The organism is Sulfitobacter sp. 1A12779, from assembly GCF_043557315.1.
GTDB lineage: Bacteria > Pseudomonadota > Alphaproteobacteria > Rhodobacterales > Rhodobacteraceae > Sulfitobacter > Sulfitobacter faviae.
Window position 1 is genome coordinate 113,616 of the sequence record NZ_JBIFFU010000010.1, and the last position, 55,336, is coordinate 168,951.

General features: G+C 60.0%; 54 protein-coding genes and 2 pseudogenes (1 of these 56 running past the window's edge). 17 read left to right on the top strand and 39 right to left on the bottom strand.

Annotation, left to right across the window (positions count from 1 at the left end; genetic code table 11):
* The 7 genes from ACGYLQ_RS13220 to ACGYLQ_RS13250 form a co-directional block, all read left to right on the top strand.
* Window positions 1-402 carry the 3' end of an acyl-CoA dehydrogenase family protein gene (locus ACGYLQ_RS13220; RefSeq protein WP_027264340.1) on the top strand. It extends 825 nt beyond the left edge of the window, so 402 of the gene's 1,227 nt are visible here — the last part of the coding sequence; its start codon lies off the left edge, out of view; its stop codon occupies window positions 400-402.
* A gap of 49 nt (window positions 403-451) precedes the next feature.
* Complete coding sequence (locus ACGYLQ_RS13225) at window positions 452-1,597, top strand: TAXI family TRAP transporter solute-binding subunit (protein WP_027264339.1); 1,146 nt, start codon at window positions 452-454, stop codon at window positions 1,595-1,597.
* Window positions 1,598-1,665: 68 nt separating this feature from the next.
* Window positions 1,666-3,633, top strand: a complete 1,968-nt coding sequence (locus ACGYLQ_RS13230) for a TRAP transporter fused permease subunit (protein ID WP_027264338.1) — start codon at window positions 1,666-1,668, stop codon at window positions 3,631-3,633.
* 1 nt (window position 3,634) lies between these two features.
* Window positions 3,635-4,048: a PaaI family thioesterase gene (locus tag ACGYLQ_RS13235; protein WP_036051569.1), complete on the top strand. Its 414-nt coding sequence runs from the start codon at window positions 3,635-3,637 to the stop codon at window positions 4,046-4,048.
* A gap of 60 nt (window positions 4,049-4,108) precedes the next feature.
* Window positions 4,109-4,885, top strand: a complete 777-nt coding sequence (locus ACGYLQ_RS13240; protein WP_027264336.1) for an SDR family NAD(P)-dependent oxidoreductase — start codon at window positions 4,109-4,111, stop codon at window positions 4,883-4,885.
* A gap of 1 nt (window position 4,886) precedes the next feature.
* Window positions 4,887-5,282, top strand: coding sequence for a Zn-ribbon domain-containing OB-fold protein (locus ACGYLQ_RS13245; RefSeq protein WP_027264335.1), 396 nt, complete (start codon window positions 4,887-4,889; stop codon window positions 5,280-5,282).
* Complete coding sequence (locus ACGYLQ_RS13250) at window positions 5,279-6,424, top strand: thiolase (protein WP_027264334.1); 1,146 nt, start codon at window positions 5,279-5,281, stop codon at window positions 6,422-6,424. The genes ACGYLQ_RS13245 and ACGYLQ_RS13250 overlap by 4 nt, the downstream gene beginning before the upstream one ends.
* Before the next feature lie 68 nt (window positions 6,425-6,492).
* Here ACGYLQ_RS13250 and ACGYLQ_RS13255 read toward each other — a convergent pair whose 3' ends face one another.
* The 8 genes from ACGYLQ_RS13255 to ACGYLQ_RS13290 all read right to left on the bottom strand — a co-directional run bounded on the left by ACGYLQ_RS13255 (window position 6,493) and on the right by ACGYLQ_RS13290 (window position 14,673).
* A complete protein-coding gene (locus ACGYLQ_RS13255; protein WP_027264333.1) occupies window positions 6,493-7,626 on the bottom strand; it encodes a C4-dicarboxylate TRAP transporter substrate-binding protein in 1,134 nt (377 codons plus the stop codon).
* Window positions 7,627-7,692: 66 nt separating this feature from the next.
* A complete protein-coding gene (locus ACGYLQ_RS13260; RefSeq protein WP_027264332.1) occupies window positions 7,693-9,000 on the bottom strand; it encodes a TRAP transporter large permease in 1,308 nt (435 codons plus the stop codon).
* A 10-nt stretch (window positions 9,001-9,010) separates the two neighbouring features.
* Window positions 9,011-9,532 (bottom strand): TRAP transporter small permease subunit, encoded by a 522-nt coding sequence (locus ACGYLQ_RS13265; RefSeq protein ID WP_027264331.1) that lies wholly within the window; start codon window positions 9,530-9,532, stop codon window positions 9,011-9,013.
* A gap of 41 nt (window positions 9,533-9,573) precedes the next feature.
* Entirely contained in the window at window positions 9,574-10,350 is a 777-nt protein-coding gene (locus tag ACGYLQ_RS13270) for an enoyl-CoA hydratase/isomerase family protein (protein ID WP_027264330.1), read from the bottom strand.
* A 28-nt stretch (window positions 10,351-10,378) separates the two neighbouring features.
* Complete coding sequence (locus ACGYLQ_RS13275; RefSeq protein ID WP_027264329.1) at window positions 10,379-11,521, bottom strand: acyl-CoA dehydrogenase family protein; 1,143 nt, start codon at window positions 11,519-11,521, stop codon at window positions 10,379-10,381.
* A gap of 17 nt (window positions 11,522-11,538) precedes the next feature.
* Complete coding sequence (locus tag ACGYLQ_RS13280; protein ID WP_027264328.1) at window positions 11,539-12,714, bottom strand: acyl-CoA dehydrogenase family protein; 1,176 nt, start codon at window positions 12,712-12,714, stop codon at window positions 11,539-11,541.
* A 1-nt stretch (window position 12,715) separates the two neighbouring features.
* Window positions 12,716-13,906: a CaiB/BaiF CoA-transferase family protein gene (locus tag ACGYLQ_RS13285; protein ID WP_027264327.1), complete on the bottom strand. Its 1,191-nt coding sequence runs from the start codon at window positions 13,904-13,906 to the stop codon at window positions 12,716-12,718.
* Complete coding sequence (locus tag ACGYLQ_RS13290; protein WP_223228104.1) at window positions 13,903-14,673, bottom strand: enoyl-CoA hydratase/isomerase family protein; 771 nt, start codon at window positions 14,671-14,673, stop codon at window positions 13,903-13,905. The genes ACGYLQ_RS13285 and ACGYLQ_RS13290 overlap by 4 nt, the downstream gene beginning before the upstream one ends.
* Before the next feature lie 223 nt (window positions 14,674-14,896).
* On the opposite strand from ACGYLQ_RS13290, the gene ACGYLQ_RS13295 reads away from it, so the two are divergent.
* Window positions 14,897-15,862 carry a nitronate monooxygenase family protein gene (locus ACGYLQ_RS13295; protein WP_027264325.1) on the top strand — a complete coding sequence of 322 codons (966 nt, stop codon included), beginning with the start codon at window positions 14,897-14,899 and terminating at the stop codon, window positions 15,860-15,862.
* Between the two features lie 71 nt (window positions 15,863-15,933).
* Here ACGYLQ_RS13295 and ACGYLQ_RS13300 read toward each other — a convergent pair whose 3' ends face one another.
* From ACGYLQ_RS13300 to ACGYLQ_RS13345, 10 genes are all read right to left on the bottom strand, one after another.
* Complete coding sequence (locus ACGYLQ_RS13300; protein WP_223228105.1) at window positions 15,934-17,130, bottom strand: phenylacetate--CoA ligase family protein; 1,197 nt, start codon at window positions 17,128-17,130, stop codon at window positions 15,934-15,936.
* 27 nt (window positions 17,131-17,157) lie between these two features.
* Window positions 17,158-17,967 (bottom strand): enoyl-CoA hydratase/isomerase family protein, encoded by an 810-nt coding sequence (locus ACGYLQ_RS13305; protein ID WP_027264323.1) that lies wholly within the window; start codon window positions 17,965-17,967, stop codon window positions 17,158-17,160.
* A 27-nt stretch (window positions 17,968-17,994) separates the two neighbouring features.
* Entirely contained in the window at window positions 17,995-19,146 is a 1,152-nt protein-coding gene (locus ACGYLQ_RS13310; RefSeq protein ID WP_027264322.1) for an acyl-CoA dehydrogenase family protein, read from the bottom strand.
* A complete protein-coding gene (locus tag ACGYLQ_RS13315; protein ID WP_027264321.1) occupies window positions 19,143-20,267 on the bottom strand; it encodes an acyl-CoA dehydrogenase family protein in 1,125 nt (374 codons plus the stop codon). Before ACGYLQ_RS13315 ends, ACGYLQ_RS13310 begins: the two co-directional genes overlap by 4 nt.
* Entirely contained in the window at window positions 20,254-20,703 is a 450-nt protein-coding gene (locus ACGYLQ_RS13320; protein WP_027264320.1) for a MaoC family dehydratase, read from the bottom strand. Before ACGYLQ_RS13320 ends, ACGYLQ_RS13315 begins: the two co-directional genes overlap by 14 nt.
* The gene (locus tag ACGYLQ_RS13325; RefSeq protein ID WP_027264319.1) at window positions 20,700-21,419 is read right to left on the bottom strand and encodes a transglutaminase family protein; all 720 of its coding nucleotides are present in this window, start codon (window positions 21,417-21,419) and stop codon (window positions 20,700-20,702) included. Before ACGYLQ_RS13325 ends, ACGYLQ_RS13320 begins: the two co-directional genes overlap by 4 nt.
* A 62-nt stretch (window positions 21,420-21,481) precedes the next feature.
* On the bottom strand, window positions 21,482-22,618 hold the full coding sequence (locus tag ACGYLQ_RS13330; RefSeq protein WP_027264318.1) for a CaiB/BaiF CoA-transferase family protein: 1,137 nt from the start codon (window positions 22,616-22,618) through the stop codon (window positions 21,482-21,484).
* A gap of 10 nt (window positions 22,619-22,628) precedes the next feature.
* Complete coding sequence (locus ACGYLQ_RS13335; protein WP_394443363.1) at window positions 22,629-23,486, bottom strand: MaoC/PaaZ C-terminal domain-containing protein; 858 nt, start codon at window positions 23,484-23,486, stop codon at window positions 22,629-22,631.
* 23 nt (window positions 23,487-23,509) lie between these two features.
* Entirely contained in the window at window positions 23,510-24,661 is a 1,152-nt protein-coding gene (locus ACGYLQ_RS13340; RefSeq protein ID WP_088652420.1) for a thiolase, read from the bottom strand.
* 3 nt (window positions 24,662-24,664) lie between these two features.
* On the bottom strand, window positions 24,665-25,042 hold the full coding sequence (locus ACGYLQ_RS13345; protein ID WP_088652421.1) for a Zn-ribbon domain-containing OB-fold protein: 378 nt from the start codon (window positions 25,040-25,042) through the stop codon (window positions 24,665-24,667).
* A gap of 104 nt (window positions 25,043-25,146) precedes the next feature.
* Here ACGYLQ_RS13345 and ACGYLQ_RS13350 point away from each other — a divergent pair, with 104 nt between their 5' ends.
* The gene (locus tag ACGYLQ_RS13350; protein ID WP_394443365.1) at window positions 25,147-26,292 is read left to right on the top strand and encodes a CaiB/BaiF CoA transferase family protein; all 1,146 of its coding nucleotides are present in this window, start codon (window positions 25,147-25,149) and stop codon (window positions 26,290-26,292) included.
* 33 nt (window positions 26,293-26,325) lie between these two features.
* Window positions 26,326-27,492: a CaiB/BaiF CoA-transferase family protein gene (locus tag ACGYLQ_RS13355; RefSeq protein ID WP_088652423.1), complete on the top strand. Its 1,167-nt coding sequence runs from the start codon at window positions 26,326-26,328 to the stop codon at window positions 27,490-27,492.
* 21 nt (window positions 27,493-27,513) lie between these two features.
* Here ACGYLQ_RS13355 and ACGYLQ_RS13360 read toward each other — a convergent pair whose 3' ends face one another.
* From ACGYLQ_RS13360 to ACGYLQ_RS13445, 18 genes and pseudogenes are all read right to left on the bottom strand, one after another.
* Window positions 27,514-28,671 (bottom strand): acyl-CoA dehydrogenase family protein, encoded by a 1,158-nt coding sequence (locus ACGYLQ_RS13360; protein WP_394443367.1) that lies wholly within the window; start codon window positions 28,669-28,671, stop codon window positions 27,514-27,516.
* 204 nt (window positions 28,672-28,875) lie between these two features.
* Window positions 28,876-29,802, bottom strand: coding sequence for an electron transfer flavoprotein subunit alpha/FixB family protein (locus ACGYLQ_RS13365; RefSeq protein ID WP_088652425.1), 927 nt, complete (start codon window positions 29,800-29,802; stop codon window positions 28,876-28,878).
* Complete coding sequence (locus tag ACGYLQ_RS13370; protein WP_258095911.1) at window positions 29,802-30,560, bottom strand: electron transfer flavoprotein subunit beta/FixA family protein; 759 nt, start codon at window positions 30,558-30,560, stop codon at window positions 29,802-29,804. Before ACGYLQ_RS13370 ends, ACGYLQ_RS13365 begins: the two co-directional genes overlap by 1 nt.
* Window positions 30,561-30,602: 42 nt before the next feature.
* Window positions 30,603-31,385, bottom strand: coding sequence for an enoyl-CoA hydratase/isomerase family protein (locus ACGYLQ_RS13375; protein WP_028095212.1), 783 nt, complete (start codon window positions 31,383-31,385; stop codon window positions 30,603-30,605).
* Between the two features lie 11 nt (window positions 31,386-31,396).
* Window positions 31,397-32,158: an enoyl-CoA hydratase/isomerase family protein gene (locus ACGYLQ_RS13380; protein ID WP_233152301.1), complete on the bottom strand. Its 762-nt coding sequence runs from the start codon at window positions 32,156-32,158 to the stop codon at window positions 31,397-31,399.
* Window positions 32,159-32,251: 93 nt separating this feature from the next.
* On the bottom strand, window positions 32,252-33,502 hold the full coding sequence (locus ACGYLQ_RS13385) for an ABC transporter substrate-binding protein (RefSeq protein ID WP_088652428.1): 1,251 nt from the start codon (window positions 33,500-33,502) through the stop codon (window positions 32,252-32,254).
* 97 nt (window positions 33,503-33,599) lie between these two features.
* The gene (locus ACGYLQ_RS13390) at window positions 33,600-34,838 is read right to left on the bottom strand and encodes an ABC transporter substrate-binding protein (RefSeq protein WP_338054574.1); all 1,239 of its coding nucleotides are present in this window, start codon (window positions 34,836-34,838) and stop codon (window positions 33,600-33,602) included.
* Between the two features lie 33 nt (window positions 34,839-34,871).
* A complete protein-coding gene (locus ACGYLQ_RS13395; protein ID WP_100931425.1) occupies window positions 34,872-35,681 on the bottom strand; it encodes an ABC transporter ATP-binding protein in 810 nt (269 codons plus the stop codon).
* Window positions 35,682-35,691: 10 nt separating this feature from the next.
* The gene (locus ACGYLQ_RS13400; RefSeq protein WP_100931415.1) at window positions 35,692-36,765 is read right to left on the bottom strand and encodes a branched-chain amino acid ABC transporter permease; all 1,074 of its coding nucleotides are present in this window, start codon (window positions 36,763-36,765) and stop codon (window positions 35,692-35,694) included.
* Between the two features lie 3 nt (window positions 36,766-36,768).
* Entirely contained in the window at window positions 36,769-37,656 is an 888-nt protein-coding gene (locus ACGYLQ_RS13405) for a branched-chain amino acid ABC transporter permease (protein WP_100931416.1), read from the bottom strand.
* Window positions 37,657-39,576, bottom strand: a complete 1,920-nt coding sequence (locus tag ACGYLQ_RS13410) for a long-chain fatty acid--CoA ligase (RefSeq protein ID WP_088652431.1) — start codon at window positions 39,574-39,576, stop codon at window positions 37,657-37,659.
* Window positions 39,569-40,375, bottom strand: coding sequence for an ABC transporter ATP-binding protein (locus ACGYLQ_RS13415; protein ID WP_394443371.1), 807 nt, complete (start codon window positions 40,373-40,375; stop codon window positions 39,569-39,571). Before ACGYLQ_RS13415 ends, ACGYLQ_RS13410 begins: the two co-directional genes overlap by 8 nt.
* A gap of 37 nt (window positions 40,376-40,412) precedes the next feature.
* A complete protein-coding gene (locus ACGYLQ_RS13420; RefSeq protein ID WP_028095203.1) occupies window positions 40,413-41,267 on the bottom strand; it encodes an SDR family oxidoreductase in 855 nt (284 codons plus the stop codon).
* A 105-nt stretch (window positions 41,268-41,372) separates the two neighbouring features.
* Window positions 41,373-42,539 (bottom strand): acyl-CoA dehydrogenase family protein, encoded by a 1,167-nt coding sequence (locus ACGYLQ_RS13425; RefSeq protein ID WP_028095202.1) that lies wholly within the window; start codon window positions 42,537-42,539, stop codon window positions 41,373-41,375.
* Window positions 42,536-43,747, bottom strand: coding sequence for a CaiB/BaiF CoA-transferase family protein (locus ACGYLQ_RS13430; protein WP_035367056.1), 1,212 nt, complete (start codon window positions 43,745-43,747; stop codon window positions 42,536-42,538). The genes ACGYLQ_RS13425 and ACGYLQ_RS13430 overlap by 4 nt, the downstream gene beginning before the upstream one ends.
* A gap of 123 nt (window positions 43,748-43,870) precedes the next feature.
* Window positions 43,871-44,077: pseudogene (locus ACGYLQ_RS13435) on the bottom strand (transposase domain-containing protein); the annotation flags it as partial.
* 161 nt (window positions 44,078-44,238) lie between these two features.
* A protein-coding gene (locus ACGYLQ_RS13440) for an IS3 family transposase (protein ID WP_394443373.1) occupies window positions 44,239-45,338 on the bottom strand; the annotation gives its coding sequence in 2 pieces (ribosomal slippage) (window positions 44,239-45,086 and window positions 45,086-45,338; 1,101 coding nt in all).
* Window positions 45,339-45,417: 79 nt separating this feature from the next.
* A pseudogene (locus ACGYLQ_RS13445) lies at window positions 45,418-45,888 on the bottom strand (integrase core domain-containing protein); the annotation flags it as partial.
* Between ACGYLQ_RS13445 and ACGYLQ_RS13450 the strand changes: the two are divergent.
* From ACGYLQ_RS13450 to ACGYLQ_RS13460, 3 genes are all read left to right on the top strand, one after another.
* Window positions 45,886-46,281, top strand: a complete 396-nt coding sequence (locus tag ACGYLQ_RS13450; RefSeq protein ID WP_028095338.1) for a hypothetical protein — start codon at window positions 45,886-45,888, stop codon at window positions 46,279-46,281. The pseudogene ACGYLQ_RS13445 and the gene ACGYLQ_RS13450 sit on opposite strands and share 3 nt — an antisense overlap.
* Complete coding sequence (locus ACGYLQ_RS13455; protein WP_229861749.1) at window positions 46,278-47,159, top strand: toprim domain-containing protein; 882 nt, start codon at window positions 46,278-46,280, stop codon at window positions 47,157-47,159. Before ACGYLQ_RS13450 ends, ACGYLQ_RS13455 begins: the two co-directional genes overlap by 4 nt.
* A 463-nt stretch (window positions 47,160-47,622) precedes the next feature.
* A complete protein-coding gene (locus ACGYLQ_RS13460; RefSeq protein ID WP_394443376.1) occupies window positions 47,623-48,534 on the top strand; it encodes a DUF2493 domain-containing protein in 912 nt (303 codons plus the stop codon).
* Window positions 48,535-48,654: 120 nt separating this feature from the next.
* On the opposite strand, the gene ACGYLQ_RS13465 is transcribed toward ACGYLQ_RS13460, so the two are convergent.
* Both ACGYLQ_RS13465 and ACGYLQ_RS13470 read right to left on the bottom strand, forming a co-directional pair.
* Window positions 48,655-48,822: a hypothetical protein gene (locus ACGYLQ_RS13465; protein WP_229861748.1), complete on the bottom strand. Its 168-nt coding sequence runs from the start codon at window positions 48,820-48,822 to the stop codon at window positions 48,655-48,657.
* A gap of 18 nt (window positions 48,823-48,840) precedes the next feature.
* A complete protein-coding gene (locus tag ACGYLQ_RS13470) occupies window positions 48,841-48,990 on the bottom strand; it encodes a hypothetical protein (protein WP_229861747.1) in 150 nt (49 codons plus the stop codon).
* A 595-nt stretch (window positions 48,991-49,585) separates the two neighbouring features.
* On the opposite strand from ACGYLQ_RS13470, the gene ACGYLQ_RS13475 reads away from it, so the two are divergent.
* The 4 genes from ACGYLQ_RS13475 (at window position 49,586) to repC (ending at window position 54,167) form a co-directional block, all read left to right on the top strand.
* Window positions 49,586-49,924, top strand: a complete 339-nt coding sequence (locus ACGYLQ_RS13475; protein ID WP_028095336.1) for a DUF736 family protein — start codon at window positions 49,586-49,588, stop codon at window positions 49,922-49,924.
* A gap of 491 nt (window positions 49,925-50,415) precedes the next feature.
* Entirely contained in the window at window positions 50,416-51,627 is a 1,212-nt protein-coding gene (gene repA / locus ACGYLQ_RS13480) for a plasmid partitioning protein RepA (protein ID WP_009574268.1), read from the top strand.
* Window positions 51,628-51,730: 103 nt separating this feature from the next.
* On the top strand, window positions 51,731-52,726 hold the full coding sequence (gene repB / locus ACGYLQ_RS13485) for a plasmid partitioning protein RepB (RefSeq protein WP_028095335.1): 996 nt from the start codon (window positions 51,731-51,733) through the stop codon (window positions 52,724-52,726).
* 160 nt (window positions 52,727-52,886) lie between these two features.
* Window positions 52,887-54,167, top strand: coding sequence for a plasmid replication protein RepC (gene repC, locus ACGYLQ_RS13490; protein ID WP_028095334.1), 1,281 nt, complete (start codon window positions 52,887-52,889; stop codon window positions 54,165-54,167).
* A 12-nt stretch (window positions 54,168-54,179) separates the two neighbouring features.
* Here repC and ACGYLQ_RS13495 read toward each other — a convergent pair whose 3' ends face one another.
* Window positions 54,180-55,295 (bottom strand): tyrosine-type recombinase/integrase, encoded by a 1,116-nt coding sequence (locus ACGYLQ_RS13495; RefSeq protein ID WP_394443379.1) that lies wholly within the window; start codon window positions 55,293-55,295, stop codon window positions 54,180-54,182.
* Between the last annotated feature and the right edge of the window lie 41 nt (window positions 55,296-55,336).

A 55,336-nucleotide genomic window follows, 5' to 3' on the forward strand; every position in this document is an offset into this window, starting at 1 on the left:
GAACGGAACGGTCGCCCGGCCATCGAGGACGACGAGGTGCGCGCGCGCATTGCCGATTTCATCGCGCGTCAACGCGGACTGGAATTCACCTCTTACCGGGTCATGACGTCGCTTTCGCGCGGCCAGGCACCGGGTGAAGAGGGCTCGATCGGCAAGCTGTTGCTGGGCAAGCTGCGGCAGGAAATGGGCGCTTTCGGGATGGATCTGGCGGGAACTTCGGCGGGCATATCAGCCAAGGTCGGGGATGACGTGGCGCGCTGGCGAAACGAATACCTGACCGCGCCGGGCAACCGGATCGCGGGGGGATCGGACGAGATCCAGCGCACGATCATTGGCGAACGCATTCTCGGGCTGCCGCCTGAAATACGCGTCGACAAGGATGTCGCGTTTTCAGAGCTTTGATCTGAATGGGCGCCACCCGGGACCAACGACCAACAAGGAGGAGAATATCATGAAGTTCAAGATAACCGGGATCGCTGCCGCATGCCTGGCAATGGCCACCTCGGCTGGCGCGCAAGACATCGATCTGCCTGACGTGATCGCTTGGTCGGCCTATGACACGGGATCGGCCGGTCATGCGCATTCCATAGCCATCGGCAACATGATGCGCAGCAAATACGGATCGACGGTCCGCGTGCTTCCGGGGCGAAACGACGTCTCGCGGATGACGCCGCTCAAAAACGGGACGGTCGATTATTGCCTGTGCGGCATCGCCTCCTATTTCGCTGCCGAAGGGGTTTTCCTTTTTGCTGCGCCTGAATGGGGCCCGCAGCCGATCCGCGCGGTGCTTCAGGCTGTCGGCGACTACGGTCTGGGTGTCGCCGTCGCGGCCGATGCCGGCATCGAGACGATTACGGACCTCAAGGGCAAACGGGTCGGTCGCGCCGTCAGTTCGCCGGCGATCGATGTCAACATGGAGGGGCTGCTGGCCTTTGCGGACCTGACATGGGACGACGTGGAGGCAGTGGAATTCTCGGGCTATGTGAACACGCTCCAGGGCATTCTCGAAGACCGTGTGGATGCCGCCTTTGCACTGACGACGACCACCGTAAACTACCAGATCGAGTCAAGCCCGCGCGGCCTGAAATGGCTTGAAACACCCGCGGACCAGACAGAAGCATGGGAACGCTACACCAGCGTAACGCCCTTCGTGACACCGCATATGGTGTCTGTGGGGCCGGGCATCGACCCTGCCTCCCCACTGCCCATGGCGCAGTACCCCTATCCGATCCTGGTCACTAACTCCGATCAGGATTCCACCGAGGTGCGCAACATCGTAGCCGCGCTTGACGCAGGGTTCGACGATTACAAGGATGCCGCCCCCGGTGCCAATGCGTATGCGATTGATCGCCAGATCCTGTCTTGGGTGATGCCATGGAGCGATGGCAGCGTTGCCTACTTCAAGGAAAAGGGTCTGTGGACACCGGAAGCCCAGGCAAACCAGGACAAATTGGTGGAACGGCAAGAGGTGCTCTTGCGGGCCTGGGGCACATTTGTCGGGGACGCTCCAGAGGGTGAAGAAGAATTTGCCGCTGCATGGATGAAAGCCCGTGCCGACGCACTGGAAGCGGCCGGCCACGAAGTCTTTTTCCGCTGATGCGACACAGCGCGGCGCCCCACAGGCGCCTTGCACAAAGCAACGCAGCACAAAACTGGAATACGGGCATGGCACAGGAAACACAGGAAGCGCCGGCGCAACCGACCGGTATGGGCACCCTGCCCGCGTTTGTTCGCTGGTCGCTCGTCGTCTCGGCGCTGCTTTTGACCGCGGCGTCGGTCAACCATCTGTTCAATCTGGGCTTCTTCATGAACGTCCGGTTGCTTGAAATTCACTACCTCTACGTGATGCTTCTGCTGACGCTGCCACTGGTGTTCCTTGTCTTTCCCTGTTCAAAGTCAGATCCTTACGGATCGACGCGATGGTGGGATTACTTTCTGGCCCTGCTGGCCCTGATCACCTGCGCCTTCTTTGCCTACTACGGGCGCAGCGTGGTGAACAAAGGGTGGGATTTCGCCGCTCCTCTTAATGCCGTGATCGCCAGCTTCGCCTTCTGGTTCCTGCTGCTCGTGGCCGCGCGCCGCACCGGCGGCTGGACGCTGTTCGCGGTAATCCTGGTATTTTCCATCTACCCCATGATCGCCAACTATGCGCCCGGCCCGATCCAGGGCTTCCAGCGCTCGCCCGTCGAAACGGCGATCTTCCACGCGATGAGCGGCGAAAGTGTGCTGGGCATACCGATGCGCAGCTTTGTCAATCTTGTCGTGGGGTTCATGATCTTCGGCGTTGCGATGCAACATACCGGCGCAGGTCCGTTTTTTATCGACATCGCCTTTGCCGCGCTCGGAAATGTCCGGGGCGGGCCGGCCAAGGTAGGAGTTCTGACCAGCGGGCTGACCGGTTCGATGAGCGGCAGCGTGATCACCAATGTGCTGACGACCGGATCAATTACCATTCCAGCGATGAAAAAGGTGGGGTTCAGGCCCACTTATGCGGCGGGGATCGAAGCGGCGGCGTCGACGGGGGCGGTGCTGATGCCCCCTATCATGGGCGCCACGGCCTTTGTCATGGCGACATTCCTGGCGACCGACTACACCAACATCGTTGTGGCGGCGGTGCTTCCTTCGCTGTTCTACTTTTTCGGCCTGTTCGCACAAATCGACGCATACTCGGCGCGCAACGGACTGAAAGGCGTTCCGCGCGCCGACCTTCCCAGGATCGGCAAGGTGCTGCGCGAAGGCTGGTACTTTCTCGCCGTCTTCGGGCTGCTGATCTGGATGTTGCTCTACCTCAAGCGCGAGGCGATCGCTCCATTCTATGCGACCGCGCTGCTTCTTGTCCTGAACCAGCTGCTCTCAAAATCACGCTGGGGGCGAAAGGAGCTGATGAATTTTCTGATCGCCACGGGACAGTTGTTCGTCGAACTTGTTGCCATTCTTGCGGCGGTCGGGCTGATCGTCGGCGGACTGGCGGTGACCGGGATGTCCGGGACGATCTCGAACGATCTGCTGTTCATCGCGGGCGGCAACATCTTTCTGCTTCTGCTGCTGGGGGCTTTGACCAGTTTCATTCTTGGAATGGGCATGACCGTGACCGCCGCCTATGTGATTCTGGCGGTGTCGCTGGCACCCGCCCTGGTCGCCGGCGGGCTCGATCCGATCGGCGTCCATTTATTTATCCTTTACTGGAGCATGCTGAGCTATATCACCCCCCCCGTCGCGCTCGCGGCTTTCGCCGCGGCGGCCATCGCCCAGGCCAAACCCTTTGCGACGGCCTTCGAAGCGATGAAGCTTGGAAGCATCGTCTATATAATTCCCTTCTTCTTCGTCCTTGATCCGGCGTTCATCCTGCAAGCCGGTCCACTCGAAAGCCTGCTTACGGTTCTGCGCGCCGGTCTCGGCATTCTGCTGATCTGCGCCGGTATTCAGGGGTATCTGTTTGGCGTCGGGCGGATCGAAACCGGACTGCCAGGAACAATCGCCCGCGTCCTTCTTGGTATTGCCGGTCTGGCCTTCGCCTTTCCCTCGAACGCGGGTCTGGCGGTTCCGATCCTCGGCGCGGTGGGCGCAGGTGCCGCTATGGCGGCAGTGGCTGTCGCTTTGGTGATGGTCTCGGCCAAGCAGGAGACAGCGTAATATGAGCGCACAAGACGGCAGACCGGACATCCCCGCCCCGTTCAACGCATTGCTCGGCGTGCGCTTCGTCTCGTGGTCCGATGGCAAAGCCGAGCTGCGGTTGGCCATCGGACGCGATCACCTGAACGGCGCTTTTTCGGTGCATGGCGGTGTCTACGCGACCATGCTGGACAACGCGGTCACCTTTTGCGCGGCCTACGCGGGGGATGGCCGCCCAGGTCATCGCTGCCTTACGCTTTCGCTTACCACCAGTTTCGTCGCCCCGGCGACCGAAGGAGACACGCTGACGGCCCGCGCGCGCATTGTCGGGGGCGGACGCAAACTGGTTTTTGTACAGGGCGAGATCTTCAATCAGGACGGGCACCATCTGGCCCATGGCGATGCCGTGATCAAGCGGCTCGCACCACCGTCGTGACCACCTGAGTGAACCGATGGTGAGCGAGACCAAACAAACGAAGGACAAAAGGAGACAGAAATGATCAACCCGATGGCATTGGACAATCAAGTGGTTATCGTCACAGGCGCCGGACAGGGTATCGGCCGCGGTGTGGCGGCGCTGTCGGCAGAGCTGGGCGCCAAGGTCGTGGTGAACGATCTGAACGAGGACGGCGTCAAGGAAACCGCCGAACAGATCGGTGGCAATGCCCGCGCCATCGTGGGGAATGTGGCCGACCCGGACTTTCCCGGGAAGCTCGTGAAATTCGCCTTCGACGAATTCGGCGACATCAACGGGCTTGTGAACAACGCCGGGATCGTGCGCGCCGCGATGATCCACAAGATGGACCGGGCCACCTGGCAACAGGTCATCGACGTGAACCTCACCGGTGTCTTCGCCTGCCTTCAGGCCGTGGGGACCTATTACAAGGACCGGGTCGAAAAAGACCCCGAAAGCGCCGCGCGCCGTGCCATCGTGAATATCTCATCCGATGCCGGGCGTCGCGGCACCATCGGTCAGATCAATTATGGCGCGGCAAAATCCGGGGTTCTGGGCCTGACAATGAGCGCCGCGCGTGAATGGGGCCGTTACCGCATCAACGTCAATTCAGTCTGTTTCGGAATGGTCGAGACACCAATGACTGAGACCATCCGCTCTGAAAAATTCGCCGACAGGTATATGGCGCAGATTCCGATGGGACGGATGAGCACCCCTGAAGAAGTCGCGCAGCCCGTCTGTTTCCTGTTGTCCAACGCGGCATCCTATATCACCGGCCAGCACCTGAGCGTGAACGGTGGCTTCCACATCGGGTTCTGAGATGGCCGGCATTGGACAAGGCCCAGGGCCGGACGCCGTCTTCGCCGCGAAGCTGGCCGAGGGCGTCTTCGAGATTCAGAAATGTGGCGGCTGCGGCACCCATGTATTCCATCCGCGCGTGATCTGTCCGGCCTGCGGCAGCGCGGATCTGGGATGGTTCGCGCCAACCGGGAGGGGCACCGTCTATGCGCGAACGGTCGTGCGCCGAAAACCGGAACGAGGCGGCGATTACAACGTGGTTCTGGTGGACCTGGAGGAAGGGGTACGAATGATGTCGCGCATCGACGGTATCGCGCATGACCAGATTGTCGCCGGGCTGAAAGTAACCGCGTCGATCGGCGAAGGCGCCGAAGGTGACCCCGCCGTGGTTTTCCGGCCAGAAGGAGAAGCAAATTGAGTTTACGGGGAAAAGCCGCCATCGTCGGTGCAGCGCTGGCAGGCTGCGGCGAGGCCCATGGCAAAAGCTCGATGGAGATCACAATCGAGGGGGTGCACGGCGCGCTTGCCGATGCGGGGATCGCACTTGGCGAGGTCGATGCCGTTGCCACCTGCCAGCCGCTGGATATGCTGTCGGGTCTTACACTGGCGCAGGAATTGGGCTTGAACCCCAGGTTCACGATGAACAACCGCATGGGCGGCTCGTCGTTCCTGTCGCACACGCTCTGGGCCGCGATGCTGCTCGAATTGCGGCTCGCTGATACCGTGTTGATCTGCTACGGATCGAACCAGCGCACCGCCTCGGGCAAGCTGATGACTGCGCTTGGCCTGCCGACCTACGAGGCCCCCTACCGACCGTTGTTCCCGCTGTCGTCCTATGCGCTGGCCACAGACCGTCACATGACGCAATTCGGCACAACGCGCGAACAGCTGGCCGACGTGGCGGTGGCGGCCCGGGCCTGGGCCCAAAAGAACCCCGACGCTTTCATGCGCGATCCTCTGACGCGCGAGGATGTCATCGCCTCGCGGCCGGTTTCCGACCCTCTGCGGGTGCGCGACTGCTGCCTTGTGACCGATGGCGGTGGCGCGATTGTGATGCGCCGGGCCGAGACGGCCAAGGATCACCCCAGACCTCCGGTGTATTTGCTGGGCGGCGGCGAGGGCACGACGCACCGCGACATCTCCGAAATGGCGGACCTGACCGTGACCGGCGCTGCGCAATCAGGGCGAACGGCCATGGACATGGCGGGTGTCAAACCCGCGGACATCGACGTGGTCCAGCTCTACGACGCGTTCACCATCAATGTGATCCTTTTTCTAGAAGATCTGGGCTTTTGCAAGAAAGGCGAAGGCGGTGCGTTTGTGGCGAACGGCGGCATCGCGCCTGGCGGCCACCTGCCGGTCAATACCAATGGTGGCGGCCTGTCATGCGTGCATCCCGGGATGTACGGCATCTTCACGCTGGTCGAGGCGGTGCGGCAACTGCGCGGCGATGCTGGCGATCGCCAGATCGGCAGTGCCGAACTGGCCCTGGCCCACGGCAACGGCGGTGTCCTGTCCAGTCAGGTGACGAATATCCTGGGCACCGAAGCCACCCTCTGAACAGACGAAGGAAGCAATGAAGCGGCCCTTCTTGCGAAGGGCCGCTGTGTATTCAGGCCTGAAACGGCTCAGTTCGGGTAGGTTGCGAAGTCGATCTTGGAATAAATCTCCTGACGCAGAAGGTCTGCATAAGGCTGATGATTGTCCCGGATCGGTTGCAGCGGCTCAACCAGACCGTGCCATTTCTCGATCAGCTCGCGATAGGTTGCGATCAGCGGTTCCGGATCTTCGATGCCGCGTTCCTCGCGCGAGATGCGGGCGATCTCTTCAAGATCGGCGGTGCGGAAATCAATGAGATCCTGAAGAAACTCAGGCGACGGCTGGTGTACCTGCAGGCCAAGCCCACCCGCCTCTTTCAGCACGTCGAGATCGTCGGTTTCGTAGTACACCTCGGTCTGCGCCACGGCCTCGGGTATGTTCTTGACGAATTGCTCGCGTTGCTCCGGCGAAAGTGAGATCCAGAATTTCGGGCCGGCGGCAAAGATCGAACCGGAATGATAGGTGCCCAACGGCAACTCCGTCAGGTGCTTGGCAACCTCGATCAGACTGTGCCCCTTGAGCGCACCGACCGGCTGCACCGCAGCGGTGACGACACCGTGGCTCATCGTGTCGTACATCTCGCTCGACGGCACGTTTACCGGCTCTGCCCCAAGGCGTGTCGCCCAGCGGTCCCAGACCGACCCGCCCGTGCGCAGCTTGACCCCTTGCATATCGCTGATTTCGACGATCGGCTTGGTGGTCAGCAATACATAAGGCGCAGTGCTGATCCCGCTCAGCGCCACCATGCCGTTCTTTGCGAACTCGTCCTTGCACGGCTGGCAGTGCAGCATCACGAATTCGCTGGTCGCGCCGGCCATGGCATAGTGGTCCTCGCCCAAAAGAGCGAGATCGGCGACGAGCTGCGCATAGGGCATTTCCGACCTGAAATAGGTCAACGCCAGCAGACCTACATCGGCGACGCCGTCGCGCAGGCCGGACAGTGTTGGCTTGGGGCCAAGCAAGGCGCCGCCGGCAAACAGCTTGAAGTCGAAGGCATCCGGAAATTCAGATTCGGTCATTTCGGCAAAGGCGGCATGGCCACGCGATGTCGCGTGATTGGGTGACGTCCAGTTGGATATAGTCACCCGCTTTTCGGCCAGGGCCGGTGTCGCCGCTAGAACGGTCGTCGCCGCCAGCGCGGCAAACGCATTGGTCAGTTTCATGTGGTCTCCTCCTCTTTTTCAAGACCCCGCTATTGCGCGGGGTTCGTCACGGCCGGGATGGCCAAATCAGTTGCCGAGCTCTGGCAGGAACATGATCAGTTCGGGAAAGGCGACCATGATGATCAGGACCACCACATCCGCAGCCAAAAACCACAAAACACCCTTGAAAATCAGTGAAATCGGGACCGCATCACCGACGATGCCCTTGATCACGAACACGTTCAGCCCCACCGGTGGGGTGATCAGAGCCATCTCGACCAGCTTGGTTGCAAGCACGCCCAGCCAGATCAGGCTGATATGGTTCGCCTCGTAGATCGGCAGAAGGATCGGCAGCGTCAGCAGCAGGATGCCCAGCGGATCGAGGATCATGCCCAGCAGACAAAAGATCACGGCCGTGCCGAAAACCAGCATCACATAGCTGGCCCCCATATCAATCACCAGGTCGGTCATCGCTTCGGGGATACCGCTGATCGCCAGAAACCTCGAAAACAGGTTGGCACCGACCGCGATGATGAAGATCGCCGCAGTCATTTTTGCAGTGTCCATCAGCGCGATCCTGGAAACTTTCCAGTTCAGGGTGCCGCGCGCCGCCGCAATCACGAAGGACAACGCCGCCCCGACAGCCCCGGCCTGCGTGGGTGTGAATATCCCGGTGAACAGACCGCCGAAAACGCCCACCACCAGCAAGATCACGGGCCATGTCTCGCTCAGGGCCTCCAGCCGTTCGGACCATGTCGCGCTTTCGTCGAGCGACGGCGCGAGCGCGGGATTGATCCACACACGAACGATGATCACGGCCCAGTACCCCAGCATCGTCAGTACGCCCGGCACGATCGCGGCCAGAAACAGCTTGCTGATCGCGACCTCGGCAAAAATACCGTAGATGATCAGAAGGATGCTCGGCGGGATGAGCGACCCCATGGTGCCGGCTGCGGCAACCACGGCGGTACTCAGCCCGGGATCGTAGTCGCGCTTCAGCATTTCCGGCACCGCGATCCGGCCCATTGCCGCGGCGCAGGCCAGGCTGGAGCCGGCCGCCGCCGAAAACAGCGCCGCGCCGCCCACGCTGGCGACCGCCAGCCCGCCCGGCAGGAATGACAGCCAGACCCGGGCGGCCTTGAAGATCCCGCGCGTGATGTCGGTCTGGTAACAGACGTATCCCATCAACAGGAACATCGGGATCGAACTGAGGGTCCAGTGCGCGGCAAAATCATAGGGCACCGCCGTCAGCAGGCCGAAAGCCGCGCCGCTTCCCAGCATCGCCCAGAACCCGAAGAAGGACACGATACCCAGCGCGACCGCGATCGGAACGCGCAGCAAGACCAGCAGGATGACAGAAACGATGCCGCAAAGGCCGATCTGGAAAAAGCTCACCGTTCCACTCCTATTCGTACATGTCGTGATTGGGGCCGGCCATGCCAGCGTCGGTGAAAGGCCTCTGGATCAGCTTGGCCAGCAAGAGCAGAACCATCAGCCCCGCACCAAGAGGCAGACAGAAGCGACCGGGCCAGACGGTCACCGCCGCCATGCCCATGGATTGCTCGCCGATGAGGTATTTTTCGACGGCATCGATCCAGGTCTGCCAGGTGAGCAGCCCGTAGAACACCGCAGACAGCGCCAGAGCCAGCATGTCGAGAGCGGTCCTCGCCCCCGTCGGGAGCAGATCGTGGATCAGGTCGACCTTGATGTGCTCGTTGGTGTATTCGACGAAGGGAAGCGGCAGAAAGACCAGCCCGACCATGTAATAATACGACACGTAATCCACCGTGCCCGGCAGGGGCTCGGCGATGAACTGGCTCAGGATGACATCGAGCGTGACGTGGACCATCATCAGGGCCGCCAGGGCAGTCGCAATATAGGTGATAATCCGCGACACCCTGCCAAGTCGTGCAATGACTGTTTCCATCACTATCTCTTCCCTGTCGTAAAAAGGGCCAATCCGCTTGGTCATACGCCACGGAAAACCGGTTTTCTCTTGCTCAGAAAGGCGTCGATGCCTTCGGCGTGATCCGCGCTCTTGATGATTTGCCCCTGAATGATGGCTTCTGTTTCAAGAAAGCTCTCCAGAGACGGTTGCATCGCGGCGCGCATCAGCCGCTTGGTACCGGCCAGGGCAAAGGTTGGCCCCGCGGCCAGGTCTGTCGCATAGTCCAGGGCCGCCCGGTCGAGGGCATCATCGGGATGAACCTGGCTTGCCAATCCCAGGCTCAGGGCTTCATCCGCCGGCACCATCCGCGCTGAGAAGGCAAGGTCCGTCGCACGTTGCCGACCGATCAGATTCTGAAGGAAAAACGCCGCGCCGCCATCGGGGGCCAGCCCGATCTTGCGAAAAACCTGACCGAATCTTGCCGTCTCGGAGAGCAGGATAACGTCGCAGGCGAGCGCCATGCTCAGACCGATCCCGACCGCCGGACCGCGCACCGCGGCAACCACAGGCTTCTCGCAATTGAATATGGAAAGGATCATCTGGTGCGCCCTGTACAAGCGCGCCCGATCACCCCAGACATCGTCCTTGCCCATGGTCGAAATATCCGCACCCGCACAAAAAGCGCGGCCCTCGGCCCGCAGTAATACGGCGCGAATCCGCGGGTCAGTTTGGATATCGCGAAACGCGTCCAGGAGTTCGACGCGCATGTCGAGGGTCAGCGCATTCAGCTTGTCGGGCCGGTTCAACGACACGACGGCCAGACCTTCTGAGTGTTCCACAGTGATATCGCTTGTCATGACCACCCCTCCCTTTGGCGAAGATTCGTCAGTCAGTGAACAGCGCCCGAGCAATCCCGTTCTTATGTATCTGGGTCGTTCCCCCGGTGATCGTCAGCATCCGCACATCCCTCACCATCCGCTCCAACGGAAGCGAACCGAAATAGCCGTAGCCACCGAACATCTGCATGGCGTCATGGGTGACGCGCTGTGCCATTTCGGTGGCCTGAACCTTGGCGATCGAAGACAATGTTGGATCGGGCTGGCCGCGGTCGATCAGCGACAGCGCCGTATAACACAACGACCGCGCGGCCTCGATCTGCACCTTCATGTCCGACATCATCCATTGCAGCCCCTGCATCTCGGACAGCGCCTTGCCGAATTGCCGGCGGGTCTTCATGTAGTCGCGTGCAAGGTCGAACGCCCCCTCGGCGACACCAAGCGCCAGTATCCCCATGCCGACGCGCGTGGCGTTATAGACACCCAGCGGGCGGACAAAGCCGCTGGAGTTGCCGGCCAGCCCTTCGGTCACGACGTTTTCGGACGGCACCCGCACATCGTCGAAATGGATCTCGCATTCGTTGCAGCCGCGCGCGCCCATCTTCTGTTCAAGAATATGGACCGAAACGCCGGGGCTTTTGCGGTGCACCAAAACGGTTCCGATGCCTCGCGCGCCTTTGCTTTCGCAGAACCGAGCATAGACCAGAAGGTAATCGGCCCTGTCGCCGAAAGTGGTAAAGATCTTGCCGCCGTTCAGCACAAACCCGTCCCCGTCCGGGCGCAGCGATGTCGTCACCGCGGTGGCGTCCGACCCGGCCTCGGGCTCGGACCAGGAGATCGCGCATTCGATCTCGCCCGCGGCGAAGCGGGGCAGGAAAGCCTGCTTCAACGCCTCGCTGCCGCAGGTGGCGATGATCCGGGGCGAGACGTTCTGATCGTGAACGATCAGCGCGGTATTGAAATCCACCTTGGCCAGTTCTTCGATCACGAGATAGCAATCCACCAGCGGCGTACCGCCACCGCCGTATTCTTCGGGAATGGTCATGCCCAGATAGCCAAGCGCGCCCAGGCGATGGTGGTTTTCCTCGGGGTAGATGCCGTCGCGGTCCCAGCGTGCGGCGCGGTCCCGGAATTCCCCGAGCGCCAGTTTGCGCGCGGCATCCTTGAGAGCGACCTGTTCTGTCGTTAGCAACGAGGGATGCATCCGCCCTACCCCCGCCGCTGGTCGAAGCTGTGGCCGTAGACCATGGCGGCGATCGTATTGCGCAGGATTTCGACGGTGCCACCGCCAAGCGCGAAGCCGCGCGCGTCACGCACCATACGTTCCAGCGGGTATTCGCGCGTGTAACCATTGTGACCGTGGATCTGCAGCGCTTCGTTCGTGACCCTCTGCGCCATTTCGTTGGCGTAAAGCTTGGCCATGGTCGCATCCATCGGATCGGGAAAGCCGTTCGGCGCGGGGTTGGTCGCGGCCCGATAGACCATCAGACGCGCAGCATGGATCTGTGTGGCCATGTCGGCGATTTTCCATTGCAGGCCCTGGAATTCCTTGATCGGGCGCCCGAACTGATGGCGAATCTCGGAATACGACTTTGCAGCATCGAAAGCGCCCTGCGCCAGCCCCACGCACATCGCTGCGTTGCCCACCCGCTCGGGTCCGAAACTGCTCATCAACAGCGCGAAGGAGCGCGAGCTTTCCGGGTCCCCTTCGACCAGCACATCCTCGGGACCGGCCTTGTAGTTTTCAAGGATAATCTCGGCCTCGGTCAGCCCCCGGCCACCCATCTTCAGCGATATGTGGCCGATCCGCGCGCCCGGCTTCTTCAGATCGACGACAAAGGCACCAATCCCCTTCGCCCCGCTGGCCTTGCCGAAACGGCAGAAGACCAGCGCATAATCGGCCACATGGGCGCCCGTGGACCAGCATTTGTTGCCATTCAGCACCCATCCGTCGCCGTCCCTTGTGGCCGTGGTGCGCAGGTCTGTCACCGCCGACCCCGCCTCTGGCTCGCTGATGGCGATTGCGATGAATTTCTTGCCGGCCGCCATGTCTGGCAGGAACCGCTTTTTCTGCTCGTCGCTGCCCAGAACGCTGATTGCCCGGGATGGGCCGTTCAGGTAGAGTTGCGAGACCAGCGCCGTGTTGAAACAGACCCGCGCCATTTCTTCCAGAAACACCGTGCCCTGGATCACTGGCGCGCCGGAGCCGCCGTATTCTTCAGGGATGAACATTCCCAGATAGCCAAGTTCGGCCAGCTTGTCGCGGTTCGCGGCTGGAAACTCTTCGGCTTCGTCCCAATGGGCGGCCCTGGGAGCAAACTCGCGCTCAGCCAGCTTGCGTGCCTCGTTGCGAAAATCCTCCAATTCCGGATCGAGCTTGAACATGTCAGTAGGTGTCCTTTGATTGAGCAGAGGGCAGGTCCTGTTCCAGCGCGGCCAGGATGCGCGCCGTATCGGCGCCTACGGTTGGTGCGGGGATAGGGGCGACCTGTGGGTGAGCCGCGAAACGCATCGGCAGCCCTGGAACAGGGACCGTGCCCAGGTCTGGATGCGGAAGGTCATGGATCATGCCGCGGGCGCGCATGTCATCGTCCGACACCACCTCAGCGAGCGTGCGCACCGGGGCGCCCGGCACATGTGCGCTGCTCAGGGCCGCGAAAATCTCGGCGCGGGTCTGACTTGAGGTCCACGCCGTCACCCAGCCATCGACTTGGGCACGCCGCGCGCAGCGCGCGGGTCCCGCGGCCAGTTCGGGATCTTCGGCCAGATCAGGGCGACCCATGGCCCGGGTCAGCTGCTGCCAGTGGCGATCATTCAGGCACATGATGGCCACCTGCCCGTCGCGCGCCGGAAACAGGTCGTAGGGTGCGACCTTGAGCACGGCCTGACTGTTGCCGGCCCGGTCGGCGAACCCGTCAGGCGCCAGCAGATAGCTTGCGATATTCGACGCCAGCGCGTGGTGCGTGACGTCCTGCATCGCGATCTGGACAAAGTCCCCGCGCCCTGTCGCGCCGCGCGCATGCAACGCCGCCATAATGCCACCAAAAAGGTGGATACCGCCCAGAAAATCGGTGATCGCTGCGCCGCATTTCACCGGCGGACCATCGGGAAACCCGGTCACCGACATCAGCCCGGTCAGGGCCTGAATAGGAAAATCCATCGCCGGCGCATCGCGATAGACGGAATCGGCCGCGTAACCCTTTCCTGACCCCATGACCAGGCGCGGATTGCGGGCACAGAGTGTTTCCCACCCCAGCCCCAGTTTCTCCATCGTACCGGGACGGAAATTCTCGATTAGAACATCGGCCGAATCTGCCAGCGCCAGCAGGGCGCTGCGCCCGCCCTCGGACCCCAGATCAAGCGTCACGCTCTGTTTGCTGGAATTGAGCATCATCGCTGCGGGGTTCTCGCGCCCGCCCGCGATGCCGCGGATACTGTCGCCGCCGGGCGGCTCGACCTTGATGACCTCGGCCCCCATGAGCGCGAACATCAGACCGCAATAGGGCCCAAGGTAGACCTGCCCGAGGTCGATCACCCGAAGACCGGCCAGCGGGCCACAATCGGGCGCCGCGTTCATGATCCGACAAAGCCCGGCGGGCGCTTTTCCTTGAAAGAGGCGACCGCCTCGCGGTGATCTGCGGTCTGCATGATATGGGCTTCGGCGGTTGCCTCGATCTCGAGATAGGTCGCGAAATCGCAATCCATGCCACGGTTCAGCATCGACTTGCCCAGCCCAAAGGCTCGGGTCGGCCCTTCGGCCAGACGCACGGCCAGCGCATCGGCCTCTGCGTCGAGCGCGTCTTCTTCGTGGATTGCGTGGACGATCCCAAGGTCGTGCGCCTCTTGGGCATCGATCACCTGGGCCGTCAGGAACATCGCCTTCGCCCGCTGCGTCCCGACCGTCCGCGCCAGCAAGTAAAGCCCGCCACCGTCGGGCACGATCGCCACGCGCGCATAGGCCTGGCAAAAGCGGGCCGAGGGCGCGGCCAGGATCACGTCAGCCAGAAGCGCAATGTTGAACCCCACGCCAAAGGCCGGCCCGGCAACCGCCGCGACGACCGGCTTTTCAAGATCATATAGCATCCGGGTTACGCGGTGCTGTTGTTTCATGCGGTCCCGCATGGCCACAGGCGAAGAACCGGCGAAGGTGCTGATATCGCCTCCGGCGCAAAACGCGCCCCCGGCACCCGTGATCAACAGCGCGCGCACGCGGTCATCGTCGCGCACCTGGGTGACGATGCGTTCCATCTCTTTGCGTGCGTCTTGATCAAGGGCATTCTTCTTCTCGGGAAAATCGAAAGTCATCCGACCAACGCTTTCCGAGCGGCTGTAGAGCAATGGCACCGCTTCCTCCTCCCAGGAATGGGCTAGCATGGAACACGATAGGAGTGGCATTGAGCGACGGGCAATAGTCCGGTGCGGAAAATCAGACATGTGTAAAATTCACCCGTTCTGTGTATTTCCTTGCGGTCTGCTGGCACGTTTTTTCGGCTTCCCTTCCCATGCGCGCCCGTCACGGCTACGGGCCTCGGCACCCCCTGTTGAAACAGCAAAGAAGAAATAGACAATGTACTCCGACACCCCTCTCGGCCGCTTGCGCCTGCCTGTGATCTGCTCGCCCATGTTCCTGGTGTCCGGGCCGGATCTTGTCGTCGCCCAGTGCAAAGCCGGCGTCATCGGCAGCTTTCCGGCGCTGAACGCACGCGAGTCCGAAGGTGAACCGCCGCTGCTTGAAGCCTGGCTCAAGCGCATCACTGAAGAGCTTGACGCGCACAATCAGGCCAATCCCGATCGGCCCGCCGCGCCATTCGCGGTCAACCAGATCGTCCATCGATCGAATGATCGGATTGAGCGGGACGTCGAAATATGTGCGCGCTGGAAAGTGCCTGTCTGGATCACATCAATGGGCGCACGGGAAGACGTCAACCAGGCGGCACATGAGTGCGGCGGCACTGTACTGCACGATGTAATCAACAACAAATACGCCAGGAAAGCGATCGACAAGGGCGCCGACGGCCTGATCGCGGTCTGCGCCGGCGCTGGCGGCCACGCCGGGGCCTTGTCACCCTTTGCGCTGGTTCAGGAAATCCGGGAATGGTTCGATGGTCCGCTTGCCCTGTCCGGGTCCATCGCGACCGGGCGCTCAATTCTGGCGGCGCAGGCCATGGGTGCGGATTTTGGGTATATCGGATCCCCCTTCATTGCCATGACCGAGGCGGTCGCGTCGGAGGAGTACAAGCAAATGATCGTCGAAGGCGGGGCCGATGATATTGTCTATACCGACTATTTCAGCGGCGTGCATGCCAACTATCTGAAACCGTCGGTGCGGGCGGTCGGTCTCGATCCGGACAACCTGGCCGGGATCGGCAACAAACTCGATCTGGCCACCGGCGACATTCGCCCCAAGGCCTGGCGTGACATCTGGGGCAGCGGTCAGGGGATCGGAGCGGTGAAAGAGGTGATGACCACGGCGGACTACGTCGACCGTCTCGACCGGGAATACCAGGTCGCCAAAGATGCGCTCTGTTCCTGACGAAAGAGGGCGGCCGGTTGCCCGGCCGCCCATCTGTTTCTGCGGTTGTCGCGAATGATCGAGACCCGATCTTAGCGGTCCTTTTGGTTGACGATCAGTTCTGCATTTTCGGGTAGTTCCGAAACAATGTTCACTTCGTCGACACGAATTCGTGTATGCAGTTTGAAGTTTTTGGCGGCGGCTGCTTCCGCAGCAGAAGCGTCGGCACCGTCTTCCAGCACAAGCGAGAGGCGGATCATGTCGCGATCGTTCTCGCGCGTTACCACGGCCTGCGCGGCCTTTGCGCCCGGCGTGCCGATGACAACTTCTTCAACCACGCGCGGATAAACGAAAATCTCGCGCACTTTGACCGCTGCCCCGACCCGTCCCTGCAATGCTGAAATCCGGCTGACGGTGCCATCCGCGTTGCTTTCCAGGGCAAAGGCGCTGTCGCCGGTGCCGAACCGGATCATCGGCCAGGTGGCATCGCGCGCGGTCACGACAACCTCGCCCGGTTCGCCATGGGCGACCTGTTCGCCGCTGACCGGATCGCAGATCTGCACCACGCGGTCGGGATGAACCAGATAGCCTTCGCCGCCATCCTCATAGGCGACAAGGCCTAGATCGGCGGTGGCATAGGCGGCCCAGGTGGACACGCCGTATTCGGCCTCGATCCGGCGGCGCTTGGCCATCCAGTCGCCCATCTCACCGCCGAGGAAGGCTGTCTTCACCTTCCATGCGTCGCGGCCATAGGTTTCGATCACCTTGTCCGCCAGCGTCAGGAAAAACGCGGTCGAGGCGCAGATCGAAGTCACGCCGGTTTCGACGATGATCTGCGCCTGAAGCTCGGTATTGCCCACGCCGCCGGGAATCACCGTGGCACCTGCGGCCTGTGCCGCTTCGTCGAACAGCAAGCCTGCGGGCACAAGATGATACATCCAGGTGTTCAGGATGATATCCCCCGGCCCCACGCCTGCCGCCTTGAAAAGCAGGTCCAGGCCATGACCTCCCTCGCCCGAAAGGGCCGGCTCGAAAATTGGGCCAGGGGACACGTAGATCCGTCCAATATCCTTCAGATCCGAGGCAAGGAATCCGCCGAAAGGCGGGTTCTCGCGCTGGATCTTCAGAAGCTCTTCTTTTTTCATCACTGGAAGTCGCGAGAGGTCCGCCACCGATGTGACGGCTGCCGGATCGAATCCGGCAGCCGTAAATCGCGATTTCAGGCCAGGAGCTTTTTCGGCCGCAGCGGCATAGGCTTGCGCTATATCTTTGTAGATATCATCAGACATTTCCATGCCTCCTCGTCCAATCGGGCGTTAAAGCGGGCAGTCCTTGCGGAAGTTTGGCGCGCGCTTCTCGCGGTGCGACAACACACCTTCCTTGACGTCCTCGCTCATAAAACCAAGCATCTCCAGCGCGGTCGACGCATCAAAGATCGGCCCGGCCTGGCGCAGCCAGTTGTTCAGCGAATACTTGGTCCAGCGGATCGCGCTTTGCGAGCCGTTGGCCAGTTCGACAGCCGTGTCCAAAGCGATCTGCTGAAGCTCGTCATCCTCGACGCACATTGACACCAGACCGATGCGCTCGGCCTCTTCGCCCGACACCGGCTTGCAGGTCATCAGATAGTATTTCGCCTTGGCCATCGAGGTCAGCAGCGGCCAGATAATCGCCGCGACATCGCCAGCGGCAACGCCCAGACGCGGATGACCATCGACAATCTTTGCCCGTTTCCCGGCGATCGAGATGTCGGCCAGGATGGCAACCACAAGGCCCGCGCCTGCCGCAGGGCCATTGATCGCGGAAATGATCGGCTTGTTGCAGTTGATGATGTTGTAGACGAGATCCTTGGCTTCTTTCCACGTCTTCATGATCTCGTGCGAGTCGCCGATCATCTTCTCAATCAGGCTGAAATCGCCGCCCGCCGAAAACGCCTTGCCCGCGCCGGTCACGATGACCGCGTTGATGTCGGGGTCGCGGTCGATGTCGATCCACATGTCCGTCATCTGGGTGTGGGTTTCGGCATCGACCGAGTTGAATGTCTCGGGCCGGTCGAACGTGATGCGCAGGACGCGATCCGCCGGGTAGTCAAATTTCAGTTTGTCGTACTTTGCGTAACGCTCCGACATAGGTCTTTTCCTCCTCAGGGTATGGGTTCAGCCAGGCAGTCCCAGGACGGCCTTGGACAGGATGTTTCTTTGGATTTCGTTCGATCCACCGTAGATCGTGGTAGGTCTGGCCTTGTAGAAGCTCGACAAAACGTCGACGCTAACATTGCCAACCTGAAGCGGCCCGATGGAGCCGCCATCGGGACCGGCTGCTTCGATCATCAGCTCGGTGATGCGCTGGAAGCATTCAGTCACCCAGATCTTCAGCATGGACACATCCGCACCGAGCGTCTCGCCACGTTTGAGCTGATCTGCAAAACGGGCATAAAGCGCGGCATGATCTTCCACATCCAGTGCCGCTTGGGCAAAGCGGTCACGGAACACCGGATCGTCAAACGCGCCACGGCCACGGGCAAAGCTTTCAAGCTGTCCCAGAGCGTTCTGGGCCAGACTTGGCGAGCCGATGAAGATGCGCTCGAAGCTCAAAAGCGCCTTGGCCATCGTCCAGCCCTTGTTCAGTTCGCCGACCAGGTTTTCCCGGGGAGTGCGGGCATTGTCGAAGAACACCTCGCAAAATTCGGTCTCACCCGAAAGGGTGGTGATCGTGCGCACCTCGATCCCCGGCTGATCCATCGGAGCAAGAAGGAAACTGATGCCCTGCTGTTTCTTCGGCGCATCGGGATCGGTGCGCACCAGCATGAAGATGTGCGTGGCATCATGCGCCATCGTCGTCCAGATCTTCTGGCCGTTAATGACGAAATCGTCGCCGTCAATTTCCGCGCGTGTGCGCAGATTGGCAAGATCGGACCCGGCACCGGGCTCGGAATAGCCCTGGCACCAGATGTCCTCGCAGCTCAGAATACGTGGCAGCCAATAGTCTTTCTGGTCCTGGGTGCCGAATTTGATGATCAGGGGCCCGACCATCTGCACGCCCATGTCGCGACCGCGATTGACGCCCCAGCGCTGCTGCTCTTCATAAAAGATCAGCAGCTTAGCAGCGTTTAGGCCCATACCGCCGAATTCAGCGGGCCAGGCTGGCGCAACCCAGCCCTTGGCGTGAAGCTTGCGGTGCCAATGTTCGATCTCGGCGAACTTCGGTCGGTGCGGCAGGTGGCGCAGCTCTTCGGGATATTCCGCCTCGAAGAACGCGCGCACTTCCTTGCGGAAATCCGCATCGCTCATTGCGTTCCAGTCGGTCATTGTGCGGCTCCTTCCTGTTCTCGCGCCTCGAACCAAAGCCGTCTGTGGTAGGCGTCATCGCCCAGCCAAGCGGACAGAACCAGCGCTCGGTTCAGATAAAGCCCGATGTCGAACTCGTCGGTATAACCGACGGCCCCGTGCAGCTGGATGGCGTCGCGCGTGATCTTCTTGGCGGCGGTGACCGCGCGAGCCTTGGCCCGGCTGGCAAGCCGCGCCCGGACTTTTGGATCGGTTTCGCTGTCCATCTGCGCAAGCGCCTCCCGCACTCCGGCCTGCGCGACCTCGCACATCACGTTGAGGTCGACGGCACGGTGCTGGATGACCTGGAATGATCCGATCGGCTTGTCGAACTGCTCCCGCGTCTTGATGTAGTCGAGCGTGATCTCGAAGGCGCGCTCGCTCACGCCGACAAGCTCGGCCGCGGCAAGCGCCGTTGCATCGGCGACAGCCTCGGCCAGTGCAGTGAGAACCGCACCGCTGCTGGCCAATTCCGCGGCCGGAGTTCCCGAAAACGAAAGCTCGCCCAGAGAGCTGCCATCCGCCTGCGTCCGCTTGTCGATGACAAGCCCCTGCGCGTCTGCCTCAGCCAGAACCAGAACCGGACCATCATCCTGTTCGGCCACGACAAGGAACCCGTGCGAACCGATCGCACCGACGACCCAGGCCTTGCCACCGGTCAGCTTTCCGTCCGCGTATCGGCAGGTCGCATCGGCAGGCGCCCCGTCGGGGCCGCGTTCCTGCCAGGCAACCGCCAATGAAATTTCGCCGCCGATGAGCTGTGCCATCTTCGGATGATCCGGACAAAGGCGGCGCAGAAGGCCGAGGCTCAGACCTATCGTCGACACGACCGGTTCCGGGGCAAACACACGGCCGACTTCCTCGGCGATGACACCCCCGGCGGCTAGGCCCATGCCAAGCCCGCCCTGATCTTCGGGCACCGCCACGCCGAAAACACCGGCCTCGGCCAGTTCCCGGACCATCTCCGGATCGAAACCGCCCCCGGCATCACGGAGTTGTCGGGCTCTGTCACTTCCGCCCGCCCGTTCAAACAACGTGCGCACGCTCTCGCGCAACAGGCGAAGGTCTTCTTGTTCGCTGGAAAGGAACTCAGTTTGTGTCATTTTGTTTTCGCTGGATCATCACAGGGGTGTCGGTCGAAAAAACGACCTCGCCCTCGGGGTTTTTGGCGCTGAGCGTATAGTGCAAAACACCTCTGTCGGGCTTGCTTTTTGACGGTGTGACCGAGTTGACCGTCAGTTCGACATCAAGGGGTTCGTTCGGGTGCACAGGCCGCAGCCAGCGCAAATTGTCAAAGCCCATGCCGCCGATATTGGCAACATCGACCATCATCTCGGTCATGACCGGCTTGAACACCTCAAGCATGGTCTGAAAGCCCGAGGCGATCAGGCTGCCATGTATGGCGGTTGCATAGTCTTCATCGGTGTGCAGCCGCTGCGGATCCCATTCCTTGGCAAAGGCCTTTATCGAATCCGCGCTCATCGGAGCGCTGCGAAAGCGATAGACTTGGCCCGGCGAGAAGTCTTCCAGATACCTCAAGAGGCACCCTCCTTTGCGAAACCGTCATCGTATCCGCTCGCATCCTTGGATATCCGGATGCGGTTGAATTCTTCCAGCTTCGGATAGGTTTCCTTGAACGCCATCAGGAACTCACCCATCGGCGCGTCGAAATAGAGACCACGGTCGTTCACATATTCCATGTGCCGGTGATTCTGTTCGTCGAACTCATGAAAGAGCGCGTCGTGATAGCCGTCGAAGACCAGGGGTTTGACCCCGAATCTTTCACACAGTTCCATGTTGAATGCAGGTGTCACCTTGTAGGCCTCATTCCCCAACCACAGCTGAACATAGCCGTGGTAGATAAAGAGATCGGTCCCCATCAACTCCTGCAACTTGGGTGTATTCAGGTGGTTGCGCACATCCGCGAACCCCAGAGCGGCGGGGATACCCACAGCACGCAAACAAGCCGCCAGAAGAATTGCCTTGGGAACGCAAAACGCCGCTTCCGCGCCAGCGATACGGCTGGCACGGTAAGAGTCCTCATCCAGCGCAAAACAATAGGGATCATAGCGAATATCGTCGCGCACCGCTTCGAACAGGCGGATCGCCTTGTCTCGATTGGTTGCGTCCACAGGAAGATCACGCAAAGCCGATGTCACGAAACCCTGCACTTCCACGCTATCGCTTTCCACAAAGCGCGATGGCATGACATAACGCTCAGCTTCAGTCGGCAGGTCATCGTCAGACTTGTCCATTGGCCCCCCCTTTTTCTAACAAATGTTAGATTACCGATTCAAATCCTGCCCGTCAACGGGATTTACTCTGTTTTCGGTTGGTCCACGCCATAACGCGGATTGTCTTCGCCCAGAGTGGCTGCAACTCCGACCGAATTTCCGGAAGAACGGAACTCCGGGGCAATTGGCAGCGGCAAAGCGGGCGCGTCCCGGCCGGAGATTTTTACGGTCCGCCCGAACACGTCACGCGCTTTGAAATGCGGGTCACGCGCCGCCTCGGCGGGCGTCTTCACGACCGAACAGCAGCAATCTGCCGCAGCCAGCAAAGGCTCCCAATGGGTCGAGGGGTGTTCCCTCAGACGACGTGCAACCTCTGCGGCACAGGCATTTGGATCGGACCAGTCATCGCGAAGGGCCACAGGCAAACCAATGACATCGCAGAACGACTGCCAGAACTTTTCTTCCAACGCGCCGACGGCGATCTGACGCCCGTCCGCAGCCGTATAAAGCCGATACCGGGCCAGGCCACCCGTCAGACGGCTGCCACCGCTTTCGATGTTCTGCCCGGCAATCACACCTTCGGCATGGGCCCAATAGGCAAAGGCGAACGCCCCCTCGGCCATTGCGATATCCAGATGCGTCCCCTGCCCGCTTGCCTGCCGCGCAATCAGGGCCAGCAGGATATTCATCACCGCAGGATAGGTTCCGCCTCCGATATCGGCGACCAGCCCGAACGGGGCTGTTGGCTGGTCATCCGGTCCGCGACTGAGCGACAGGATACCCGCATCACCGACGTAGTTGAGATCGTGGCCGGCGGCGCTGGCCTTTGGTCCGGTCTGGCCATAGCCGGTGATCGAACAATAGATGAGACCGGGATTGATCTTTCGCACCGCTTCATAACCAAGCCCCAGCCGGTCCATCACGCCGGGACGAAACTGCTCTACCAGAACATCGGCCTTCTCGATCAAGGGGCGCAGACGTTCCACTGCGCCCCTTGACTTGAGGTCGATGGCCACCGATCGCTTGCCGTGGTTCAACACAGCAAATCCGATGCTCTCTCCGTCGATCTTTGGCTCCGTGTGGCGCGCGTCCTCGCCGGCTCCGGGCCGTTCGAACTTGATCACTTCGGCGCCAGCCTCGGACAGCATGAGCGTCGCCATCGGACCGGGAAGAAGTGTGCTGAAATCCAGCACCAGGATATCCTTGAGCGGTTGAGCCATCTTCACTGCCTCAGGCAAAGCGCGCCGCGCCGTTGTTCAGAACAACCACGTCGCGTGCAGGAATAGACGCTCGAAACCGGGCCTCGCCGTCCTCTTCCCAGATTTCGAACCGCACGGTTTCGCCGGGATAGACCGGAGCCGAGAACCGAACATCCAGACCGACAAGCCGGGCAGAATCATAGTCCAGCAACGTCTTGAGAATCGCCCGGGCGGCCAGACCATAGGTCGCCAAACCGTGCAGGATCGGGCGGTCGAACCCGACCGACCGCGCGACATCCGGGTCAGCATGAAGCGGATTGAAATCACCGCTGAGACGATAAATAAGGGCTTGGCGCGGCAGGGTATCGATATCACATACATGATCAGGCGCCCGATCAGGCAGCACTGCGGGTGCCGGACCCGCCTGGTTTTCACCGCCAAACCCCCCATCACCGCGACAGAAAGCCGACATCGCCACGCGTGCCAGTTTTTCACTGCTGTCCGCGTCGATAATATCACGGCTTTGGTAAATGACGGCTCCCTTGCCCTCGCCCTTGTCGGCGATGAAGTCGATCTTGCTGCGGCCGACAATCCGGCCATGTGTCGGCAGCGGCTTGTAGATGTCGAGCCACTGTTCTCCGTGCAGCACTTTTTGCCAGTTTACGCCGGTCTTGGGATCGCGCAGCCAGAAGCCGGGATACCCCAAAATGACCGCCATCGAGGGAACTGCCTTGAGCCCGTCCTCATAGACATAGGCCAGCTCCTTTTTGTCGGTCGGATCCTCGCCGAACCCAAGGCCGAGTGCATACAGGATGGTATCCCGCTCGGTCAGCGTCTGTTCGATTTCCTCAAAGTCCCAGTTCAACAGTGCATCGAAATCCAATGGCATTTACTTTCCTCCCTTAGTTGCCGTCAGAGCGTGTTTTGCGATCCAAGTATGGCCGTGACCTGACTGGACAGCACACCACCATTGCCATGCGCCAGCGCCAGGTCGACATCTTTCAATTGAATGCCCGGCGCGTCGCCACGGATCTGACGCGCAGCCTCAATCACTGTGAAGATTCCGTACATCCCGGGGTGCACGCAGGACAGGCCGCCGCCATTCGTGTTCACCGGCAAGACGCCGCCAGGCGCGATGCGTCCGCCCTCGACAAAGGCCCCTCCCTCGCCCTTCGCGCAGAACCCAAGATCTTCGAGAAACAAAATCGTGTTGATGGTGAAGGCATCATAGAGCTCGACCGCCTGTATGTCCGCAGGGGTCACTCCGGCCGCCGCAAAGGCGCGCGCGCCCGAGTCGCGGGCCGCGGTCACGGTGAAATCCTTCATCTGGGAAATCTGCCGGTGCGAGCTCTCCGCCGCACTGCCCAGCACATAGACAGGCGCCTTCGGGAAATCCCGGGCGCGGTCCGCGCGGACCATTACGATCGCGCCGCCACCGTCGGTGACAAGACAACAGTCGCGCACGGTCAATGGATCGCCCACCATGCGCGCACCCAGCACGTCCTCGCGGGTCAGCGGGCCGCGCTCGAACGCTTCGGGGTTGCGCTGCGCCCAGGCCCGCGCGGCGACGGCCACGTCGGCCAGCTGTTCGCGGGTGGTGCCATATTCATGCATGTGCCGCGCCGCCGCCATCGCATAGGCCGAGATCGGATAGCGCGGATTATACGGCGCCTCGTAGGCCGGCGGACGTGAAGCGGTCACCAGTCTGCCCGACGCGGTGCGCTGGTTGGAGCCATAAACAATCAGCGCGACATCACACAGACCGGCGTCCAGCGCCATGGTCGCGGACGTCAGGTAGTTTACGAAGGACGAACCGCCCGACATCGTGCCATCAATGAAACGGGGCTGGATGCCCAGATACTCCGCCGCCATAAGCGCCGGCATGCTGTCTTCCATCATGGTGCAAAACAGCCCGTCGACGTCGGACAGTTTCAGCCCGGCATCGCCAAGCGCCGCAAGCGCAGATTGCGCCATGACATCATAGGCCGTCAGGCCATGGGCTTCTCCGAAACCGGCATGACCAGTTCCCACGATGGCGGATTTCCCCCGAAGTTCAATGGTCATGGCTTATCTCTCCGACGGCTTGAAAAGCACGGCCGGAGCGCCCTCGGCCTCGCCCACGAAAGCGGTTACAGGCATGTCGATAGCGACCTCACCCGGGGCGATGCCCTCGACCCGGCTCATCATCCGGACACCCTCGTCCAGCTCGACGACACATACGTTGTAGTCACCGCCCCGTTCGGGTTTTCGGCGCACGACCGTTGTGGTGTGGACCCGTCCCTTGCCCCTCGCCTTCATCCAAGAAATCGCGCTGCCATGACAATGGGGACACAAGACTCTCGGGAAAAAGTGATAGGCCCCGCAGTCGTCGCACTTTGGCAGCAGGATCTCTCCCTCTGCCAGCGCGCGTTGGAAAAATTGGTCTGGTCCTATGGCGTCCTGCACCAGCGTTCTCCTTCAAGCGATCCAGTCTTCGTCCAACCGTATTGATTATGTTTCTAACAATTGTTAGATTTAGTCAACCATTCAAGATCATTTGCGAGAAACTCATGCCAGGTTCAGACTTAGCCCCCCTTTCCGGCAAACTCGTCGTTGCGTTGGAACAGGCAGTCGCCGCGCCTTTTTGCTCCTCGCGGCTGGCCGATGCCGGCGCGCGCGTGATCAAGATCGAACGCAAGGGAGCCGGCGATTTCGCCCGCGCCTACGATACCGCCGCCAACGGCGAAAGCGCCTATTTCACATGGCTTAACCGAGGAAAGGAATCGGTGGCGCTGGACATTAAAGCCGACGAGGACCGGGAAATCCTGCTCAGGATTCTGGAAAACGCGGATGTGTTTATTCAGAACCTCCTGCCGGGCGCGCTGGCCAAGCTCGGGCTCGATTCCACAAGTCTGCGAAAGAGGTTCCCGCGCCTGGTGACCTGCGACATCACCGGATATGGCGAAGACGGCCCGATGCGCAACGCCAAGGCCTACGACCTTCTTGTGCAATGCGAAAGCGGTCTGGCATCAGTGACCGGTACACCCGACGGACCAGGACGGGTGGGCGTGTCGGTCTGCGATATCGCCACCGGTATGACAGCCCATGCTGGAATCTGCGAAGCACTTGTCGGGCGTGATCGCACCGGCAAGGGCAGCGGCGTTTCCGTAGCAATGTTCGATGTGATGGCCGACTGGATGTCGGTACCGCTGCTGTATCACGATTACCTTGGCAAGCCTACACCGCGTGTCGGGCTGAACCACACGGTCATCTGTCCCTACGGGGCCTATCAGTGCAAAGACGGCCAGCTTGTCGTCATTACCGTGCAACACAACGGCGAATGGCAACGGTTCTGTGAACACATACTGGGCGACGCGGCGCTGGCAACCGACCCCCGTTTTCACGACAACACGTCACGAATTGAAAACAAACCCGCGCTCGAAGAGCTCATCAAGGCCGTGTTCGCCTCGCATGATCGCACCGAGATGCTGAAGCGCCTTGACGCTGCGGGCATTGCCTCCGGCGCGGTGAACGACGTGGCGTCCCTGTCCGATCACCCGCAGCTTGACCGATCCCTGATAGGCACACCCTCGGGCGAGATCAACGTCCCGACACCCCCGATCCGGCGCAGCCTCGGCGAAACGGCACTGGGCCCCTGCCCGGCCTTCGATGCGGAAGGTGAAGCCATACGCGCCGAATTCGGGCCCCTTTCATGAAAACGGTGGACAACTAAAACGGTGGACAACCAAATGACCGCTGAGAACAAACCGGCGATCCTTCAAGGCGTGAAGATCGTCGATCTGACTTCTGTAGTTTTCGGACCTTTGGCGACGCAGATGCTGGGCGATCTGGGGGCCGATGTGATCAAGGTGGAAGGCCCCGAGGGCGATCTTCTTCGCCAGGTCCAGCCATCGCGCAACAAGCTGATGGGGGCCGCTTTTCTGGGGACCAACCGTAACAAGCGCAGTGTCGTACTCGACCTCAAAACACAAACCGGTCGCGATCAGTTGCGCAAACTGCTCATCGATGCCGATGTGATGATTTCGAGCATCCGGCCTGCGGCGCTTGCCAGATTGGGTTTGGATCCCGAATCCCTACGCCAGAAAAACCCGAACCTGATCACGGTATCCGCCACCGGTTTCGGGCAGGACGGGCCCTATGCCGCCAAGCCTGCATTCGACGATTCCGTCCAGTCGGTGTCGGGATTGGCCAGCTTGGCTACCTTGCGCGACCCCGAGGCACCGCCCGCTTATGCCCCGACAATTCTCGCCGATAAGCTTGGCGGGGTCACTGCTGCCTATGCCGTGATGGGTGCTCTGTTCCACCGCGAGCGCACTGGAGAAGCCCAGCATGTCGAGGTTCCGATGTTTGAAACGCTGGCCGCCTTCCTGTTGATCGAACATATGGATGGTGCCACCTTTGAAGAGGCTCCGCAGGATTTCGGCTATGCCCGCATGCTGGTTCCGCACAGGCGTCCGGTTCAGACGGTAGATGGCTATATCACCATTCTGCCCTACACCAACGTGCAATGGGCGCGGTTCTTTCAGGCGGTCGGGCGCGACGACATGATCGACCATGTCTGGGTCACTGACATGGATGCCCGAAGCCGCAACATCGGCGCGGTATACGATATGGTGGCGCAGATTGCGCTGACCCGGACCACGGATGACTGGCTTGCCCTGATGGAGCAGGCAGACATACCCGCCATGCCGGTGCGCAACCTGTCAGATTTGCCGAACGATCCCCATCTTGCCGCGACCGGCTTCTTCCAACGGATTGATCACCCATCCGAAGGACCGATCTGGACGACACGCCCGCCGATACGATTCTCGGCAACACCGGCGCGGCATGATCATCGCCCGGCCCCGCGACTTGGGGAACACAGCGACGAGATTCTGGTGCCGGGTAGGGAATAGCCCCACCCGGCACCGGACGGATCAAACATCCAGCGAACGCGCGATCAGTTCCTTCATGATCTCGTTGGTGCCGCCATAGATCATCTGGACCCGGCTGTCGGCATAAAGACGCGCGATGGGGTATTCCATCATGAAACCGTAACCGCCGTGCAGTTGCAGGCATTCATGCATGACCTCGTTCTGCGTCTGGCTGCCCCACCACTTCGCCATCGAAGCCGTGGCCGCATCAAGTTCGCCCGCTTCAAGACGCGCGAGCCCGTCATTTACGAAGGAACGTAGCAATTCGGCCTTGGTTTTGCATTCCGCCAGTTTGAAGCGTGTATTCTGGAAGTCCATGATCCGGCTTCCAAATGCCTTGCGGTCCTGAACATATTTCACCGTTTCATCGATCGCAAAATCAATAAAACCGAGGGCGGTAATGCCGATCATCAGCCGCTCCCAAGGCAGCTGCTTCATCAGCTGGTAGAACCCCTGCCCCTCTTCCGGACCAAGCAGGTTCGCCGTAGGCACGCGCACATCCTCGAAGAACAGCTCAGCAGTATCCGAACCTTTCATACCCAGTTTCTTCAGGTTCCGTCCCCGGCGAAAGCCCTCGGCGCCCTCGGTTTCCAGAACGATCAACGAAACGCCCTTAGCGCCGGCGTTGCGGTCGGTCTTTGCCACGATAACAACGAGATCCGCCGTGTGCCCGTTTGTGATAAAGATCTTCGAACCGTTGATCTTGTAGTGGTTGCCATCCTTTTCCGCATAGGTTTGTACGTTCTGGAGGTCAGAGCCCGTTCCAGGCTCGGTCATGGCAATCGCCGCAACGCTGTCGCCGATGACCAGTTTCGGCAACCACTTTTTCTTCTGTTCCTCACTGCCATATGCGTTGAGATAATGGATTACGATGGACTGGATCCCATAGCCCCAACCCGTATCACCGGTGCGCCCCTGCTCGTAGACGGTAATCGCGTCGAACCCGATGCCGCCACCGAACCCACCATATTCTTCGGCAATCGAGCCACTCATGACACCCTGCTGACCGACTGTTTTCCAGAAGTCGCGGTCAACAATTCCCTGCTCCGCCCATTTTTCAATCTTCGGAGCCATCTCTGCATCGAAAAGCCTGCGTGTACTATCGGCGAACATCTTGTGTTCATCCACTGCCCAACTCGGGGAGTTCTTGATCAGAGACATGTTTTATTCCTATCGAGTCATGCTTGCATTGAAAAAATCTAACAAGTGTTTTTTTCTCACAATGAACCCGAGCCGTTCTGACGGGGCGTCACACGGCTTCGGACCGTGCGCATCCGGATTTATCCAATCAACGCGCCGCCCATTCGGCTCGTATAAAAAGGCCCGACAAAACAGGCGGGCCTTTTTATACTTTTTTGCAATGGCTTACAGCTTGTCGGTCAGTTCGGGCACGGCCTCGAACAGGTCGGCGACCAGACCGTAATCGGCAACCTGGAAGATCGGGGCCTCTTCGTCCTTGTTGATCGCGACGATGATCTTGCTGTCCTTCATGCCCGCAAGGTGCTGAATCGCACCCGAGATGCCGACGGCGATATACAGGTCAGGCGCGACCACCTTGCCGGTCTGGCCGACCTGCCAGTCGTTCGGTGCAAAGCCCGAGTCGACGGCGGCGCGGGATGCGCCAACGGCGGCGCCCAGCTTGTCGGCCAGTTTCTCGATCAGCGCAAAATCGTCTTCCGAGCCGACGCCACGGCCGCCCGAAACCACGATACCGGCCGAGGTCAGTTCGGGACGGTCGCTTTCGGCGACCTTGTCTTCGACCCATTCCGACAGGCCCGAAACGGATGCGCCGCCCACGGTTTCCACGGCGGCCGAGCCACCGGTGCCGGCCGCGTCGAAGCTGGCGGTGCGGAAGGACACGACCTTTTTTGCGTCGCCCGATTTCACCGTCTGGATCGCGTTACCTGCATAGATCGGGCGCTCGAACGTGTCGGCATCGACCACGCCGGAGACATCGGTCAGCATCATCACGTCCAGCAGCGCGGCCACGCGGGGCAGCACGTTCTTGGCGTCGGTGGTGGCGGGTGCCACGATGTGATCGTAGTCGCCTGCCAGCGACACGATCAGGTCGGCGGTCGATTCCGCCAGGCGATGACCCAGCGCGGGGTCTTCGGCGACCAGCACCTTGGCCGCGCCGTCGATTGTCGCGGCTTCTTTCGCGGCGTCGGCGGCAGACGCGCCGGCGCACAGAACCGTCACGTCGCCCAGGGCCTTGGACGCGGTGACCGCCTTTGCGGTCGCGTCCATCGATAGTTCACCATTGTTGACTTCGGCAAGAAGAAGAACAGCCATCACACCGCCCCCTTTTCCTTGAGTTTCGCAACCAGCTCGTCGACCGAGCCAACCATTTCACCGGCGGCGCGTTCGGCCGGCTCGGACGTCTTGACCACGGTCAGGCGCGGGGTGACGTCGACGCCATAGTCGGCGGCCGTCTTTTCATCCAGCGGCTTTTTCTTGGCCTTCATGATGTTGGGCAGCGACGCATAGCGCGGTTCGTTCAGGCGCAGGTCGACGGAAACGACGGTCGGCATCTTGACCTTGATGGTCTGCAGGCCGCCATCGACCTCGCGGGTGACGACGGCGCTGTCGCCATCGATGCCCACTTCCGAGGCAAAGGTCGCCTGGCTCCAACCGAGGATCGCCGACAGCATCTGGCCGGTGGCATTCATGTCGTTGTCGATCGCCTGCTTGCCGCAGAGAACCAGACCGGGCTGTTCCTCTTCCACGACCTTGGCAAGGATCTTGGCCACTGCCAGCGGCTCGATATCCTGGTGCACGTCATCCGCTGCGACGACCAGGATGGCGCGGTCGGCGCCCATGGCCAGTGCGGTGCGCAGGGTTTCCTGCGCCTGTTTGACGCCGATGGATACCGCGACGACCTCTTCGGCCTTGCCGGCCTCTTTTAGGCGGATCGCCTCTTCGACGGCGATTTCGTCGAACGGGTTCATCGACATCTTAACGTTGGCGAGATCGACACCGCTGCCATCCGCCTTGACGCTGACCTTCACGTTGTAGTCGATCACCCGTTTCACAGGCACGAGTACCTTCATTGGCGTGGTCTCCTTGAGTTTTGCGATAAGGTTTCAACCGAGCTAACGGTCTTTGAATTCTGGAGTTCTTTTTTCCGAAAACGCTTTCATCGCTTCGGGAAAGTCATGCGCGCACAGCAAAACGCTTTGGGCATCGCGCTCGATATCCAGCGCCTCGAGATAGCTGCACTCGGCTGCGGCGCGCATCACACGCTTGGCGGTCTGAACGCCAAACATCGGGTGCGTTGCAATCTCGCGGGCAATTTCCAACGCCCGTACTTCGACCTGGTTGGCCGGCACACATTCTTCGACAACGCGCAGGTCCCTAGCGGTGCGCCCGTCGATTTCACGGCCCGTGAGCACAAGCATCCGGGCCACGCCCGCACCGGCGCGCTGCTGAAGCAGCCAGCTTGATCCCGTGTCGGGACAACCGCCGACGCGTGCAAATACTTCGCACAGCCGGGCATCTTCGGCGGCAACGACAATGTCCGCCGACAAGGCCAGGCTGAGGCCCGCGCCAAAAGCCACGCCGCATACCGCAGAAATCAGAGGTTTGCGAAACAGATAGGCCGCGCGTCCGCCATCGTGAACCAGGTCCACCATTTCCGACGTCGCCCGCGCGCCTTTGGCGATCTCGGACTGAAACCCGACAAGATCGCCGCCGCTGCTGAAATGATCGCCGCCGGTCATGACAACGGCACGGATCGTAGCGTCCCGTTCGGCTTCGCGCAGGAGCGCCACCAGTTCTTCGACGAACCCGATGCTGTAAGGGTTGCGTTTTGTCGGCTGAAGAAAACGCAGGATTCCGACAGGGCCTTCCCTGTCCAGGCGAATAAGCTCAGTCATTCAAGTCTCCATCAGGTCCCGGTCCAGACGGGTGCTCGCTTTTCAGCAAAGGCCTTTGGGCCTTCAATCGCGTCGTTGCTGGCGTAAACCACCTCGTGCAGGCGCTTGCCCTCTTTCAGGCCACCCGCACAGCCCAGGTCCATGGTCGCGCGAACGCCGCCTTTGGCCGCAATCACCGAAAGCGGGGCCGCGCTGGCAATGCGTTTGGCAAGGTCGAAGGCCCGTGCGCGGACAGCATCGGGAGTGTCTTCGATATAGTTGGTGAACCCGTATTCGTGCAGGCGCTCGATCGGCATCAAATCGCCGGTCAGAACAATTTCCATAAGGATGGGCTGCGGCAGCATGGACAATGCTGGCGATGCCCAAGGCGATCCACGACCGATCTTTACTTCGGTAATGCCGACCTTGGTTCCCTTGAGACCGACCCTCAGATCGCAATTCAGCGTCAGCATCATTCCGCCCGCCATCAGCGACCCCGTCATCGCCGCGATGATCGGTTTTTTGCAGGCGCGCATGGTCTCGTGAAACGGGTCGCGCATCTTGGTCAGAATATCGACGCCCTCGTCGCGTGCGATTTGTGTAGCTTCCTTCAGATCCAATCCGGCGCTGAAAACGCCGCAATCGGCCGACGTCAGAATGGCCACGCGAACGCTGTCGTCCGCCTCGATCTTCTCCCAGGCGTCGGTCAGCCCGTTCGTCGCCGCCACAGAAAGCGCGTTCTTGCGTTCTGGCCGGTTGATACAGACGGTCGCAATGCCATCTTCAATCTTCACGTTAATGGGACTCATGATACCTGCTTCGTTTCTCTGAACAACTTGGGTGCGTAAAGCTTCCCCGCGATATGTTTACCGCGGGGAAGCTGTGTCCTACTCGACTTTGAAAGTCGCGGAGCTGTGCTTGATGACATCCCACACAACGTCGAGATAGTCGGCGCTCCAGTCGGTCTGCGGAACCCAGGTTTCGCCATTCCACTGCTCGACCCGAGTCTTGCCACCACCACCATGATCTTTGTCGGTCACTGTAACCGGGGCCATGGTGCCGTTTCCATCGAAGTTCTCGATCGATTCATAGGCATTCTTCATGCTTTCCGGTGTGATCGGCCAACCGTTTTCGGCAATCGCGATACGCGCGGCTTCAAAACCGACCGAATAAATCGCCATACCCATGTTATAGTACACGTCTCGCACCAGATTCTCGGGTCCGCTGCCCTTGCCATTGGCATAGTAGGTTTCCAGCATCGTCTTGACGATCGGAACTTCCTGGCCACCGGCCACGTTGGTTCCGCGCAAAATGCCTTTTGCCTCTTGTGCGCCAATGTTGGCGATATCGACCTCGTTGAGCCAGTTGACCGACAGGTAACGGTCGATCGGGAACCGGTTGCGGCGCATTTCCTTCGAGGCAACCACATGCCCGCCAGCCAGAAGCCAGCTGATCACGTAATCTGGCTTATCACGGCGGATATTGCTCCAGGCACCGGCCTGATCCGAACCGGGAAGCGGCACGGGATAAAGCTCCAGTTCGAACCCTTCCTTCTCGGAAAGCGTTTTCAGGATCTCGATTGGTTCCTGACCGAAGGGATAATCCAGATAGATGAACCCGATCTTCGCCTTGCTCAGGTCACCGCCCATCTGGCCCTTGATGAAGGCAACGTTATTTGCCGCCTGCTGCCAGTACGTCGGACCGACCGGGAAAACCCATTCGAACACTTCCCCGTCAACTGCATCGCCACGGCCAACGAAGGACTGCATCAGAACGTTGCCGTCCTTCATGGCACGCGGCAGAACCGCGTTCGTGACCGGCGTGGACAGAAAATTGAATAGGAACACACCTTCGCGCTTGAGCTGCTCATAGCATTCCACACCGCGCTGCGGTTCGTTGCCGTGATCGCGAACGATGATTTCTACCGGATGCCCTTCGATACCGCCATTTTCGTTGGTGTACATCGCCAGATCCTGGGCGGCCTGAGCCACCTGCGGCGAAATGAAAGTGTAGGATTTGCTAAGGTCGAAGCAGAGTCCGAAGCGGATCGGCTCCTTGTCCTGCGCTGCGGCCACAGTCGCGCTTGCTGCCAGCGCAGTAGCAAGGACTACTGCCTTAATGTGCTGTTTGACTTTCATGTTTTCTCTCTCCCGTTGGTTTGGTTTGGGGCGGTGATACCGTTTCGTAAACGCCGCTGCCGCCCCGCGTAGCGTCGCCCTTCCTGCTACCAGTCTTTCACTGCTCGTATTGTGACGAACTTTCTTTCACCACGTCCCACACGACGTCCGTGTACTCAGAGATCCAGTCGGTTTGCGGCACCCAAGTCTCCCCGTCCCACATCTCGATCCGGGTCTTGCCACCGCCGCCATGATCTTCGGCCGTCACCGTAATGGGGGCCATCAGCCCGTTCGCGTCGAATCCCTCAAGCGACTCCAGTCCCGCTTTGTAGGACTTTGCGGTAATCGGAAGGCCTTCGAGTTCTGCCGCCTTGCGCGCGGCTTCGAACATGATTGAATACATGGCCAGACCGGTGTTGTAGAAAACGTCCTGGGTCTTCTCAATCGGGCCCGAACCCTCGCCCTTGTCGTAGAGCTCGGTCATGATCTCCTGATACAGCGCGACGTCCTGACCGCCCACAACATTGGTACCGCGCTTGATACCCTTGGCGGCCTCGTCGCCAATATTGGCGATATCGACTTCGTTCAGCCAGTTGACGGAAATGTATTTGTCCATCGGGATGCGATTGCGCTGCATTTCCTTCGACGCAACCACATGCGCACCGCCAAGCATCCAGACAATCACATGATCTGGGTTGTCCCGGCGCACCTTGGACCACACACCGGCCTGGTCACTGCCAGGCAGTGGCACAGGGTAAAGCTCAAGCTTGAAACCCTCTTTTTCGGACAAGGTTTTGAGAATCTCGATCGGCTCCTGTCCGAAAGGATAATCGAAATACACAAACCCCACCTTCACGTCCGACAAGTCGCCATCATGCAATTGCTTTATGTAGGCAACATCATTGGCCGCCTGTCCCCAATAGGTCGGTCCGATCGGATAGACCCATTCGAAAACGGTGCCGTCGACGGCATCGCCTCGGCCGACAAGGGACTGCATCAGGATACGCCCGTCTTCCATGGCCCGCGGCAGGATAGCCAGAGAGACCGGAGTGGACAGGGTATCGAAAACAAAGACGCCCTCGCGGCTGAGTTTCGAGTAGCACTCGATTCCGCGCTGCGGTTCGTTCCCGTGGTCACGCACGATGACTTCGACCGGTTCCCCACCGATGCCGCCCTTCATGTTGATGAGCTTGGCAAGGTCCATCGCGGCCTGCGAAACCTGCGGCGTGGCAAAGGTATAGGCCTTGCTGAGATCGTAGCAGATGCCGATCTTGAATGGCTCGGCCAGCGCCTGGGTGCCGAACAGCGCCCCGCCAACCATTGAAAATACTGCCAGCGCTTTGGTAAGTCTCTTCATTTTTTCCTCCCTGAACAGTTTTCGAATAGTACGTTAGCTCAGCCAACGTTTGCGTCGGCTGTAGTGCTTGACGTTGTGAAAATCGGTCTCTCCGCCGCCTAGATAGAACTCCTGAATGTCGGAGTTGGATTTGAGCGCCTCGGCCGTGCCGTGCATAACGACGCGGCCGTTTTCGATAAGATACCCTTGCGAAACGATCTCCAGAGCTGCCAGGGCGTTCTGTTCCACCAGCAGGACGGACAGGCCCTCATCCTTATTGATCTTTTGCAGGATGCCGAAGATTTCCTCGACCAGGAACGGAGCAAGCCCGAGGCTTGGTTCATCAAGCATCAAAAGCTTCGGCTGGGTCACGAGGGCCCGCCCAATGGCAAGCATCTGTTGCTCACCACCCGACAAATAGCCTGCTTGGGAATTTTTGCGTTCGGCAAGCCGTGGAAAATAGGCGTAAATCTTGTCCTTTTCCGCATTCAGCGTCGATCGGGACATTCCGCGCGGCGCGGCGGCGGTCAGGTTCTCGTCGGGGGTCAGATGTTCAAAGACCCGCCGCCCTTCGATGACATGACAGATGCCCATCTCGACGCGTTTTTGCGCGGGCGCTTCGGTAATGTCCGTTCCCTGGAACGTTATCTCACCTCGGCTGATGCGTCCGCGCTCGGCCTTCAAAAGACCGCTGATCGCTTTCAACGTGGTACTTTTTCCAGCTCCGTTCGATCCCAAGAGTGCGATCATCTCGCCCTTTGGGACTTGGACCGAAACACCTTTGATCGCCAGTATTACATTGTCGTACAGTACTTCGACGCTGTTCATGGATAGAATGTTCTGGGCTTCAACTTTTTCTTGCATCGGCATTCCCCTATTTCTTGAACTGATCGAAGGGCCAAACCATCAGATAGTCTCTGATGTTGCCGTAGAGTTTTCCCAAACCGAGTGGTTCGATCAGAAGGATAATGACGATCAGTGCGCCATAGACTGCGTTCGGGATGTGAGCGAGTGTTTCAACATCGATCTGCATGCCAAGCCCGTCACTCAGCGTGACGACGAGACCATTCACGATACCCGGAACAAGAAGGATCAGGGCAACACCGAAATAGGAACCGATAATGCTGCCAAGGCCGCCAACAATCACCATCGCAAGAACCTGGATCGAAACGGCAACCGAGAATTGCTCGGGTGCGGCGAGAAAGAAAAAGGTGGCAACAAGCAACGCACCGCTGACGCCTGCGATGAACGAAGAAGTCGCGAATGCGAGGATTTTGTAGTAGAAACTGTTCACACCCAGGATCGCGGCCGCAAAGTCTTTTTCCCGGACAGCGACCAAGGCGCGACCGAGTCCAGTACGCTTGAGATTAAGCATGAAGATCGTCACCAACACACACCAGCCGAAGGCGACATAGTAGAAGCCAGTATCAGTGGTAATCTCTTGCCCGAGCAGCGCCAATGTCGGTGACTGGAGCGACGCGTGTGAGCCCCCCGAGATCGCCGGAGAGTGGGTCAGAACCCAGTCCATCACGAATTGCATCGCAAGAGTGGTAAGGGCGAGATACAGTCCCTTGACCCGCAAAGCGGCAAAAGCAAACAGGCTGCCGATCACGGATGACGTCAACCCGCCGATGATCAGGGCGAATTCCCACGGCACCCCGAAACGCGCGGCATGGATCGCCGAATAGGCGCCGACAGCCATGACCGCGGCATAGCCCAGGTGAAGCTGCCCCGCCCAACCTGTCACCAGGTTCAGCCCCAAAGCGGCGGCCGTCCAGATCAGCCAGGGAAGCAAGTAGCTGTTCAGGTAAAGCGACGGAATGATGAACGGCGCGGCAAGACCGATCAGAAAGATGAATGCTGTCAGATTTCTGTCGGCAGGCACCTTGAAGATACGGCTGTCCGAAACGTAGTCGGCGTGATGGACGCCGGAAAGTCTGTAAAACATCCCTTACACCCTTTCGATGTCGTGACGACCGAATAGTCCGTGCGGACGGATCATGACCGTGAGAATGAGCACGGCAGCGACGATAAGCTCACGGCTTCCGCCTCCGACAAGCGGATCGAGGAAATCAGCGCCAATGTTTTCGACGACACCTAGGATGATGCCTGCGATTACGGCGCCAAGGATACTGTCGAGACCACCGAGAACGGCAACCGTCAGTCCTTTGAGAAGCAACAGCGACAGCGCCTGATCGACACCCTGAATCTCACCCCAGATGACGCCAGCGGCGACGGCAACAACGGATGCCAATGCCCAGGACAACCCAACGCCGCGCTCAACCGAGATACCTACCGACCACGAAGCCATGTAATCATCCGCGATCGCCCGCAACTTGATCCCGGTCCGGGTTCGGAAAAACAGCATGAATGCGACAAACAAGGCGAGCGCAACACCGGCACCAACCAGATGGATGCGGCTGATGAAGATGTCGCCCAAAAACAGTGGATCATAGCTGACGCCCAACTCCATCGAACGTGACGTCCCGCCCCAAATCGCAAGCGTTGTACCCCGCAGGAAAATGTCGAGGCCGAGTGTCAGCATCAAGATCATGACGACCGGCCGACCTGCGAGACGGCGCAGAGCAACACGCTCAATGCCGAACCCAAGGCCGAACATGACAACCGCAGCCAGAGGGATGGCCAGCCACAAGGGTAAACCCACATCGCGCGCCAGCGCCAAGACCACATAGGCCCCGACCATGGTCAACCCGCCCTGCGCCAGATTGGGCACCGAAGATGCCTTGTAAATCAGCACAAGGCCGATGGCGAATAGCGAATACAGCAGACCCGTCAAGGCTCCGTTGATCGCAAGCTCTGATAGAAAGACCCAGTCCATTTATACCTCCCTGATGGGAAGGCTTCTTTCGACCTTCCCTACTTCCCCGGTCTCGTAAGTCACCTGCGCGCTTACATGGACCTCTTTTGAACCGTCGTAGAGCGCCGCGATCACGTCGGCATAGCGTTCCTGAACGACCTTCCTCCGCAGTTTTCGTGTCCGTGTGATTTCACCATCGTCCGGGTCGAATTCTTTCGGCAGACTGACAAAGCGTTGCAGGCGCAATGGCTCGGTGACGGCCTTGTTGACCCGTTGGAACGCCTCGCGAAGCAACGTCGCGACCTCTTCACGCTGAGAAAGATCGGCATATGACACGTAAGGTACGCCGTTCACTTCGGCCCAGTGCCCCACGGCCTCGAAATCCACGCAGACCATCGCCGTCAGTTCCTTCAGCCCGGCGCCAATCACGGCCGCATCCTTGATATACGGGCTGAATTTCAACCGGTTCTCGATGTAGTTTGGAACGTAACGTTCACCGTCGGCGGTGTGCATGACCTCGGAGACACGGCCCAGAACAACCAGGTGTCCGTCGTCTTCCAGATAGCCGGCATCGCCGGTATGCAGCCACCCGCCCTCAAGCGCTTCGGCGGTCGCTTCGGGTTTGTTGAAATACCCTTCGAACACGCTGTCCGAGCGCACCAGGATCTCACCGTCTTCGGCAATGCTGACCTCGACGCCAGGCGCCGGTTTGCCAACCGTATGAAGACGGACCTCGCCCGGAGCCTGAATCGCGTTGATCGCGCTGTTCTCGGTCTGGCCGTAGAGCTGACGCAACTTGATCCCCAGGGCGCGGTAGAACACAAAGGTGTCTTCCCCGATCGCTTCACCGCCGGTGAACGCATTCTTTAGGCGGCTCATCCCGAACTGGTCCTTGATCGGTCCGAAAACCATCACCTCGCCCAGAAGCCGGCCCAATGGCTCAAGTACACCGCCGCTTTTGCCATTCAGCTTGTTCATTTCAGCTGCGATGGCCCGATCCATGAAGAAATGGTACAACCATTTCTTGACCGGGGTCGAATTCTCGATACCGACCTGGATCGTCGTCAGCATCTGGTCCCAGCTTCTTGGCGCCGCCAGATAGAATGTCGGAGCGATTTCGCGCATGTCGCGCACAACCGTTTCCTGACGTTCCGGCACGTTCACGGTGAACCGCCAAAGCAGGGCCGCCGCGACGGTAATGGCAAAATCGCCCACCCAGGCCATCGGCAGATAGGCCAGGATTTCCTCGTTTTCGTCGAATGCGCCCGCTGCATGCCCGTTCTTAGCGGCAGCAAGAACATTTTTCTGACTTAGAACGATACCTTTCGGCTCGCCCGTGGTCCCTGACGAATGCATGAAGATGGCCGGATCTTCGGGTTTTGCACGACCGTAAAGCTCTTCGCGCAGGCCGGGGGCTTCATTCAGATCGTGCTGACCGACTTCGATCAGGTGATCCCAGGACATCAGCCCTTCGACCTCATAGAAACCAAGGCCCCGCGCTTCGTCATAAATGATGTGGTCGATCCCCTCGGCGCCCGCGTCCTTCAGCTCCAGGATCTTGTCAACCTGTTCCTGATCTTCGGCGATGGCCGCGACGATTTCGACTTCGCCAAGAAAGTGCCGGAGTTCTTCGAGCGTCGCGCCGGGATAGGCAGGCATTGCATAGGCACCCAGCAACGAAATAGCCAGCATTCCGCCATACAGCCGCGCCCGGTTGTCGCCCAGGATAAGCACCGCCTTGCCCGGTGTTACGCCGATTTTCTCAAGCCCGGCCGCGCAGGCCAGCACCTCTTCGGCGTATTCCGCCCATGTGGTTTCCTTCCAGATCCCACGCTCTTTTTCGCGAAGCGCGATTTCCGAACCGTGTTTCGAGGCGTTCCGCGCCAGAATTGCGCCGATCGTGTCGCTGCCCGAAGACTGTTTCTTCGTCAAATCAGTCATGCGACCCTCCGATATATGCCTCGATGACCCGCGGGTCCTTCACAACCTCCTTGGGGATGCCACTGGCGATCATTTCACCATAATTCAGGGCCAGCATCCGATCACAAATGCCGGTGATGACATCCATATGATGTTCGATCAGCAGAACGCTGACGCCGCGTTCGGCACGGGCATCCAGAATGAAACGGGACATATACCCTTTCTCTTCCTGGTTCATGCCGGCCATCGGTTCATCGAGAATCAGCATCTGTGGCTCGGCCACCAATGCCCGCGCCAGCTCGACCCGCTTTTTCAACCCGATCGGAAGACCATCGACCAACTCATGCCGAATGCTCTCGAGCTGTAGAAACTCGATCATCTCCTCGACGATTTTACGGTTCTCGATTTCTTCACGCTGTGCTGCCAACCAATATAGCGCCGTACGCAAAACGCCTGGGCTCATGTGGATGTGCCGCCCGAGCAGGATGTTGTCCAGAACGCTCATCCCGTTGAACAGAGCAAGATTTTGGAACGTTCTTGCAACGCCGAGCTTGGCAACCTTGTGAGGCGCCGTACCCGTAATGTCGTTTCCTGCCAGCCGGACCCTGCCCTCGTTTGGCGGGTAAAATCCGGTAATTGCGTTTGTTAGCGTTGTCTTGCCGCTGCCATTCGGACCGACAAGTCCAAAGATTTCCCCTTGTCGAATAACGAGGTCAACACCGGTGACAGCGACGATGCCGCCGAACCGTCGCTCGATCCCGCTGCACTCCAGTATCGCCCCATCATCGGCTCCGATTGCTGTTTTAATCTTTGTCGTCATCTAGATCTCATTGTCCCCCTAAGGTTCACGGCCAACATCAGGTAATCCGGAAGTAGTCCGGCCGCCCCGTTGGCCATGGATCCCCCCACAATTGCTGCCCACCGTCGATGTTCAGAACTTCACCGGTTACGAATTTCCCTGAATTGGCCGCCATATAGACAACCCCTTCAGCGACATCCCATTCGTCCCCGGCGTGCCGCATCGGGTTGGAGTCCTGAAATGTCGCAGAACCCTCCGGAGGGTAGTTCCCGAAACCGTTGCTTTCGCAGCAACCCGGCGCGACGCAGTTCACTCGGATATCGTGCGGGGCCCACTCCACCGCAACCGACTTGGACAGGTAAACTACCCCTGCCCGGGCCGCACAGGTATGCGCGATGCCGGGCATGCCGCGCCAGATATCGGCCACGATGTTGACGATGGAGCCTGGTTGCTTGTTGGCAACCCAGTGGCGCGCCGCGGATTGCATCATCCACCAGGTGCCGTTGAGGTTGGTGTCTATGACCGCATTCCAGCCCTTTGGACTGAACTCCAACGCAGCTTGCGGAAACTGACCCCCAGCATTGTTCACCAAAACGTCAATCGCCCCGAACTCCTGGTTCGTCTTGGCGACAAAATCCTCGACCTGCTCAGGCTCCCGGATGGTCATAGGCACAGCGAAAACTTCGCCCCCGAAACTTTCAAGGAACTCCTTGGCCAAAGCCAGTTTCTCTTCGTTGCGTCCATTGATCGCCAGATTGGCCCCGAGCCTTGCGAACAGGGTCGCAATTGCCAGCCCCAATCCGCCTCCAGCGCCGGTCACCACAACGATTTTGCCGGTGAATAAACCGCTTGCGTAAACGGTTGCACGTTTTGATAGGTCCTCCCTCGAAGACCCAAACTGCGTCTTATTCATGACGCCTCCTCCCATTCCCCATTAGGGGCAGTTGCCAGTAATCTAACGGGTGTTAGAAAAATGGTCAAGACACCTTTTCCCACCAGCCCCGCCCGTCATCTCCGATCAGTAAGACTTTGGAAGCCCAAGGGCTTTTTCTGCTATGAACGACAAAAGCATCTGCGGTGTCACCGGTACGATGCGGAACAGCAGAGCCTCCCGTACCAGTCGCTCCACGTGATATTCCTTGGCGTATCCGAATCCGCCAAATGTAATTTGCGCGGCTTCGGTCGCCTCGACCGCGGCGTCGGCGGCCAAAAGCTTGGCAGCGTTCGCCTCGACGCCGCAGGATTCTCCCGCATCGTAGAGGGCTGCAGCGTGCATCACCATGAGATTGGCAGATTCCACCCGCGCCCAGGCTTTGGCGAGCGGATGCTGAACACCCTGATTTTGGCCGATTGGGCGGTCAAAAATCACACGTTCGTTTGCATAATGCGCCGCGCGCGCCAGTGCGTTGCGCGCAATACCGATACATTCGCCGGCCACCAGGACGCGTTCGGGATTCAACCCGTGCAAAATTTGTCTAAAGCCTTTGCCTTCCTCCCCGATCAGGTCCTCAGCCGGAATCGGCAACCCATCGATGAAAACTTCATTCGAATCGACAGCTTTTCGACCCATCTTTTCGATCTCTCGCACGTCAACGAAATTTCGGTCGAGATCTGTATAGAACAGGCTCAGCCCTTCGGTCGGGCTGCTCACATCTTCAAGCCGCGTTGTCCTGGCCAGAAGCAGCATCTTGTGGGCCACCTGCGCGGTAGAAATCCAGACTTTTTGTCCGTGCACGACATATCTGTCCCCCTGCCGCACCGCCATGGTCTTCAGCTTTGTGGTATCCAGCCCCGTCGTCGGTTCGGTCACGGCGAAACACGCCTTTTCGTCACCCGCGATCAGAGGGCCAAGCATACGCGCGCGCTGCTCATCGGTCCCGAACTTCACCACCGGGTTGAGCCCGAAAATGTTCATGTGGATGGCCGAGGCTCCGCTCGCGCCGGCCCCCGACTCGGCGATTGCCTGCATCATTATGGTCGCCTCGGTGATCCCCAGACCCGCGCCGCCGACAGCTTCTGGCATGGCGATACCTAGCCAGCCGCCATCGGCCATTGCCCTGTGCAGTTCATGGGGAAAACCACCGTTGCGATCCCGATCCAGCCAATAGTCGTCGTCGAACCTTCCGCAAATCCGCAGAATCTGGTCGCGAATCTCTTGTTGGTCGGCGGTCAATCGAAATGTCATAGCGCGCGCCCTCCTTCCAATCTTACGAGCCCAGCCTCACATAGGGCCGTGATCCGCTCATCGTTAAAACCAAGATCACGCAGAATGCTTTGGCTGTCTGCGCCAGGCGGTCGTCCCAGCCAACGAAGCTGACCGGGCGTCGCGCTGAGATGAGGGACCGGGCCAATGACCTGAGTCTGTTCGCCAGCGACCGACACGATATCCCCGCGATGGCTTATCTGCTCGTTCGTCGTGATTTCCTCGACACTCAACACACGCGAGGCAACGGCATCATGGCGGGCGAATACCGCCTCCACTTCCTTAGCTGTGTGCTGCATGACAAAATCATTGATCGCATCGAAGACCACCGCCATGTGCTGCGACATCTCGCCAAGTGTCGCAAACCGCGGATCATCGGCAAGGGCGTCCCCGCCGACTGCCCGCAACAGTCGTTGCGCGGTTTCCGCGCTTCCTGCGGAAACGGTCAGCCACACCCCATCGGACGTTCGGAACATCCCCCCCGGAGCAAAGTCCATCGGCTGGCGCAGCCCATTGCGCCGCGGCGAGAGCTTCGCGCCCGTCAATGCGGGAACAGGATAGTCCATCAACCGAAGCAACGCCTCGAACACCGCAAGATCGACGACCTGACCGCGTGCAATGCCCTTTTCGCGAGCAAATAGCGCGATCATGACTCCCAAAGCGCCCATCAGCCCTGTCGTGCTGTCGGCTGCCGGAAACCCGGGGTGCATCGGCGGCCCGTCGGGAAAACCGGTCAGATGTGCTAAACCACTCATGGCCTCCGCAGCACGTCCAAACGCTGGCACGTCGCGCATCGGACCGTCCTGTCCGTAACCTGAAACCCGCAAGACAACCAAGTCCGGGTTCCAATCGTGCAGGACGTCTGGCCCAACACCAGCACGTTCTAGCACACCCGGACGGAAATTTTCGATCAGCACGTCGGCATCTTCAACCAACCTGCGCAGGATGTCCCGGCCCTCGTCGGACTTCCAGTCCAGGCCTAGTGTTTTCTTGTTGCGGCCCAAAGTCTTCCACCAGACGCCCACCCCATCCTCTGCCTTGGGTCCAAGGTCGCGCATCATATCCGTCCGGTTGGGGGCTTCGATCTTGATGACATCTGCACCAAAATCCGAGAGTAAAGCTGCCGCAAGTGGTCCGGCAATTACGTGACCAAGTTCTATAATCTTCAGTTGATCAAGGGGTCTAGACATCTGCACTTTCGACTCTGCTAATTTTCTAATGGTTGTTCGATTGCTAGCAAAGGCGAAGTCTGACCTCAAGATTCAAAGGTAATCACCTCCCCGAAAACGTAGCCGCCCGGTTGTTACCATGGATCAGTTCATTGGCGTCCAGTTCCATGGAAGCGGTTCGTTGAGCGGGTTGGTCATGTGATTGTGGATGCGGTCGAGGATTTCGGCCAGCCAGGCTTGCGGATCGTGGCCGTTCATCTTGGCTGTCTCGACAAGGGACATCGCCCGGGACAGCGTTTCGCCACCGCTGTCGGAGTGTGCGAAAAGCCAGTTCTTTCGCCCGATGCTGATCAGGTGATGTGATCCCCGAAAACTGGACCGGTTTGGCTTAGAGTTTTCCGCACGAATGAAGCGACACCCATCTTTGGACCAGCGGCGGGCAGAGTTTTCCGGCTATTGACCTGCTACCCGATGCTGGACCACCCGGGCGGGCGCTTCCGGTCATTCCGCGGTCAGTGAGGGCCATCTGCCACCGACCGATCCATGAGCTCTATCGGTGGCTTGTTGCCGATCGAGCTGTGTGGGCGAACTTCGTTGTAGTCTCTGCGCCAAGCCTCGCATTTTCGGGCCGCGTCGTCGAGGGTCATGAACCAGTGGGCACTCAAGCACTCCGCCCGGAACTTGCCGTTCAGGCTCTCGATGAAGGCATTGTCCGTCGGCTTCCCGGGACGCGAGAAGTCCAGGGTGACGTCCCGCTGGTAGGCCCAGAGATCAAGGTCGCGGGAGACGAACTCGCTGCCTTGGTTGACCCGGATCGTCCTCGGCAGGCCGATTTCGGCGCCGACCCGTTCGAGCACCTCAATCACGTCCGGGGCGCGGAAGCTGAACCGGGGCACGATTGCCGGGGCGTAGCGGCTGAAGGTGTCGACGATCGTCAGAACCCGGATCTTCGTGCCCGTCGCGAGTTGGTCGTGAACAAAGTCCATGGCCCAGGTCTCGTTGCTGCGAACTGCCGGGCAGCGGTCCTCGCGCAGGTTCGCCTTGACCCGTCGCTTCGGCGTCTTGTTCCTGAGCTGCAAGCCTAACGCCTTGTAAAGGCGATAAACCCTCTTCTGGTTTATGGCCCAGCCTTCGCGCCGCAGCAGGACATGGATGCGCCGGTAGCCGTAGCGTATCCGTGTCGCTGCGATCTCCTTGATCCGTTCCATCAGTGCGGCCTGCGAGCGGCGCCTGCCTTTGTAGTGGTAGCTCGATCGCTCGGCGCGCAGCACCTGGCAAGTCCGCCGGATGCTGACCTTCCAGGTCGCCCGAACCTCATCGACGAGCTGGCGCCGCCGCGCAGGCCCTACAGTTTTTTTGCCAGCACGTCCTGCAGCATCGCCTTGTCCAGGCTCAGGTCCGCCACCAGCTTCTTCAGCTTGCCATTCTCGTCCTCAAGCTGCCGCAGCCGGCGCATCTCCGACGGCATCAGCCCGGCATACTTCTTCCGCCAAGCATAGAACGTCGCCTCACTGATCCCGGCCTTCCGGCACACCTCGCCGATCACCGTGCCCTCTTCCGCCTGCTTCAGGACGAACGCGATCTGCGCCTCGCTGAACTTCGATCTCTTCATGTCAGCTCTCCGATTCCCGGCCCGATCCTAAACTGGAAAATCCCAGCTCGATCCGGTCCAGGAAGCGGGAAGCAGGTCACTATGATCGGGGTGACGGGCTGGTTGCGCCTCCCGATTTCGTCAGCAGGATCGGCGGTTTGTTCCCGATCGCGCTGTGTGGCCGTTCGTCATTGTAGTATCTCCGCCAAGCCTCCACTTTTTCGCAGGCATCCGCAAGGTTCATGAACCAATGTGTGTTCAGGCACTCCTGCCGGAACCGTCCGTTAAAGGCCTCGATGAAAGCGTTATCGGTCGGCTTACCGGGCCGTGAGAAGTCGAGGATCACGCCGCGCTGATAGGCCCAGAGGTCCATGTCGCGGGAGATGAACTCGCTACCCTGGTCGACCCGGATCGTCTTCGGATAGCCGATCCGGCGGCACACCCGATCCAGGGTGGCGACCACGTCTTCCCCGCGATAACTGAACCGAACATCCAGCACCGGCGAATAACGCGAGAACGTGTCCACGACCGTCAGGACGCGCAGCTTCTTGCCCATGGCAAGCTGGTCATGCGCATCTACCGCCTGCAGACTGAAGACGGGGAACGCGCTATCGGCCGTCTGGTCAGTCAGGAGCAGCTTCTCAATGTCTATGCGCGCTTGGGTCTCGATTGTCAGATCGAGATGACGCCGCAGGAGGTGTTCGGCGCGGTCATGGACGCGAAGACGACCCTGAGCCTCCTTGGCGGCTACCAGCTGCGCCGCTCGCTGGTCATGGGTCAGCCGAGGCTGGAATTGAACAGCGCGTCGGGCACGGCCCTGCCTGCACTGAAGGCGATGGGCTGTTTCACCGAGGTGATCCAGTGGAAGACGCGGGTGTTCATCCCGGTGGATGGCACCGAGGTGCTGGTGCGGGTTCTCGCGGAGTATCCTGTTGGCGGCAGTGCAGCGGATGCCGCAGCATGAGCGCGGGGCGCAGTATCGCGGACCTCTCGGCCGATCTGGCAGACCGGGCCGAGAGCTTCTGCCGCCAGTATTTCCCCGAGGGGCGCAAGCAGGGCAATTATTGGCAGGTTGGTGACACTTCGGGCGCAAAGGGGCAGAGCCTTGCCATCCGGCTCCAGGCCCAGGGTGGGCGCAAGGCCGGGTCCTGGACCGATTACGCGACGGGTGAATATGGCGACTTGATCGACCTGCTGCATGAACGGCTTGGGTCGATCACGCTCAAAGAGACGCTGTGGGAGGCCCGGTCTTTCCTTGGCGAGGCCCCCTGCCCGGCCGTGCCGCGAGACACCCAAACCCGTGAGCAACCAGATGCCGCCTCGAGCAAACGCATCGCGCGGACGCGCAAACTCTTTGCCGCTGGCAAGCCGGTCCTGGGCACCCTGGCCGCCACCTATCTGCAGGGGCGTGGCATCACACGGCTGGGTTCGGCCCTGCGCTATCACCCACGGGTCTTCCTGCGGCACGGCACGGACGACGCCGATCCGCCGCAAAGGGCTCCTGCCCTGCTCGCGAAGATCACCGATATTCGCGGCCAGATCACTGGATGCGCCCGGTTCTATCTAGACCCGTCCACCGGCGGTCTGGCCGGGATCGAGAGCCCGAAGCGGATCCTCGGGCAGCTTCACGGCCATGCCATCCGCTTCTGGTCCGGCACGGGCCGCTCTGATCTCATCGTCGGCGAAGGTCTCGAGAACACCCTTTCGGTGGGCACCGCTCTCCCCGAGTTCGATCTCGCCTCCTGTCTCACCGCCACCCATCTCGGGCTGTTCATCCCGCCGCCGGGGATCAAGCGTATCTGGATCGCGCGGGACAATGACGAAGCCGGACGTAACGCATGAAAGAGATTTCGTAACCAACTGGAATCTCGGGGAATTACCTGTGGTGATCTCGTGCCAAACATGGGCGATTTCAACGACGATTTGCAGGCACTTGGCAAGGATACGCTGCGCCGGTCGCTGATAGAGGCCATGAAAGCACAAGGTCTGGAGATCGAGGACGGGTGACCGCCACCATCCTCTTGGATGTCCAACAGGGCAAAGGTTCCGCGGGTTCGATCTGATCCCGTTTGGATATTGGGAGCGATGGACCGGCGGGTCGGGGCTGAGTGCCCCTCGCCCGGGCAGCAATGCGCCGCTACCCGGAAAATTCCCCTGAGCCTTCGGCTCATTCCTCGCGGGACCAATTTTCCGGCCCGCGGCGCATTCTCCGCTTCGCTCCGATCCTGACGGATGCGGCCCGGTCGCCGCCGGTCCTGGTATCGCCCCATCCAAATCGGGTCAGATCAAACAGAGGAACCAGACAATGCCCCATCAGACAGACGTCCAAGAGGAAACCGGCGTGACCTCCGCCATCCTCGACCACCTCGCACTTCACGGCGCAACGCCAGGGCCCGGCGAGACCGATCACCGCCCCCTGCCCCAGCCTGACGAGGTCGAGCTCGCCATGGCGGCGCTCTTTGACACCACCACCGGCCTCATCACCGGCAGCCAGTTGGAAGACAATCTCGAAGAGATGCTCTGGTCCCTGACCTCAATCTTCCATCGCCGGCTCACCCATATCCAGAAGCTGCTCGACGACAACGAATTCGAGGTCCGGGAAAGTCTGGCCATCCAGGACGGCTCAGAGGTCGCCTCGGTCGAACTAGAGCGCCTCCAAATGATCGGGCTCAAACTCTGGGACCATCGCGACGCTTTCGAGCAGATGCGCGATCTGGCCGTGGACCACTTTTCGGCCGCCACGGGTTCACCCTGGCTGCCCCGCACCGGAACCAAGGTCTCGCATCGCGGCCTGACTTCCGCCGTGGTGGACAGCCGGGCCTACCTCTCGGCCAAGCGACGCAAGGAGACAGAGGTACACTGCCCCGAAGGCACGCGGATCGCCTTCTCGGGCGGGGGCTATCACGCCTACGATCTGATCTGGTCCGTGCTCGACGCCACGCACGACAAATTCCCCGACATGGTGCTGCTGCACGGCGGCACGCCGAAAGGTGCCGAGATGATCGCGGCCCGCTGGGCAGATACTCGGGGCGTCACCCAGGTAGTCTTCAAGCCCGACTGGAAGAGCCACGGCAAGGCGGCTCCCTTCAAGCGCAATGACAAGATGCTCGAGACCATGCCGCAGGGTCTGATCGCAACGCCCGGTTCGGGCATCACCGAGAACATCGTCGACAAGGCCCGCAAGCTCGGGATCCGCATCAAGAGGATCGGGGCTTAGGCCCCGGTTCTACCATGACATCAGTCAGAGCACACTGTGCGGTTCGCTCTATGAGTGCGCAGAGCTGCGCACTTCTGCGGGATTTGGTCTGTCAGACCGCCGTGAGTGTTAACACCATTTCTAACTGGCGGCTGTGGCGAGACCCTCTGAAGCCTCCTGACGCTCACGTCGTCCGGTCGTCAGCGGGATATTCGCCGAAAGGCAGCCCATGTCGGCCAGGAAACTGACCAATCCGACGATCGTCTTGAACTCGCGCAATTTGAAGACGCTACGGCTCGTGACAAGCATCTTCGCATCCTGGCCATCCTACGTCACCGCGTGCACGGCCCAGGCGCCATGCCAACTGTTGTGGCGCTTCCCGGCAGTCTGGTTGCAGATCACCTCGATGAGGTAGCCATCTGAGTGCAGATCGCGCAGGCCATCCTCGGTGACCACATTCGGTGTTGCGCCGTCCAACAGCTTATCCTCTTCACTTATGCCGACACGTATCGGGATTGGAGCGGGCCCGAGCTTCTACCCGATCTTCCGAGTCGCATGCGTCGTTTGCTCAGTTTCGCAATCCCATACGGGACATCTTCGAAGTTCGCAACGCGGCCGGGATTGAAGCCGTCGGGAACAGATGCGCGTGTCTTCGCCCTGGCATTTCATCTTCTCCTGCCTGTCAGAGCACTCTCTGCTTGAGGCCCCTAGTGACCCGACCGAGGAGCTGAATACGGGCCGGTGTCGCGTTGCGATAGGTCGTGGTGTGTATCGAAAGATCTGGCGAGCCTGTGCAAAGGACGCATCGGCGTTCCTGGCTGTCGGCAGTTCACCCAGTTTCCTTCGCGGCCGCCGCACTTCTCCCTTTGTCTGAGTTGCATGACATGCTGGTCGCAGCTGTCGTCCCGTCCAAAAGGTTGTCACCGATCTTTTTCCCCTGTCCCTGCGGGCCATTCCTCGCGAGGCAAAAAGACCGGCGCCTGCCCCTCTCCGCTGCGCTCCGCCTTCGGTGTGGCCGGGCCTTGCCCGCTGCAAGGTGACCATCATTGCAACGCAAACAAGGAGAAGAGCGATGACCACGAACTGCATCAAATTCACCAGCGCCGACATCGAAACCGCCAAGGGCGTCGGCTCCATCTCGACCCTGACCTTCGACCTCGACATCACGGTCGAACCCGTCGCAAGCGTGAACCCGATGGCCCCCACGCACCGCGTCCTCGGCCGCTCCCCGCGCGGCAAGCTGGTCGAGTGCGGCGGCATCTGGAAGAAGCAGAACAAGGAGACCGGCGCCGACTACTATACGCTGACCATCCGCGACCACGGCTTCAACGCCAACCTCGGCAAGGCCGCGAACCAGAACGATCTGTCCCTGCAGGCCGTCATCCCTTGGGGGCCGAAAGACGCTGCGTGACGTAAAGAATCGGCTGGGACAACCCAGCCGATTTCCTCTGTTTCCCTTCGCGCTGAAACGCATTCCCCACATTTTGGAGCCAGTGGTTGGTCCGCTTGGTGGAAGCAACCGATCACTGAATTGGCGCAAGGTGATGATGATGCAATCCGCTTCGGAGGAGACGGGTTCGTAGTTCCCCTAGCGCCATGAGGCTTCCAGCATCTTGCATTTTGACAGCCGTGCAGCGGTGAAAAAAGAAACAAAAACAGATAGTTGAATGTAACTGGCGCGAAGTTAAAGTTGACTACACATCCGAGCGAGTGACAGTTTCCCCAAGATATTGGGTAGCTACATTCCTCGATCGCTATACTTTGTCGAGGCATCTAGGCACGCTGGTAGATTGGGTAAGATCTAACCGCCGGGCGAAAATCGTTGTTAAGACTCAGTTTTCCGTGTAGATGACACTTTAATGAGCGAAATCGCTGAAAAAGCGATATTTAGAGGACAGGCGGATGCGAGAACGGTCTTTTGCGGCTGATACGAAGGATCAACCCTTCGACGAGATCATCCTACAGCAAGGAGAGTTGATTTCCGACCGCCTCAATATGTTGCGGCAGGAACAGTATCCTCCGGACGCCCAAAAAGGTCTACGTCAGTTTTCATTGGCCGAGGTTGCTTACTATCTCGGCGTGACGCAGTCGACCATCAAGAAGCTTCATCTCGAAGGCAAAGGTCCTGAACCTGAAACATCATCGTCCGGGAGGCGCAGCTACTCGGCCGAGCAGATGCTGGAACTGAGAGCTTATCTCGACAAGCATGGCCGCCCCGGAAAACGCCGTTATGTCCCCTATCGGCAGCCTGGTGAAGAACTGCACGTCGTGTCCGTCGTGAACTTCAAAGGAGGAAGTGGAAAGACCACTACCGCCGCCCACCTCGCGCAGCACTTGGCGTTGAAAGGGCATCGAGTTCTTGCGATCGACTTGGACCCTCAGGCCTCGCTCACAGCTTTGCATGGCATTCAGCCTGAACTCGACGACGTGCCTTCGCTCTACGAGACACTTCGCTATGATGACGAGCGTAAGCCGATCTCAGAGGTGATCCGGCCAACGAACTTTCCCAACCTTGATATCGTGCCGGCAAGTCTCGAGCTTCAAGAGTACGAATACGATACCCCGGTTGCTTTGACGAGCAGCGATCCCCACGAGGGCCGTACCTTCTTCACTCGCATATCGAAGGCGCTTAGCGAGGTTGATGACCGCTATGACGTGGTTGTGATCGATTGCCCTCCTCAACTGGGCTACCTCACGCTCACTGCTCTCACGGCTTCTTCCTCGGTCATTGTGACAGTCCATCCTCAGATGCTGGACGTCATGTCGATGAGCCAGTTTCTCCTGATGCTGGGCGGAATCATGAAGACGATCCGTGACGCTGGAGCGAACATGCGCCTGAAGTGGTTCCGTTACCTGGTAACGCGATTTGAACCAACGGACGGTCCCCAAAAGCAGATGGTTGGGTTCCTCCAGGCGATGTTCCCAAATCAGATGCTGTCGGCTCCTGTGCTGAAGTCTACGGCGATCTCCGACGCTGGGATTACGAAGCAGACGCTTTACGAAGTTGAACGGTCTCAATTCGTGCGGACTACTTATGACCGCGCAGTGACATCTTTGAATGACGTGAACGATGAAATCGCCGAACTGATCCACAAGGCTTGGGGGCGTGAATGACTAAGGTTTTGACAGCCGTGCAGAGAGCTAGTTTTGACAGCCGTGCAACTGTCGAAATGCGCGCGGCGCTTTGGTTGGATTTGGACGAAAAGGAGATGGCTTGATGGCTCGCAAAGACCTCCTGAAGAGCGTTATGGCGGGCTCGCCGGAGCAGCCCAAGGATTCCGGTCGCTCTGGATACGCAATGCGCGGTGCTTCGAAATCGATGAAGGTTTCGATTGATAGCCTTGCGGAAAACTCGAAGCGTCTCCTTGAAGGTGAAACCATTGTCGAGATCGATCCGCAATTGATCGATGTGTCATTCGTTTCGGATCGGCTTAGTGATGACGATGTTGCTTTCGACGAACTGAAAGCATCGATCGCAGCGGGTCGCCAGGACACGCCGGTACTGCTTAGACCGCATCCGGAAGCGGATGGCCGCTATATGATCGTCTTCGGGCATCGCCGTGTGCGCGTTGCATCGGCGCTCGGCCGTAAGGTTCGCGCAGTTGTAAAACCAATGGACGATGTGGCCCACATTCTTGCTCAAGGGCAGGAAAACACTGCGCGCGCAGACCTCTCTTTTATTGAGAAGGCCCTTTTTGCGAAGAGCCTCTTGGATATGGGACAAGCAAAGGACGTGATCCAGTCCGCACTTACCATCGATGGGACGTTGCTTTCACGGATGCTGTCAGTGGCGCAGAACGTCCCTAGGTACGTCATCGAACAGATTGGGCCGGCCAAGCAGATTGGGCGTGATCGCTGGGAAGACTTCAAAAAGTTGGCTTCGGAACCATCGAATGACAAGATCCTCGAGGGAGCTCTGGAGTTCGACGGGTTTCAGAACCTCGACAGTGATGCTCGCTTTGAGTTCCTGCATAGCAAGCTGGCAGAAGCGGGTAGGGTGCCGAAGCGCCGAAAAACGCGTGCCGCGCCCAAGAAACGAACCTGGACTGCCGGCAAAGGCCGCATCAAGGGAGTCATCGGTCGTTCCGGAAAGGCATTCAGCATTTCGCTTACGGCACAAGATTCAACCGAGTTCGGAGACTTTCTCTCGGGTCGGCTTGATCAGCTGTACAGCGAATTCCTCGCGACGAAAGAGGAGCAGTCAGAACAATGATCTAGGCAAAAGAAAAGCCCCCAAGCAGCGTGGCCTGAGAGCTAATCTGAAAAGTTTGGTCGCTTAGAAGATATCTCTCCCGCGAATCACTGTCAACAAGAACGCCACTTCGGCGAACGGCTTTCTTTTGCCTCCACATAACTGGAGGTGAGAAACAGGCATGAAGCATACAGGTTGGCGCAAGCCGACACCGGGTCTTGGCATTGCAGAGCAGCTTGCCCAAGCCGGTGAACAGGTAGCTGTACCCAAAACGCGGGCCTTCGTGGCCGTGAAGCGGGTCGGAGCCTACATTGGCCTCAAGGCGGGGGACATGATGCTCCTCGACACGCTCGGGGCGTTTACCCAGGCCCAGGACTGGGAGGAGGGTCAGCGCCCGATCGTCTGGGCATCGAACGCCTATCTGATAGAGCAGACGGGCTTCTCGCTTTCCGCGCTGAAACGCCATGCGCGGCGCCTGGCCGAGATCGGCGTGATCTCCTTCCAGGACAGCCCGAACGGCAAGCGTTGGGGCCGTAGGGACGCTGAGGGGCGCATCGTGGAGGCCTATGGCTTCGATCTGTCGCCGCTCGCAGCTCGCGTCGAGGAGTTCGAGGAACTGCATAGCGATTTGCAGGCCGAACGCGAGCTCTGCCAGCGCTTGAAGCGCCAGATCACCGTGGCACGCCGGATGATCCGCGCGCGGATCGAGACCGCCGTCAGCAGCGCGCTGCGCGGTCCTTGGACGCAATTCACAGGCCTCTTCGAGGAGCTTCTTGATCGGCTTCCGCGCCGTCATGAAGCCTCTGAGCAACTTGCGCGGTTGCTGACCTGGTTCAAGGAACTTCAGGAGCGCGTCGAAGCGGCCTATCTCAAGGCAACCGAGGTCGTTCAACCTGTGGAAAACGCGCCCGAAGCCAAGGAACAAGTTCCCGAGAAGACTCAAGAAATGAACCCCAGGGAGGTCATTTCTGACCCTCATATACTAATTACAAACCAACTTGATCCTGTAACTCGTAATTCCTCAGAAAATGAGGAAGTCGCGGCCGTGGTGCCCAATGCTCAGCCCGAAGATCAGGTTGACAGGGAGCTGGAAGAGTGGGTGGCTGAAGTCCGCAAGAAGCGCGCGGCACTGGATCTGCCCACAGTGATGCAGGCCTGTCCCGAATTCGCGTCCTGGGCGCGTAATATGGGCGGCTTCCTGAAGGATTGGGGCGATCTGCACCGGGTTGCCGGGCAGCTCAGGCCGATGATCGGGGTGTCCGAGCATGCGTGGAACGTGGCGCAAGACCGGCTGGGCAAACAGGTGGCGACAGCGGCGCTGGCGCTTGTCTTCGAGAAGCATTGCGCGGGCGAAGTTTCCTCGCCGGGCGGATATCTGCGCGGCATGGTCGAGAAGGCCGGGGCAGGGGAGCTGCATCTCGAGCGCAGCTTCTATGGCAGGCTCAGTGGGCAGGCGGCGTGATGGGGCAGGGGATCAGAGTCCGGCGGCCTTGGTTAGGTTCACGCGGAACCGGTCGCGCCGGCGCTGGTAGCGGCGGGTCATCTCGGCCGAGGCATGACCAAGCTGTTTTTGAACGTAGCGCTCGTCGACTTCGGCGGAGCTGGCGAGACCGGCGCGCAGCGAATGGCCGGAGAACAGCGCCAGGCGTTCCTTTTCGGGCAGCTCGGATCGGATGCCGGCGTCCAGGACCGTCCGCTTGATCAGGCGCGCAACATGCTTGTCATTCAGTCGCGTTTCAGTGGCGCGGTTGCCATCGCGCGAGGTGCCGACGAAGACCGGACCGAAGTCGATCTTCGCGAAGTGCAGCCATTGCTCCAGCGCGTGCACGGGGCAGGTCTGATCCTTGGAGCCGCGGCCGATCTCGACTTCGCGCCAACCGGTTTTGGCGTTGAGGGTCAGGAGGGCGCCTTTCTCGAAGATCTCGATCCAGCCGCCAGAATCCGGCGTGTCGTCCTTGTGGACGTCAAGGCTAACGATTTCCGAGCGGCGCAAGCCTCCTGCATATCCCACCAGCAGGATCGCCCGATCCCGCAGCCCGCGCAGATCATATGGCAGGGTGGCGACCATCGCGAGGATGTCCTCGGCCAGGATGGCCTCCTTCTGAACTGGTGGTCGCGCGTGCTTTCGCTTGATCCCGGCCAACACCGTGGCGATATGTCGGTTCTTGCGATCGAGGGAAAAGCCGCGCTGTGCGTAGTTCCAGGCGAGACCTGACAGACGGCGGTCGATGGTTGAGACGGACAGGGCAGGGGAGGGACGTGAGCCGGTCGCGAGATCCGCAAGGTAGAGGCCGATCATCTCCGGCGACGGAGGCAGCGGCTCGGTGCCCTTCAACCGGCACCAGCGCGCGAAGTGCGCCCAATCCTTCGCATAGGCCTTCAGCGTGTTGTCCGACGCTGCCGCGCGTGCATAGTCGCGAGCCGTATCGACCAGCTGATCGAGCGTGCCTGAGCCCGCGACAAAGGAAGGCAGGCTCAAGACCTCGCCGTCAGGATGATCTCTCTCGTTGTCCTCGTTGGACGAAGGCCCGATTGGCACGTCTGAGGTCGATTTTGTCGGTCTGCCGGAATTTCTGAGACTGCGTTCCATTTGTTTTCAATAGCTTGCCTGTGTCGCATTTCTGAAACCGA

Coding starts and splice junctions, on each gene's coding strand:
- ACGYLQ_RS13460 (WP_394443376.1), top strand. CDS start 47,623: ATGCCCCATCAGACAGACGTCCAAGAGGAAACCGGCGTGACCTCCGCC.
- ACGYLQ_RS13240 (WP_027264336.1), top strand. CDS start 4,109: ATGATCAACCCGATGGCATTGGACAATCAAGTGGTTATCGTCACAGGC.
- ACGYLQ_RS13385 (WP_088652428.1), bottom strand. CDS start 33,502: ATGAAAGTCAAACAGCACATTAAGGCAGTAGTCCTTGCTACTGCGCTG.
- repB (WP_028095335.1), top strand. CDS start 51,731: ATGGCTCGCAAAGACCTCCTGAAGAGCGTTATGGCGGGCTCGCCGGAG.
- ACGYLQ_RS13295 (WP_027264325.1), top strand. CDS start 14,897: ATGTACTCCGACACCCCTCTCGGCCGCTTGCGCCTGCCTGTGATCTGC.
- ACGYLQ_RS13395 (WP_100931425.1), bottom strand. CDS start 35,681: ATGCAAGAAAAAGTTGAAGCCCAGAACATTCTATCCATGAACAGCGTC.
- ACGYLQ_RS13370 (WP_258095911.1), bottom strand. CDS start 30,560: ATGAAGGTACTCGTGCCTGTGAAACGGGTGATCGACTACAACGTGAAG.
- ACGYLQ_RS13475 (WP_028095336.1), top strand. CDS start 49,586: ATGACCACGAACTGCATCAAATTCACCAGCGCCGACATCGAAACCGCC.
- ACGYLQ_RS13495 (WP_394443379.1), bottom strand. CDS start 55,295: ATGGAACGCAGTCTCAGAAATTCCGGCAGACCGACAAAATCGACCTCA.
- ACGYLQ_RS13355 (WP_088652423.1), top strand. CDS start 26,326: ATGACCGCTGAGAACAAACCGGCGATCCTTCAAGGCGTGAAGATCGTC.
- ACGYLQ_RS13340 (WP_088652420.1), bottom strand. CDS start 24,661: ATGACCATTGAACTTCGGGGGAAATCCGCCATCGTGGGAACTGGTCAT.
- ACGYLQ_RS13350 (WP_394443365.1), top strand. CDS start 25,147: ATGCCAGGTTCAGACTTAGCCCCCCTTTCCGGCAAACTCGTCGTTGCG.
- ACGYLQ_RS13430 (WP_035367056.1), bottom strand. CDS start 43,747: ATGTCTAGACCCCTTGATCAACTGAAGATTATAGAACTTGGTCACGTA.
- ACGYLQ_RS13255 (WP_027264333.1), bottom strand. CDS start 7,626: ATGAAACTGACCAATGCGTTTGCCGCGCTGGCGGCGACGACCGTTCTA.
- ACGYLQ_RS13420 (WP_028095203.1), bottom strand. CDS start 41,267: ATGAATAAGACGCAGTTTGGGTCTTCGAGGGAGGACCTATCAAAACGT.
- repA (WP_009574268.1), top strand. CDS start 50,416: ATGCGAGAACGGTCTTTTGCGGCTGATACGAAGGATCAACCCTTCGAC.
- repC (WP_028095334.1), top strand. CDS start 52,887: ATGAAGCATACAGGTTGGCGCAAGCCGACACCGGGTCTTGGCATTGCA.
- ACGYLQ_RS13305 (WP_027264323.1), bottom strand. CDS start 17,967: ATGTCGGAGCGTTACGCAAAGTACGACAAACTGAAATTTGACTACCCG.
- ACGYLQ_RS13390 (WP_338054574.1), bottom strand. CDS start 34,838: ATGAAGAGACTTACCAAAGCGCTGGCAGTATTTTCAATGGTTGGCGGG.
- ACGYLQ_RS13325 (WP_027264319.1), bottom strand. CDS start 21,419: ATGGACAAGTCTGACGATGACCTGCCGACTGAAGCTGAGCGTTATGTC.
- ACGYLQ_RS13270 (WP_027264330.1), bottom strand. CDS start 10,350: ATGACAAGCGATATCACTGTGGAACACTCAGAAGGTCTGGCCGTCGTG.
- ACGYLQ_RS13335 (WP_394443363.1), bottom strand. CDS start 23,486: ATGCCATTGGATTTCGATGCACTGTTGAACTGGGACTTTGAGGAAATC.
- ACGYLQ_RS13400 (WP_100931415.1), bottom strand. CDS start 36,765: ATGTTTTACAGACTTTCCGGCGTCCATCACGCCGACTACGTTTCGGAC.
- ACGYLQ_RS13455 (WP_229861749.1), top strand. CDS start 46,278: ATGAGCGCGGGGCGCAGTATCGCGGACCTCTCGGCCGATCTGGCAGAC.
- ACGYLQ_RS13235 (WP_036051569.1), top strand. CDS start 3,635: ATGAGCGCACAAGACGGCAGACCGGACATCCCCGCCCCGTTCAACGCA.
- ACGYLQ_RS13265 (WP_027264331.1), bottom strand. CDS start 9,532: ATGGAAACAGTCATTGCACGACTTGGCAGGGTGTCGCGGATTATCACC.
- ACGYLQ_RS13375 (WP_028095212.1), bottom strand. CDS start 31,385: ATGACTGAGCTTATTCGCCTGGACAGGGAAGGCCCTGTCGGAATCCTG.
- ACGYLQ_RS13280 (WP_027264328.1), bottom strand. CDS start 12,714: ATGTTCAAGCTCGATCCGGAATTGGAGGATTTTCGCAACGAGGCACGC.
- ACGYLQ_RS13230 (WP_027264338.1), top strand. CDS start 1,666: ATGGCACAGGAAACACAGGAAGCGCCGGCGCAACCGACCGGTATGGGC.
- ACGYLQ_RS13425 (WP_028095202.1), bottom strand. CDS start 42,539: ATGACATTTCGATTGACCGCCGACCAACAAGAGATTCGCGACCAGATT.
- ACGYLQ_RS13300 (WP_223228105.1), bottom strand. CDS start 17,130: ATGTCTGATGATATCTACAAAGATATAGCGCAAGCCTATGCCGCTGCG.
- ACGYLQ_RS13225 (WP_027264339.1), top strand. CDS start 452: ATGAAGTTCAAGATAACCGGGATCGCTGCCGCATGCCTGGCAATGGCC.
- ACGYLQ_RS13310 (WP_027264322.1), bottom strand. CDS start 19,146: ATGACCGACTGGAACGCAATGAGCGATGCGGATTTCCGCAAGGAAGTG.
- ACGYLQ_RS13465 (WP_229861748.1), bottom strand. CDS start 48,822: ATGCTTGTCACGAGCCGTAGCGTCTTCAAATTGCGCGAGTTCAAGACG.
- ACGYLQ_RS13330 (WP_027264318.1), bottom strand. CDS start 22,618: ATGGCTCAACCGCTCAAGGATATCCTGGTGCTGGATTTCAGCACACTT.
- ACGYLQ_RS13360 (WP_394443367.1), bottom strand. CDS start 28,671: ATGTCTCTGATCAAGAACTCCCCGAGTTGGGCAGTGGATGAACACAAG.
- ACGYLQ_RS13410 (WP_088652431.1), bottom strand. CDS start 39,576: ATGACTGATTTGACGAAGAAACAGTCTTCGGGCAGCGACACGATCGGC.
- ACGYLQ_RS13415 (WP_394443371.1), bottom strand. CDS start 40,375: ATGACGACAAAGATTAAAACAGCAATCGGAGCCGATGATGGGGCGATA.
- ACGYLQ_RS13285 (WP_027264327.1), bottom strand. CDS start 13,906: ATGAACGCGGCGCCCGATTGTGGCCCGCTGGCCGGTCTTCGGGTGATC.
- ACGYLQ_RS13315 (WP_027264321.1), bottom strand. CDS start 20,267: ATGACACAAACTGAGTTCCTTTCCAGCGAACAAGAAGACCTTCGCCTG.
- ACGYLQ_RS13405 (WP_100931416.1), bottom strand. CDS start 37,656: ATGGACTGGGTCTTTCTATCAGAGCTTGCGATCAACGGAGCCTTGACG.
- ACGYLQ_RS13450 (WP_028095338.1), top strand. CDS start 45,886: ATGCGCATCTACCGCCTGCAGACTGAAGACGGGGAACGCGCTATCGGC.
- ACGYLQ_RS13365 (WP_088652425.1), bottom strand. CDS start 29,802: ATGGCTGTTCTTCTTCTTGCCGAAGTCAACAATGGTGAACTATCGATG.
- ACGYLQ_RS13245 (WP_027264335.1), top strand. CDS start 4,887: ATGGCCGGCATTGGACAAGGCCCAGGGCCGGACGCCGTCTTCGCCGCG.